Annotated in this window: 45 protein-coding genes (1 of these 45 running past the window's edge); 22 read left to right on the top strand and 23 right to left on the bottom strand. The window is 45.4% G+C overall.

Annotation, left to right across the window (positions count from 1 at the left end; all coding sequences use genetic code 11):
- A protein-coding gene (mfd, locus tag ACQEXR_RS03660) for a transcription-repair coupling factor (protein ID WP_427019765.1) crosses the window boundary here: on the bottom strand, nt 1–3045 show its 5' portion. 417 nt of this gene lie to the left of the window's left edge; only the first 3045 of its 3462 coding nucleotides appear in the window; the start codon lies at nt 3043–3045; the stop codon falls past the left edge of the window.
- Nucleotides 3046–3056: 11 nt separating this feature from the next.
- Nucleotides 3057–3623, bottom strand: coding sequence for a PilZ domain-containing protein (locus ACQEXR_RS03655; protein WP_426950351.1), 567 nt, complete (start codon nt 3621–3623; stop codon nt 3057–3059).
- A 181-nt stretch (nt 3624–3804) separates the two neighbouring features.
- On the opposite strand from ACQEXR_RS03655, the gene lolC reads away from it, so the two are divergent.
- From lolC to lolE, 3 genes are read left to right on the top strand one after another with little or no spacing between them, the layout of a single operon-like run.
- Complete coding sequence (lolC, locus tag ACQEXR_RS03650) at nt 3805–5013, top strand: lipoprotein-releasing ABC transporter permease subunit LolC (RefSeq protein WP_427019764.1); 1209 nt, start codon at nt 3805–3807, stop codon at nt 5011–5013.
- Entirely contained in the window at nt 5006–5692 is a 687-nt protein-coding gene (lolD, locus tag ACQEXR_RS03645; RefSeq protein WP_427019763.1) for a lipoprotein-releasing ABC transporter ATP-binding protein LolD, read from the top strand. The genes lolC and lolD overlap by 8 nt, the downstream gene beginning before the upstream one ends.
- Nucleotides 5693–6937 carry a lipoprotein-releasing ABC transporter permease subunit LolE gene (lolE, locus tag ACQEXR_RS03640; protein ID WP_138973320.1) on the top strand — a complete coding sequence of 415 codons (1245 nt, stop codon included), beginning with the start codon at nt 5693–5695 and terminating at the stop codon, nt 6935–6937.
- 109 nt (nt 6938–7046) lie between these two features.
- On the opposite strand, the gene ACQEXR_RS03635 is transcribed toward lolE, so the two are convergent.
- Nucleotides 7047–7577, bottom strand: a complete 531-nt coding sequence (locus ACQEXR_RS03635; RefSeq protein ID WP_138973319.1) for a DUF2062 domain-containing protein — start codon at nt 7575–7577, stop codon at nt 7047–7049.
- 8 nt (nt 7578–7585) lie between these two features.
- On the opposite strand from ACQEXR_RS03635, the gene ACQEXR_RS03630 reads away from it, so the two are divergent.
- Genes ACQEXR_RS03630 through kdsB form a run of 5 tightly spaced genes read left to right on the top strand, consistent with a single transcriptional unit; the run spans nt 7586 to nt 13533 of the window.
- Nucleotides 7586–9826 (top strand): DNA internalization-related competence protein ComEC/Rec2, encoded by a 2241-nt coding sequence (locus tag ACQEXR_RS03630; protein ID WP_427019762.1) that lies wholly within the window; start codon nt 7586–7588, stop codon nt 9824–9826.
- Nucleotides 9827–9859: 33 nt separating this feature from the next.
- Nucleotides 9860–11608, top strand: a complete 1749-nt coding sequence (gene msbA / locus ACQEXR_RS03625; protein WP_427019761.1) for a lipid A ABC transporter ATP-binding protein/permease MsbA — start codon at nt 9860–9862, stop codon at nt 11606–11608.
- A 2-nt stretch (nt 11609–11610) separates the two neighbouring features.
- Complete coding sequence (gene lpxK, locus ACQEXR_RS03620) at nt 11611–12621, top strand: tetraacyldisaccharide 4'-kinase (RefSeq protein ID WP_331417080.1); 1011 nt, start codon at nt 11611–11613, stop codon at nt 12619–12621.
- A complete protein-coding gene (locus ACQEXR_RS03615; RefSeq protein WP_138973315.1) occupies nt 12602–12781 on the top strand; it encodes a Trm112 family protein in 180 nt (59 codons plus the stop codon). The genes lpxK and ACQEXR_RS03615 overlap by 20 nt, the downstream gene beginning before the upstream one ends.
- Entirely contained in the window at nt 12781–13533 is a 753-nt protein-coding gene (gene kdsB / locus ACQEXR_RS03610) for a 3-deoxy-manno-octulosonate cytidylyltransferase (protein ID WP_426950344.1), read from the top strand. Before ACQEXR_RS03615 ends, kdsB begins: the two co-directional genes overlap by 1 nt.
- Nucleotides 13534–13564: 31 nt before the next feature.
- Here the strand turns inward: kdsB and ACQEXR_RS03605 are convergent, their stop codons facing one another.
- The 3 genes from ACQEXR_RS03605 to ACQEXR_RS03595 all read right to left on the bottom strand — a co-directional run bounded on the left by ACQEXR_RS03605 (nt 13565) and on the right by ACQEXR_RS03595 (nt 18432).
- Nucleotides 13565–15103 (bottom strand): SpoVR family protein, encoded by a 1539-nt coding sequence (locus ACQEXR_RS03605; RefSeq protein WP_138973313.1) that lies wholly within the window; start codon nt 15101–15103, stop codon nt 13565–13567.
- 9 nt (nt 15104–15112) lie between these two features.
- Nucleotides 15113–16384 carry a YeaH/YhbH family protein gene (locus ACQEXR_RS03600; protein WP_331417077.1) on the bottom strand — a complete coding sequence of 424 codons (1272 nt, stop codon included), beginning with the start codon at nt 16382–16384 and terminating at the stop codon, nt 15113–15115.
- A gap of 113 nt (nt 16385–16497) precedes the next feature.
- The gene (locus ACQEXR_RS03595) at nt 16498–18432 is read right to left on the bottom strand and encodes a PrkA family serine protein kinase (RefSeq protein ID WP_138973311.1); all 1935 of its coding nucleotides are present in this window, start codon (nt 18430–18432) and stop codon (nt 16498–16500) included.
- A gap of 361 nt (nt 18433–18793) precedes the next feature.
- On the opposite strand from ACQEXR_RS03595, the gene ACQEXR_RS03590 reads away from it, so the two are divergent.
- Entirely contained in the window at nt 18794–19549 is a 756-nt protein-coding gene (locus tag ACQEXR_RS03590; protein WP_427019760.1) for a MipA/OmpV family protein, read from the top strand.
- A 56-nt stretch (nt 19550–19605) separates the two neighbouring features.
- On the opposite strand, the gene ACQEXR_RS03585 is transcribed toward ACQEXR_RS03590, so the two are convergent.
- The 3 genes from ACQEXR_RS03585 to pflA all read right to left on the bottom strand — a co-directional run bounded on the left by ACQEXR_RS03585 (nt 19606) and on the right by pflA (nt 21707).
- Nucleotides 19606–20106 carry a YfbU family protein gene (locus tag ACQEXR_RS03585; protein WP_138973310.1) on the bottom strand — a complete coding sequence of 167 codons (501 nt, stop codon included), beginning with the start codon at nt 20104–20106 and terminating at the stop codon, nt 19606–19608.
- Between the two features lie 122 nt (nt 20107–20228).
- The gene (locus tag ACQEXR_RS03580) at nt 20229–20897 is read right to left on the bottom strand and encodes an energy-coupling factor ABC transporter permease (protein WP_427019759.1); all 669 of its coding nucleotides are present in this window, start codon (nt 20895–20897) and stop codon (nt 20229–20231) included.
- Nucleotides 20898–20966: 69 nt separating this feature from the next.
- Nucleotides 20967–21707 (bottom strand): pyruvate formate lyase 1-activating protein, encoded by a 741-nt coding sequence (pflA, locus tag ACQEXR_RS03575; protein WP_138973308.1) that lies wholly within the window; start codon nt 21705–21707, stop codon nt 20967–20969.
- A gap of 225 nt (nt 21708–21932) precedes the next feature.
- Between pflA and ACQEXR_RS03570 the strand changes: the two genes are divergently transcribed.
- Nucleotides 21933–23813: a methyl-accepting chemotaxis protein gene (locus ACQEXR_RS03570; RefSeq protein WP_426950340.1), complete on the top strand. Its 1881-nt coding sequence runs from the start codon at nt 21933–21935 to the stop codon at nt 23811–23813.
- 6 nt (nt 23814–23819) lie between these two features.
- Here ACQEXR_RS03570 and ACQEXR_RS03565 read toward each other — a convergent pair whose 3' ends face one another.
- The 3 genes from ACQEXR_RS03565 to ACQEXR_RS03555 all read right to left on the bottom strand — a co-directional run bounded on the left by ACQEXR_RS03565 (nt 23820) and on the right by ACQEXR_RS03555 (nt 29155).
- Nucleotides 23820–24827, bottom strand: a complete 1008-nt coding sequence (locus tag ACQEXR_RS03565; protein ID WP_426950339.1) for a lipid A deacylase LpxR family protein — start codon at nt 24825–24827, stop codon at nt 23820–23822.
- 179 nt (nt 24828–25006) lie between these two features.
- Nucleotides 25007–27283, bottom strand: a complete 2277-nt coding sequence (pflB, locus tag ACQEXR_RS03560; protein ID WP_269375944.1) for a formate C-acetyltransferase — start codon at nt 27281–27283, stop codon at nt 25007–25009.
- A gap of 324 nt (nt 27284–27607) precedes the next feature.
- Nucleotides 27608–29155 (bottom strand): DUF3360 family protein, encoded by a 1548-nt coding sequence (locus ACQEXR_RS03555; protein ID WP_138973304.1) that lies wholly within the window; start codon nt 29153–29155, stop codon nt 27608–27610.
- A gap of 671 nt (nt 29156–29826) precedes the next feature.
- On the opposite strand from ACQEXR_RS03555, the gene ACQEXR_RS03550 reads away from it, so the two are divergent.
- The 4 genes from ACQEXR_RS03550 to ACQEXR_RS03535 all read left to right on the top strand — a co-directional run bounded on the left by ACQEXR_RS03550 (nt 29827) and on the right by ACQEXR_RS03535 (nt 32944).
- On the top strand, nt 29827–30597 hold the full coding sequence (locus ACQEXR_RS03550) for an ABC transporter ATP-binding protein (RefSeq protein WP_138973303.1): 771 nt from the start codon (nt 29827–29829) through the stop codon (nt 30595–30597).
- A 67-nt stretch (nt 30598–30664) separates the two neighbouring features.
- Nucleotides 30665–31435: an ABC transporter substrate-binding protein gene (locus tag ACQEXR_RS03545; protein WP_426950338.1), complete on the top strand. Its 771-nt coding sequence runs from the start codon at nt 30665–30667 to the stop codon at nt 31433–31435.
- Between the two features lie 87 nt (nt 31436–31522).
- Nucleotides 31523–32263 carry an ABC transporter permease gene (locus ACQEXR_RS03540; protein ID WP_138973301.1) on the top strand — a complete coding sequence of 247 codons (741 nt, stop codon included), beginning with the start codon at nt 31523–31525 and terminating at the stop codon, nt 32261–32263.
- Nucleotides 32264–32266: 3 nt separating this feature from the next.
- Complete coding sequence (locus tag ACQEXR_RS03535) at nt 32267–32944, top strand: ABC transporter permease (RefSeq protein WP_427019758.1); 678 nt, start codon at nt 32267–32269, stop codon at nt 32942–32944.
- An 82-nt stretch (nt 32945–33026) separates the two neighbouring features.
- Here the strand turns inward: ACQEXR_RS03535 and ACQEXR_RS03530 are convergent, their stop codons facing one another.
- A complete protein-coding gene (locus ACQEXR_RS03530; protein ID WP_138973299.1) occupies nt 33027–34709 on the bottom strand; it encodes an aspartate:alanine antiporter in 1683 nt (560 codons plus the stop codon).
- Between the two features lie 189 nt (nt 34710–34898).
- Complete coding sequence (locus ACQEXR_RS03525; protein WP_138973298.1) at nt 34899–35165, bottom strand: GrxA family glutaredoxin; 267 nt, start codon at nt 35163–35165, stop codon at nt 34899–34901.
- Nucleotides 35166–35431: 266 nt separating this feature from the next.
- Here ACQEXR_RS03525 and ACQEXR_RS03520 point away from each other — a divergent pair, with 266 nt between their 5' ends.
- Nucleotides 35432–36685 (top strand): iron-containing alcohol dehydrogenase, encoded by a 1254-nt coding sequence (locus ACQEXR_RS03520; protein ID WP_427019757.1) that lies wholly within the window; start codon nt 35432–35434, stop codon nt 36683–36685.
- Between the two features lie 33 nt (nt 36686–36718).
- On the opposite strand, the gene ACQEXR_RS03515 is transcribed toward ACQEXR_RS03520, so the two are convergent.
- The 5 genes from ACQEXR_RS03515 to ACQEXR_RS03495 all read right to left on the bottom strand — a co-directional run bounded on the left by ACQEXR_RS03515 (nt 36719) and on the right by ACQEXR_RS03495 (nt 42126).
- Nucleotides 36719–37573: a MurR/RpiR family transcriptional regulator gene (locus ACQEXR_RS03515; RefSeq protein WP_010320194.1), complete on the bottom strand. Its 855-nt coding sequence runs from the start codon at nt 37571–37573 to the stop codon at nt 36719–36721.
- Nucleotides 37574–37858: 285 nt separating this feature from the next.
- The gene (panP, locus tag ACQEXR_RS03510) at nt 37859–39511 is read right to left on the bottom strand and encodes a pyridoxal-dependent aspartate 1-decarboxylase PanP (RefSeq protein WP_138973296.1); all 1653 of its coding nucleotides are present in this window, start codon (nt 39509–39511) and stop codon (nt 37859–37861) included.
- Between the two features lie 144 nt (nt 39512–39655).
- Nucleotides 39656–40168 (bottom strand): hypothetical protein, encoded by a 513-nt coding sequence (locus tag ACQEXR_RS03505; protein WP_138973295.1) that lies wholly within the window; start codon nt 40166–40168, stop codon nt 39656–39658.
- A gap of 113 nt (nt 40169–40281) precedes the next feature.
- Entirely contained in the window at nt 40282–41187 is a 906-nt protein-coding gene (locus ACQEXR_RS03500; RefSeq protein ID WP_138973294.1) for a lysine exporter LysO family protein, read from the bottom strand.
- 18 nt (nt 41188–41205) lie between these two features.
- A complete protein-coding gene (locus tag ACQEXR_RS03495; protein ID WP_427019756.1) occupies nt 41206–42126 on the bottom strand; it encodes an HDOD domain-containing protein in 921 nt (306 codons plus the stop codon).
- A gap of 349 nt (nt 42127–42475) precedes the next feature.
- Here ACQEXR_RS03495 and ACQEXR_RS03490 point away from each other — a divergent pair, with 349 nt between their 5' ends.
- Nucleotides 42476–43063 (top strand): TfoX/Sxy family DNA transformation protein, encoded by a 588-nt coding sequence (locus tag ACQEXR_RS03490; protein ID WP_138973292.1) that lies wholly within the window; start codon nt 42476–42478, stop codon nt 43061–43063.
- A 90-nt stretch (nt 43064–43153) separates the two neighbouring features.
- On the opposite strand, the gene ACQEXR_RS03485 is transcribed toward ACQEXR_RS03490, so the two are convergent.
- From ACQEXR_RS03485 to ACQEXR_RS03475, 3 genes are all read right to left on the bottom strand, one after another.
- The gene (locus ACQEXR_RS03485; protein WP_138973291.1) at nt 43154–43720 is read right to left on the bottom strand and encodes a hypothetical protein; all 567 of its coding nucleotides are present in this window, start codon (nt 43718–43720) and stop codon (nt 43154–43156) included.
- 166 nt (nt 43721–43886) lie between these two features.
- Nucleotides 43887–44384, bottom strand: coding sequence for a response regulator (locus ACQEXR_RS03480; protein WP_269375935.1), 498 nt, complete (start codon nt 44382–44384; stop codon nt 43887–43889).
- A complete protein-coding gene (locus ACQEXR_RS03475; protein ID WP_427019755.1) occupies nt 44381–46333 on the bottom strand; it encodes an ATP-binding protein in 1953 nt (650 codons plus the stop codon). The genes ACQEXR_RS03480 and ACQEXR_RS03475 overlap by 4 nt, the downstream gene beginning before the upstream one ends.
- Nucleotides 46334–46506: 173 nt before the next feature.
- On the opposite strand from ACQEXR_RS03475, the gene ACQEXR_RS03470 reads away from it, so the two are divergent.
- Both ACQEXR_RS03470 and serC read left to right on the top strand, forming a co-directional pair.
- Nucleotides 46507–47772 (top strand): DUF945 family protein, encoded by a 1266-nt coding sequence (locus ACQEXR_RS03470; protein ID WP_426950331.1) that lies wholly within the window; start codon nt 46507–46509, stop codon nt 47770–47772.
- Nucleotides 47773–47896: 124 nt separating this feature from the next.
- Nucleotides 47897–48979 (top strand): 3-phosphoserine/phosphohydroxythreonine transaminase, encoded by a 1083-nt coding sequence (serC, locus tag ACQEXR_RS03465; RefSeq protein WP_331417057.1) that lies wholly within the window; start codon nt 47897–47899, stop codon nt 48977–48979.
- 63 nt (nt 48980–49042) lie between these two features.
- On the opposite strand, the gene ACQEXR_RS03460 is transcribed toward serC, so the two are convergent.
- The gene (locus ACQEXR_RS03460) at nt 49043–51337 is read right to left on the bottom strand and encodes a YgiQ family radical SAM protein (protein ID WP_138973286.1); all 2295 of its coding nucleotides are present in this window, start codon (nt 51335–51337) and stop codon (nt 49043–49045) included.
- Between the two features lie 209 nt (nt 51338–51546).
- Here ACQEXR_RS03460 and ACQEXR_RS03455 point away from each other — a divergent pair, with 209 nt between their 5' ends.
- The 4 genes from ACQEXR_RS03455 (at nt 51547) to ACQEXR_RS03440 (ending at nt 57569) form a co-directional block, all read left to right on the top strand.
- Nucleotides 51547–54009: an EAL domain-containing protein gene (locus tag ACQEXR_RS03455; protein WP_427019754.1), complete on the top strand. Its 2463-nt coding sequence runs from the start codon at nt 51547–51549 to the stop codon at nt 54007–54009.
- 53 nt (nt 54010–54062) lie between these two features.
- Nucleotides 54063–56534: an EAL domain-containing protein gene (locus tag ACQEXR_RS03450; protein ID WP_427019753.1), complete on the top strand. Its 2472-nt coding sequence runs from the start codon at nt 54063–54065 to the stop codon at nt 56532–56534.
- 55 nt (nt 56535–56589) lie between these two features.
- Nucleotides 56590–57270, top strand: a complete 681-nt coding sequence (locus tag ACQEXR_RS03445; RefSeq protein WP_138973283.1) for a hypothetical protein — start codon at nt 56590–56592, stop codon at nt 57268–57270.
- Nucleotides 57271–57368: 98 nt separating this feature from the next.
- The gene (locus ACQEXR_RS03440) at nt 57369–57569 is read left to right on the top strand and encodes a DUF4250 domain-containing protein (protein WP_138973282.1); all 201 of its coding nucleotides are present in this window, start codon (nt 57369–57371) and stop codon (nt 57567–57569) included.
- Nucleotides 57570–57671: the final 102 nt, after the last annotated feature.

Genomic DNA, 57671 nt, shown 5'->3' with positions numbered 1-57671 from the left:
CAACAGTGCTGGTAGACGCATCTCGACTTCAGTTTGTTCACGCAGCAATTCATCAAGTGACGGTTCTTTGCCTTCCTTGAGTGCTTCTACTGCTTGTTCCAGCATCTCCATGTACAAGGTAAAACCGACAGACTGAATCTGACCACTCTGCTCATCTCCAAGTAGTTCACCCGCGCCGCGGATTTCTAAGTCATGGGTGGCGAGGGTAAAGCCAGCGCCCAAATCCTCGAGCGAAGCGATCGCCTCCAAACGTTTGACCGCATCTTTTGTCATCGCTTTGGGATGTGGCGTGAGGAGATAAGCATACGCCTGATGATGAGAGCGACCAACGCGTCCACGTAACTGATGAAGTTGAGCCAAACCAAGGTTATCGGCACGATCCATGATGATGGTATTGGCGGTTGGAACGTCAATACCCGTTTCAATAATTGTGGTACACACCAACAAGTTGAAACGCTGGTGGTAGAAATCGTTCATGATTCGCTCGAGTTCGCGTTCTCGCATTTGTCCATGTGCGACGGTGACACGGGCCTCTGGAACCAGTTTTTCTAAGTCAGCAGCCACCTTTTCAATGGTCTCGACCTGATTGTGAAGGAAGTACACTTGACCGCCGCGCATAATCTCACGCAGTACCGCCTCTCTCACCACCGCATCATCACTTTGGCGGACGAAGGTTTTGATTGCTAAGCGCCTTGCAGGTGGCGTCGCGATAATGGACAGATCACGCATACCACTCATCGCCATGTTGAGGGTACGTGGAATCGGTGTGGCGGTCAGAGTTAAGATATCGACGTCAGCGCGCATCGCCTTCATTTTCTCTTTCTGACGAACACCAAATCGGTGCTCTTCATCAACGATTAGCAGACCAAGATCCTTAAACTTAATATCGTTGGAGAGCAGTTTATGGGTACCGACCACTAGGTCGACTTTACCGTCCTCGATATCCTGCAATACGAGTTTCTGCTCTTTTGCGGTTTTAAAGCGAGACAGTACTTCAACACGTATTGGCAGATTTGCGAAGCGGTCACGGAAGTTTTCAAAGTGTTGCTGAGCGAGTAGAGTGGTTGGAACCAAGACTGCCACTTGCTTTCCGTTGTCCGTAGCGACAAAGGCGGCGCGCATGGCAACTTCAGTTTTGCCGAAACCTACGTCGCCACACACTAGGCGATCCATGGCTTTTGCCTGGCACATATCCGAAAGTACCGCATTAATTGCCATCGATTGATCATCCGTTTCTTCAAACGGAAAGCCAGCTTTGAAAGTGGCATATTGACCACGGTCTAAGGCAAATTTATAGCCCGGCTTGAGCTCACGTTTTGCATAGACGTCAAGCAACTCCGCAGCGACATCACGTACTTTCTCTGCGGCTTTACGACGCGCTTTAGCCCACGCTTCACCACCCAGCTTGTGTAATGGGGCACTCTCTTCTGCACCGCCTGAATAGCGGCTAATTAGGTTGAGTGATGCCACTGGCACATATAGCTTAGCTTCATTTTGATATTCAAGGGTAACGTACTCGGTCGTCATCCCTCCTGCCTCGAGGGTTTGCAAGCCTATATAGCGCCCAATACCGTGGTCGATATGCACGACAGGTTGACCGGTTTGCAGTTCCGCAAGGTTGCGAATGACCGCATCGCTATTGGTGACTTTGCGATCTTTACGGCGACGTTGAATGACACGGTCACCGAGCAAATCGCTTTCACAGATTAAGGCGAGTTGATCATCACCATAGACAAACCCGTGTTCTGAGGAACCGAGGATAAAACTGAATTTGGCTTGGCTACTCAGTGCCTGCTCAAAATTTTCAGCTGGTTCTGGGCGTAATTTTATTCGTTGTAATAGCTCAAGTAGGGCTTCACGGCGACCTTCGGATTCGACAGAGAAGACGACTTTTCCTTTGAAGGACTCGCTAAACTGGCGAAGGGCAGCCATGGGTTCTTTGTTCTGATGCTGAACCGCTAATTCAGGTAAGGGGGCGATGTTAGGATTGAATCGTCCTTGTTTTTCACTGATAGGGTCAACAAACAGTTTGGCTTGTGGTAACTGTTTGAATTGACTAAAGAGCTCATCCTTTTGCAGCCAAAGCTCTTGCGGTGGTAACAGTGGGCGCAGTGGATCGATTTTGCGCTGATCGTAACGATAGTCAACATCGGTCAAAAAGGTATCAATAGCCGATTCTAAGTCACCGACGGTGACTAGTAAGCTATCTTCGGGTATGTAATCAAACAGAGTTTCGCAGTGTTCGAAGAACAGTGGCTGCCAATATTCGATGCCCGCAGGCCATGTGCCTTTCGATACCTGCATGTAGACGGACTCGGGTTCGCGGCGCGCTTCGAAGCGTTGACGCCAGCGAATACGAAAGTCTTCAATTGCAGATTCAGAGGTCGGAAATTCGTGAGCAGGTAACAGGCGGATTTCCTTAGTATCTTCAATCGAACGTTGATTTTCAGGATCGAACGTGCGAATCGTATCGATTTCATCATCAAAGAAATCGATACGATATGGGTCACTTGAGCCCATAGGGAATAGATCGAGAATCGACCCTCGGCTTGCGTATTCACCAGGACCAAAGACTTGGTCGACATTACGGTAACCGGATTTTTCCAACTGAAGTCTCAGCTTCTCTAAGGAGAACAAATCGCCTACTTTAACCATTAAGGTATGCTGCAAGAGAAACTCTCGTGGAGACTGACGTTGCAGCAGCGTGCTGACAGGCACAATGGTGATACCGGATGTCTGTGTCGGTAATTGATACAAACGGGAAATTCGGTCAGAGATGATTTCCTGATGAGGCGAAAAACTGTCGTAAGGCAGCGTTTCCCAGTCAGGGAAGAGGGCAACTTCATGACGAGAGAATTGTTCAATCTCTTGTTGTAGTTTCAGAGCCGTTTGAGGATCCGGTACCGCAAGCAGTGTGTGGGCACCATGACGTTCAGCTAGCTCTGCAATGGCGAGTGCTAAACTGGCACCACGCAGATTTCCGAACTGTTTTTTGTCTCCTACGCCATCTGGGCATGCGAGATTAAGTAAAGATGAGTTAGACATAATGAAAGTTGTTATTTGTCGCGGTTTAGTGAACGCTGGCGAAGTAGTTTCTGCTGTTGGTATAGCGCGGCTTTAATCAGCAGGTCTTGGTCAATGTCTCTGAGTCGACCGTACTTAACAGTGATTAAGTGGGTATCGCTATTGGTCTCAATGTTGGCAACATGGCCATAGCAATAAATTGCCGCAGCAGGATGATCGAGAAACATTTTTACACGCAGCGTTGTGCCAAGCTTAATCACGGAGTCTGACATATAGGTAAACTGACTCGCACCAAATGAATGGGTGTGATGACGCAGCGTGGCATCATCTTGCTGTGACAACATGAAGGTAAGGAGTAAATTCAGCTTAGAGTTTTGAGTATCAAGCAGTTGAATGACATGTTTGAATTCGCTGTTCTTAAGTTCACCACGTGCATTGTCATTGAGTAAGTCGAGATTGCTGAACTCACTGGCGACGATGAAAGGCGCGGGGATTTCCGCTTCAAATTTTTCTGCGCTTGGCAACGATTCGTTGTCTGCCAATGGCTCAATATTAACGGTGATGGTGTGATTAACGGTAAAGAACTCTTGGTCAGACATGCTCGATTCCTTATGCTTTAGAGCATTGATTATCGTTATACCTGACAACTAATCAAGGTATCCCTTTGTTTATTACATATTTTAACGACTAATTGGCAATTAAACACTACAACCGACCTCAATTAATCGGTAGAGTAAACGACAATTACTAGGTCCCTAGACTCTAACTTTGGTTTCTACTATGTTTCATCCAGTCTCTACCTTTATCGGGTTACGCTATCTGCGCGGGCGATCCGGTGACAGGTTTAGCCGATTTGTCTCCTATATGTCGACCGCAGGCATCACTATTGGTGTGATGTCTTTGGTTACTGTTTTATCGGTAATGAATGGCTTCGAAGCCCAGCTCAAAGGGCGCATTTTAGGTGTGTTGCCACAAGCGATAGTCTCGCAAACGGCTGGCGCGACGGAGTACAGCTCGACGCCGCCAGAATTTGTCTCCAAGCTCTCCGATGCAGGGCACCCAGAACCAATAGTAAAAAGTGAAGCGGTGATACAAAGTGTCAGTCAATTGAGCGCTGGGTTACTGATAGGCATTAAACCCTCTGAACATGATCCGATCGAACAGCACCTTATTGCGGGGCGACTAGCCAATTTGCAAGCGGGGAAATATCAGCTGTTCATTGGACACACATTAGCGAGATCTTTGGACGTGACGATCGGCGATAAGGTGCGCCTAATGGTGACAAGTGCCAGTCAGTTTACGCCTCTTGGACGTATACCTAGTCAGAGATTGTTTACTGTCGCAGGCATCTATAACACAGGCTCGGACGTTGATGGCCAGTTGATGCTGACCCACATCCAAGACGCGGGTAAGTTAATGCGTCTAAATGACGATGCTATGACAGGTTGGCGTTTGTTTTTTAATGACCCTTTTGTGGTCGCAGATATAGCAGAACAGCCAATGCCTCAAGGTTGGAAGTGGCAGGATTGGCGAGACCAACGCGGTGAGCTATTCCAAGCAGTTCGCATGGAAAAAAACATGATGGGCTTGATGTTGGGACTGATCATAGGTGTCGCGGCATTCAATATTATTTCTGCCTTGATTATGGTGGTGATGGAAAAACAGGCGGAAGTGGCAATCCTTAAAACCCAGGGTATGACTGACCGTCAGGTGCTCGCCATTTTTATGGTTCAAGGTGCAAGTAGTGGTGTGATTGGTGCTTTGATCGGTGGGGCGTTTGGTATCGCTCTGGCCAGTAATCTCAACCAGATCCTTGATAGCGCAGGAGTGGCTCTTTTCTCTATTGGAGGGGAGTTGCCCATATTAATTAATCCGACTCAAATTGTCATTGTTGTGGTGTTGGCCATCGCGCTAAGCCTTGCTGCAACCTTGTTTCCTTCCTACCGCGCATCTTCTGTAAAACCAGCTGAGGCTTTAAGATATGAGTAACCTTCTCAAGTGCCACAATGTGTGTAAAACCTATCATGAGGGAGCGTTTGATACTCAAGTATTAAAGGGTGTCAGCTTTGAATTAGCGAGAGGAGAGCTAGCTTCAATTATCGGTACGTCCGGTTCGGGTAAGAGTACTCTGTTACACATTCTTGGTGCGCTCGACGATGCGACACAAGGGCACGTTACCTTTCTCGACCATGATCTCGCTACGCTTAGCTCCAACCACCAAGCCAAACTGCGCAATCAGCACTTAGGATTTGTGTATCAGTTTCATCATTTGTTGTCTGATTTTAGTGCGATTGAAAATGTTGCGATGCCTTTATTGATTGGTGGCGTAAAAGTCAGCCAAGCAAAACTGGCTGCTAAAGCATTGCTTGATAAAGTTGGCTTGAGTCACCGATTAGAGCATCGTCCCGCTGAACTGTCAGGAGGCGAGCGCCAACGCGTAGCGATTGCTCGTGCCCTGGTGAACAGCCCTGCGTTGGTGTTGGCTGATGAGCCGACTGGCAACTTGGATCATTCGACGGCGCTAGCAATTTACGATTTGATGCGCGAATTGAATCAAGAATCAGAGACGGCTTTCCTAGTCGTCACTCATGATGGTGAACTTGCGGCCAAAATGGATCGCCAGCTACACATGCAAGATGGCCTGCTACTCAATCTAGAGGGGGCCTAAGTGTTTTCATCATTATCGTTATTTATCGGTGGGAGATTCAGTCGAGCCAAACAGCGAAATAAAATGGTTTCTTTTATTTCACTGTCCTCGACCATTGGTATCGCTGTCGGAGTCGCCGTTATTATCATTGGCCTTTCGGCGATGAATGGTTTTGAACGAGAGCTCAATAACCGGGTCTTGTCGGTGATCTCACATGGTGAATTCGAAGGGGTAAAAGGCCCGCTAAGTAATTGGCACAATGTGGTCACACAAGCTGAAAAACATCCAAAAATTGAAGCTGCCGCTCCTTACGTTAAGCTGACTGCTCTTGCCGAGAAAGGAACGCAACTAAAGGCGATAGAGGTCCGAGGGATTGACCCTCAACAAGAGAGTAAAGTCTCCAATCTCAATGCGTTTATCGATGCCCAAGTTTGGCAAGCATTCAAGCCTAACCAGCAACAGGTAATTTTAGGTCAAGGTGTCGCGGACTTGTTGCAAGTCAAACAAGGCGATTATCTGACGCTAATGATCCCCACAAGCGGTGTGACAACGAAGGTTCAGGCTCCAAAGCGTGTGCGCGTTAAGGTCGCTGGACTGTTAAAGTTAAATGGTCAAATCGATCACAATTTGGCATTGATCCCACTCGAAGATGCACAGGCGTACGCCAAATTGGGTGACGGCGTTAGTGGTGTTTCAGTCCGTGTCACCGATGTATTGCAAGCAACGCAAATTGTAAGAGAAGCAGGCAATACCTTAGATGTGTATGTTTATCTGCGCAGTTGGCAACAGAAATATGGTTTCTTGTATCGAGACATTCAACTGGTCAGAACCATCATGTATTTGGTGATGGTGTTGGTCATTGGTGTTGCCAGCTTTAATATCGTCTCTACATTAATGATGGCGGTTAAAGATCGTGCTGCTGAGATCGCTATTTTGCGTACCATGGGGGCAAGCGATGGTCTGGTTAAACGTATATTTGTCTGGCAAGGCGTCTTTTCTGGTGTTCTCGGCAGTGTGGCTGGTAGTGCCATTGGTGTTCTAGTTGCGCTTAATTTGACGCCAATGATTACGGCATTGGAGGCGTTGATTGGCCATCAATTCTTGTCTGGTGATATCTACTTTGTCGACTTTCTTCCTTCACAGGTCAATGTCTCAGATGTGGCATTGGTGTCGTTGACGGCGGTCGTGCTGAGTTTGCTGGCGACTTGGTATCCAGCCTCTCGAGCGAGTAAGCTTAATCCTGCGGCGGTACTGAGCTCAAAGTAACGCTAAATCAAAGCAATAAAAAAGGACCTACTGGTCCTTTTTTTTATTCCATTCGACATCTCAATTACATGTCTGGCAAATCTGTCCTGCGCAATTGCACATCGCAAGTTTACTTCTTCAGCAAGCCACTTATTCTGATTTTTCGTTTTTGCCAGCTGCGTACAACCGAATAACGCCAAAGGGCTTTGATGCCAAAGTAGCCGGCCATCGCTGAGGCTATGCCACAGATCATGCAGCCTAGTAGGAATGGAGGGCCAATAGTGGTCATCTGGTGGAGAATAAACTCCCAAGAAAGCTCAAAATGAAAGTCTTGAGGTGGGACGTGCATTACCCACGCGCCAATCTTATACGCGAAGTAGAACAAAACGGGCATGGTTACAGGGTTACTGACCCAAACGAGTGCAACAGAGAGGGGTAAGTTCACGCCACACATGATCGCGAGACCTGCTGACATGATCATCTGACTTGGCAGAGGAACAAACGCCATAAATAACCCTACTGCAAAGGCACCGGCGGCTGAACGACGGTTAAGACACCATAGGTTAGGGTTGTAAAGCACGTTGCCAAAAATCTTTAGTGCCTTTTGACGCTTAATTACTTCGTGGTCAGGCATAAAGCGTTTAATAAATTTTCTTGGCATAGGGGAATATGACTCTCTACTTAAATTATTGGACGCTAATTTCGTTCTCTTTGTTAATCACGACTAGCCCTTACTGGTTCAGCATGCCCAGTTGGCATTATCTGCTGCTTCCTCTGGCTGTGTTGCTTGCTTCCTTCAAGTATAGAAAAGCCAGATATTGTTCAGGAATAGCCTTAGCGTGTGTCGTCATCCTATTGCACGGCAACTTACTGCGATATCAAACAGAGATGCTTTTTCAAGCAGGTCAGGATATTACCATAATTGCTGATGTTGACAGCCTTTTTAAACCAATAAACTACGGCTTTCAAGGCATAGTTATAGTTAGATCAATCAATGGCCAAGCTTTGACCAGTTTAGCGTGCCCGAAAGTGAGGTTAAAGGGGCCGATCAAGCTAAAACCGAGAGATGTGATTTCAGCCAGTGTAAAAGTGAGTGCAATTTATGGATTGATGAACTCAGTTGGGTTTGATGCTGAGAAATACGCGCTTGAGCAATCGATAGTGGCGTCACTGTCGATAAACAGTAAGCGCAGCTACTATGCCATCACCCGAGAATCACTAAGAACTCGGCTGCTAGATAAAGTCAGCCGCCATCTAGCTAGCCGCGAATTTAGAGGCATGATCTTAGCCGTGATCTTTGGTGTACGTGATGAGATTTCTGCTCAAACCTGGCAGCAACTTAAACAAAGTGGTTTAAGTCACTTGATTTCAATCTCTGGCCTTCATATCGCGATTGTATTTACTTTTGGTTGGTCACTTGGGCTGGTAGCGATGCGAGTGAGCGCTGCGTTACGCTGGACCCCGGTTTTTTTTGGGTTGCTGCTTGCATGGTGCTACGCGTGGTTAGCGGGTTTCTCTATTCCCACTCAACGTGCTTGGTTGATGTGCTGTTTAGTGAGTGTGACGCACTATCGAGCGGGTAGTTTGCCCAGCAGTTATCGTTGGCTTCTTGTATTCGCTTTTCTGGTCGCGATGGAACCATTCTCAGTGTTAAGTCGGAGCTTGTGGATGTCTATGTATGCTGTCGCCATTATCATGCTAAATCGTTCTCTGATAAGGGAGAAGCTAAGCTGGCTCGAGGGTTTATTGAGACTCCAGTTGCTGCTTGTCATTGCTATGGCACCATTAGTGGTTTACCTATATCAGGGACTCAGTATTGGCTCGGTGATTTATAACCTGTTGTTTGTGCCTTGGTTTAGTTTTGTCGTGATGCCTTTGGCCTTTCTCGCTTTGCTAGGCTCGTTGTTGGCTGATAGCACATCATGGCTATGGTGGGCAGTCGATGGCAGCCTTTTTCCGGTGAGTTGGATGATTGCTAACGCTCATTGGGGATGGCTGGACCTATCAAATACACAGCTAAAGTGGATAATGGTGACGGTAGTGGTGGCGCCTGTGATCACTCTAGTAAGGCGGCGAAACCGTCTGCTAGTGATCGGTGTTATTACCTTGGGTGTCACCGATTGGTCGCCAGCGCCAACATGGAAGTTGACCGCTTTGGATGTTGGCCACGGGCTAGCTATTGTGGTGCAACAAGGGCAGAGTGTGCTTGTTTACGATACGGGAGCGGCCTGGAACAACTCAAGTTTTGCCGAGCAAATTGTCTCTCCTCATATCAGGTATAGTGGTATTGAGAACGTCGATTTTTTGATTCTTAGCCATTTCGATAATGACCATGCCGGTGGTTGGATGGAAATACAAGGTTCTTGGCAACCGGAAAACCTCATCAGTAGTCAACGACTTGCTGCTGGACAAGAATGCATCGCTGGGAACAAGTGGCAATGGCAAGAGATCGAAATTGAAGCACTGTGGCCGCCAAAGAGTGTCGAGCGTGCCTTTAATGCTCACTCTTGTGTAGTGAGGCTGACGCATACAATACAAGGGCAAAGTGTGCTGCTTACGGGGGATATTGTTTCGGTAACCGAATGGTTGTTGCTACGTCAGGTCGACAATCTAAACGCGGATATTATTGTGGTCCCTCATCATGGCAGCATTACCTCGTCGACTTTGCCGTTTATCAATGCGGTGTCAGCGGACATTGCGATTGCCTCTGTCGGTAAAAAGGGACGGTGGAATTTGCCTAGTCAGCAAGTTGTCCACCGATATGAAAATGCAGGCGCAACATGGCTAGATACCGCCAATGATGGTCAAATTACGGTCGAATTTTATCCAAATCACACCCAGACAAGCGCACTTAGGTGGTTGAAAGGGGGGACTTGGTATAGGCAGATGCTGCGTAAGGGAGTAGAATAACCGCAATATTGTAAAAGAAAAATAAGCATTTCTATGTCTCTGAATCAAGACGAAACTACTTGGCAAACCTTTAAACGCTTGTGGACTTATATTCGCCAATACAAGGCAGGTCTAGCGGTTGCCGTTGTCGCATTGGTCATTAATGCGGTTGCTGATACTTACATGGTCTCTCTGCTTAAACCCCTTCTAGATGAAGGTTTTGGTAACGCAGAATCTAATTTCTTACGCATATTGCCACTGATCATTTTTGGCATGATGGTGATACGCGGTCTAAGTGGCTTTGTCTCGACCTACTGTCTGAGCTGGGTTTCTGGCAATGTGGTGATGGAGATGAGACGTGCGATCTTCAATCAGTTTATGCACATGCCCGTGACCTACTTTGATAAAGAGTCGGCTGGTGGTCTTCTTTCTCGAATTACCTACGACTCTGAACAAGTAGCCGGTGCAACTAGCCGTGCATTGGTCAGTATTGTTCGTGAAGGTGCGAGTATTATTGGTCTCTTGGTACTGATGTTCTGGAACAGTTGGCAGTTGTCACTGGTGCTATTTGTTGTTGCTCCGCTGGTGGCTTGGGGTATTGGTGTTGTTTCGAAGCGTTTCCGTAAGATCTCAAAGAATATGCAGGATGCAATGGGACATGTCACTTCGTCAGCTGAACAGATGCTAAAAGGTCACAAAGTCGTATTGAGCTATGGTGGTCAGAAAATCGAAAGCGAGCGCTTTGATGCTGTAAGTAATCAGATGCGCCAGCAGTCGATGAAGTTAGTCGCCGCTCAAGCCATCGCGAACCCAGTGATACAGCTTATCGCTTCAATTGCACTTGTTGTTGTCCTGTTTCTTGCAAGTGTCGATTCTATTCGCTCTGACCTGACTCCAGGCACATTTACCGTAGTCTTTTCTGCTATGTTTGGTCTGATGCGTCCTCTCAAAGCACTGACAAACGTAACGTCTGACTTTCAACGTGGTATGGCAGCCAGCCAGACCTTATTTGCATTAATGGATCTTGAAACCGAGCAAGATAATGGCAAATATCAGGTTGAGCGTGCCCGCGGTGATATTGAAGTGAAGGAAGTCACCTTTACTTACGAAGGCAAAGAAAAACCTGCGTTAGTCGATGTCAGCTTTAAAATTCCTCGAGGAAAAACGGTCGCCTTGGTCGGTCGTTCAGGTTCAGGCAAGAGTACTATCGCAAGCCTGTTTACCCGTTTCTACGATGTTGACTCTGGTAGCATCTGCCTCGATGAGCATGATATTCGTGATTATCAACTTAGTAATCTGCGTTCACACTTCGCGTTAGTTTCGCAAAACGTACACCTGTTTAACGACACTATTGCCAATAACATCGCCTATGCGGCAACCGAGAAATACAGCCGTGAACAGATAGAGCACGCAGCCAAATTGGCTTATGCGATGGACTTTATTGACAAAATGGATGATGGCTTAGATACGGTTATTGGTGAAAATGGTGCCAGCCTATCGGGTGGTCAACGTCAGCGTATCGCGATCGCCCGAGCATTGTTACGTGATGCGCCAGTACTGATTCTAGATGAGGCAACGTCAGCGTTGGATACCGAGTCTGAGAAGGCTATCCAGTCTGCGCTTGATGAACTGCAAAAAGATAAAACGGTATTGGTTATCGCCCACCGACTGTCTACGATCGAAAGCGCAGATGAAATTCTCGTTGTTGATGAAGGTGAGATTGTTGAACGTGGTAGTCATCAAGACTTAATCGAGAAAAACGGTGCTTACGCGCAACTGCATCGTATTCAGTTTGGTGCGTAATCTTGATTGAGAAAATCTGGTTCGAAAACCACCCCGTCAAATATCTCCTATGGCCACTTTTGTGGCCATTAAGCCAGTTGTTTGGGGTTATAAGCCGTTCCCGTCGCATCAAATATCAGTCTAATGTTAAACCAAGCTACCGAGCTCCTGTGCCTGTGGTCGTGGTTGGCAACATTACGGCAGGGGGAAATGGTAAAACTCCGGTCGTGATTTGGTTGGTGGAACAACTACAAGCGTTAGGTTATAAGCCAGGTGTGGTTTCTCGTGGCTATGGTGCAAAAGCGCCCTCATACCCATTGGTTGTTGGCGATGATACCCCAACTCAACATTGTGGTGATGAGCCGAAGTTGATTTCTAAGCGAACCGGAGCGCCGGTTGCCGTCTCCCCCAAACGCAGTGAAGCGGTAAACGCCTTGCTTCCTATGGGTGTCGATATCATCATTACTGATGATGGTTTGCAGCATTACGCTCTTGAGAGAGACATTGAAATCGTGGTAGTGGATGGCGTTAGGCGATTTGGCAATGAGTCACTACTGCCTTTGGGACCATTAAGAGAATCCGTCGCACGTTTGGCTGAAGTCGACCTCATCATCACGAATGGTGGTAAAGCGTTACAAGGCGAAGCGGCCATGACGCTTAAACCAGACCAAGTGATAAACTTAAAAACGGGTCAACGAGCGAATATTTCTTCTATTCGAGAGCAGTTAGTCGCAATGGCAGGAATCGGTCATCCCCCAAGGTTTTTTAAGACGTTAGAAAGTTTAGGAGCAAAGCCTACCTACCAACAGGGTTTTGCTGACCATAAAGATTTTGAACCGTCAGAATTAGAACAACTTGCCAATAAAGGCAAACATCTGATTATGACGGAGAAAGATGCAGTAAAATGCGCGAGCTACGCGAAAGATAATTGGTGGTATCTGCCCGTTAGCGCAGTGTTTAGTCCAAGTGATGAAGCGCGTATTTTAAATATGATTAAAGAGGTTAAGGAAAAATATGGATCACCGTCTGCTTGAGATTGTTGCCTGTCCGGTATGTAAAGGTAAGCTTGCGTTCGATAAGGAAAAGCAAGAGTTAGTGTGTAAACTGGATCGTTTAGCCTATCCGATCAAAGAGGGAATCCCTGTGCTTCTTGAACCAGAAGCACGCAATATCTCAATGGACGAGGGCAGATAATGTCATTTACGGTTGTTATCCCAGCACGTTATCAATCGACGCGCCTGCCAGGTAAACCTCTGGCAGACATTGGCGGTAAGCCGATGATTCAATGGGTGTATGAGCAAGCGATCCAAGCTGGTGCAGATAAGGTGATTGTCGCGACAGACGATAGCCGCGTTGAGCACGTTGTTAAAGCGTTTGGTGGTGAAGTATGCATGACTTCGCCAGACCATGAATCGGGTACAGAGCGTCTTGCTGAAGTCGTTGAAAAAATGGCAATTCCTGACGATCACATTATTGTCAATGTTCAGGGTGATGAGCCATTAATCCCACCAAGTATTATCGCTCAAGTTGCACGCAACTTAGCCAGTAGTGAAGCACCAATGGCGACGCTAGCGGTAGAAATCGACCATGAGTCGGAAGTGTTCAATCCAAACGCGGTAAAAGTGGTGACGGATAAAGACGGGTATGCGATGTACTTTAGCCGTGCAACGATTCCATGGGATCGTGACAATTTTGCTAATGACTCAAAGAGTATCGCGCAACCTTTAATGCGTCATATTGGTATCTATGCTTACCGTGCTGGATTTATCAATACTTACATCAATTGGCAACCTACCGTGCTTGAGAAAATTGAGTGTTTAGAGCAGCTACGAGTGCTTTGGTACGGTGAAAAAATCCATGTGGAAGTGGCTAAAGACGCGCCATCTGCGGGTGTAGATACACCAGAAGATCTTGAAGTGGTGAGAAAAATCATCGCTAACCGATAAAAGAAAAGGCCCGAGGGGCCTTTTTTAACATCTATATTTTCGCGTCATAATCATTTCGTTTTGGACAAGCGCCTAGTATCTCTCTGCGACCACTGTCTTTTAGTTCCTCCAGTCTGACGTCAAATCCCCACAAACGGTACAAGTGTTTTAACACTTCCTCATAACTGTCATCTAAAGGGATACGATCGTGTGGAACGTATTGTAGAGTGAGTGAACGATCACCACGAACATCTACGTTAAATACCTGAATATTGGGTTCCAGGTTAGACAGATTGTACTGAGCGGCGAGCTTTTCTCTTATCGCTTGATAACCACTGTCATTATGAATGGCGCTCACCTCGATATAATTTTTTCGGTCATCATCGACGATGGCAAAAAGCTTAAAGTCGCGCATCAACTTTGGTGAAAGATACTGACTAATAAAGCTTTCATCTTTAAAGTTTTTCATCGCAAAGTGAACCGCTTCTAGCCAATCTGTTCCGGCAAGATCTGGGAACCACTCGCGATCTTCATCGGTCGGCTCTTCGCAAATTCTACGGATGTCGCGGAACATAGCGAATCCGAGTGCGTAGGGGTTAATACCACTGAAATAGGGGCTATTGTATGGCGGTTGTGCGACGACACCGGTATGACTATGCAAGAACTCAAGAATAAAACGGTCGGTGACTAATCCTTCGTCATAGAGATGATTGAGGATCGTATAGTGCCAAAATGTTGCCCACCCTTCATTCATCACTTGGGTTTGTTTCTGTGGGTAGAAGTACTGACTGATCTTACGCACAATGCGCACGATTTCACGTTGCCACGACTCAAGGAGTGGCGCGTGTTTCTCTATGAAGTACAGGATGTTTTCCTGAGGCTCAGAGGGGAAACGCGCCTTTTCGTTGTCAGGTTCTACCTTTGATTTAGGAACGGTACGCCACAAGTCGTTGACTTGGGATTGTAGGTAGGCTTCGCGCTCTTCTTGGCGAGACTTCTCTTCCGCGATGGAAATTTTCTCAGGGCGCTTGTAGCGGTCAACACCGAAGTTCATCAGCGCATGACAGGAATCCAACAGCGCTTCGACTTCCTTAACTCCATATTTTTGCTCACACTCAGCGATGTAGTTCTTAGCGAACAACAGATAATCGATAATAGAACTTGCGTCCGTCCAAGTCTGGAATAAGTAATTGCCTTTGAAAAACGAGTTGTGACCATAGCAGGCGTGTGCCATGACCAAAGCCTGCATAGTGACGGTATTTTCTTCCATCAAATAGGCGATACAGGGGTTTGAATTAATGACGATTTCGTAAGCAAGGCCCATTTGGCCATGTTTATAGCCTTGCTCGGTTTGAATAAATTTCTTACCAAATGACCAGTGATTATAGTTGATGGGCATACCAATGCTTGAGTAGGCATCCATCATCTGTTCTGAAGTGATCACTTCGATCTGGTTAGGGTAGGCGTCAAGCTTGTAGTGGTCAGCCACTCGCTTAATTTCAACATGGTATTGCTCAAGCAAATCGAACGTCCAGTCTGGACCGTCCGGCAATGCTTTGCTTTTCGTTGGCTTTTTAGTTTTTGTTGTCATACGGCCTCCCTAAGCAGTCTCTTTTCTGAAAAGCTCTCTAAACACTGGGAAAATGTCCTCTACGCTGCGAATATTTTTCATCGCAAAGTTAGGGAAGCTCCCTTCGAGTTTTTCGTACTCATGCCACAAGGTTTGATGTGAACGACGAGTAATTTCGATATAAGAATAATACTGGCAGTGTGGCAGCAAATGTTTGGTTAGTAGTTCGCGACAACGCGGTGAGTCATCGGCCCAGTTATCACCGTCTGAAGCCTGCGCAGCATAGATATTCCATTCACCAACAGGGTAACGTTCAGCGACAATTTCATTCATCAGTTTTAATGCACTTGAAACAATGGTTCCCCCGGTTTCTTGGGAATAGAAAAACTCATGTTCGTCGACCTCTTTAGCCTGAGTATGATGGCGTATAAACACCACATCGACGTTTTCATATGTGCGCGTTAGAAAGAGATAGAGCAAGACATAAAAACGTTTCGCGATGTCTTTCGTCGCTTGGTCCATTGAGCCGGACACGTCCATCAGGCAGAACATCACAGCCTGACTTGAAGGAATAGGGCGGCGTTCGTAGTTTTTAAAGCGTAAGTCGAAGGTATCGATGAAGGGCACAGTTTCAATTCGACGACGCAGATCTTTGATTTCGTTCTGTATACGCTGTTCTTCGAGCATCTGAGCTGGCTCAGACATTTTTACGCGGTCGAGCTCTTCCTCTAACTCACGTAGCATCCTTTTTTTGCCTGCTGTCATGGCGGTGCGTCTCGCGAGAGATTGCTGTAGAGATTTGACCACCGCGATATTGGCGGGAACCCCAGCCGTTTGATAACCGGCACGGTGGGTTTTCCATTCTGTGATTTTATTAATCTGATTTTTTTCTAAGTTTGGCAGTTCAAGATCTTCAAATAGGATGTCTAAGTATTCATCTTTAGAAATCTGGAAAACAAAATCATCTTGGCCTTCGCCGTCCGCGCTGGCATCACCCTCTCCGGAACCGCCCCCTTGTCCACCCCCTTTAGGGCGTTCAATTTTGTCCCCGGTGATAAATTGGTCATTACCCGGATGCACGCGTTCTTTTAGGCCGCCTTTGCCTTGATGAAATACAGGCTCTTTGATGTCCTTGTGCGGAATAGCGACATCTTCACCAGTTTCGGTGTTGGTGATTGAACGGCGATTTACTGCATCCGCCACAGACTCTTTAATTTGATCTTTATGGCGGCGCAAAAAGCGCTGGCGGTTTACAGCACTTTTATTTTTGCCGTTCAGTCGTCGGTCAATAAATTGCGCCATGAGTCACCCCTTATCTCATACAAGCCCTGCAACGAGGGCTGGATCAATCTTGCACCTTACACCTGCCAGAATAAAATAGACTGGCAGGTGAAGTACGGGCTAAAACACTGCTGCTATGATGATTTACGTACGCGTAGATACCATTCAGATAGCAAGCGAACTTGCTTCTCTGTGTAGCCCTTTTCCATCATACGGGCGACAAAATCATCGTGTTTCTTCTGATCATCAGAAGAGGTTTTAGTGTTAAAGGAGATAACTGGTAACAGTTCCTCGGTATTAGAGAACATTTTTTTCTCAATCACAGTGCGAAGTTTTTCGTAACTCGTCCAAACTGGATTGGTACCGTTATTGTTTGCTCGTGCACGAAGCACGAAGTTAACGATTTCATTTCGGAAATCTTTTGGATTACTAATGCCGGCTGTTTTCTCGATTTTTTCTAGCTCATTGTTCAATGCTGATCGATCAAACAATTGCCCTGTCTCTGGATCGCGATACTCTTGGTCTTGAATCCAGAAATCGGCGTAAGTGACATATCGATCGAAGATGTTTTGTCCGTATTCGGAGTAAGACTCTAAGTAAGCGGTCTGAATCTCTTTACCGATAAACTCGACGTAACGTGGCACTAGATAACCTTTTAAGAACTCGAGGTATCGCTCTGCCGTCTCTTGAGGGAACTGTTCACGCTCGATCTGTTGCTCGATTACATAGAAGAGGTGAACGGGGTTTGCCGCCACTTCGGTCTGATCGAAGTTAAAGACGCGCGATAGAATTTTAAAGGCGAAACGGGTTGAAAGACCTGACATGCCTTCATCGACACCTGCGAAATCACGGTATTCTTGGTAACTTTTCGCTTTTGGATCGGTGTCTTTAAGAGTTTCACCATCATAAACGCGCATCTTAGAGAAGATGGACGAGTTTTCAGGCTCTTTTAGACGCGACAGAATACTGAACTGAGAAAGTAACTCTAAGGTACTTGGTGAACATGGTGCTTTTGACAGTTCCGAGTGGTCGAGTAGTTTTTGGTAAATTTTAACTTCTTCTGAAACACGCAGACAGTAAGGCACTTTAACGATGTAAACACGGTCAAGGAATGCTTCATTGTTTTTGTTATTACGGAATGTTTGCCACTCGGATTCGTTTGAGTGAGCGAGTATCATGCCGTCAAATGGTAATGCGGAAAGCCCCTCGGTACCGTTGTAGTTTCCTTCTTGAGTCGCGGTTAAAAGAGGGTGTAGCACCTTGATTGGTGCTTTGAACATCTCGACAAATTCCATCAGGCCCTGGTTAGCACGACACAGTGCACCTGAGTAGCTATAAGCATCAGGGTCATCTTGAGAGAAGTGCTCTAACTGGCGGATATCGACTTTACCCACCAAAGATGAAATATCTTGGTTGTTTTCGTCGCCAGGTTCGGTTTTCGCGATGGCGCGCTGATCTAAAATCGACGGTCTCACTTTAACCACTTTGAACTTAGAAATGTCGCCGCCAAATTCGTGTAAACGCTTCGCTGCCCAAGGTGACATAATCGAGCGGACATAACGCTTCTCAATGCCATACTCTTGTTTAAGTAATTCGCCATCCTCGGTGACATCGAATAAACAGAACGGATGGTCATTGACAGGGCTGCGCACACCGTTAGCGGAAAGTACGTAAATCGGCATTTGCTGCATTAATGATTTTAGTTTTTCGGCCAGTGATGATTTACCACCACCTACAGGACCGAGTAAGTACAAAATCTGTTTACGTTCTTCCAAGCCTTGAGCGGCGTGTTTTAGGTAGGAAACGATTTGCTCAATGGCATCTTCCATACCGTAGAAATCTTTAAAGGTCTCGTAACGTGAAATGACCCTATTCGAGAAAATACGACTGAGTTGAGGATTCTGCGCAGTATCAATGACTTGTGGCTCACCGATGGCCATCAATAATCGTTCTGCTGCATTGGCGTAAGCACTTTTATCGTCTTTGCAAAGGCTTAGAAAGTCTTGTAGCGATAGTTCCTCATCCTTGGAGGCTTCGTAGCGTGCTTGGAAATGGTCGAAAATACTCATGGTGAATTCCCCTCTGAACCTGTCAAACCTGACAATAAACCCGCATAGAAAAGCAAATCCTTTCTTTATTAATCCTAGTTGGTTTTTAGAATTTTGCTTAAAAAATATGTGTTTAATTGCAATTTGTGACCACAGGCTAGTTGTCAGACCACTAATCAGCTAATGTTGATAAATTAACTATTTAGCAAGGAAATAAATGATGCGCGTAATGTTTGGCGGGTAAATTTATCTCCGAATGACAATCAAGCTCTCTTTTATTTATACGTCGCCTGATGACTTTTTGCTCACAAAGGTTGTTATTGGGATGGTATTCTATATAATTTGATTCCAATTTGTTTTATCAATATAAAGTTTGACTACTATGCAAAAACCAACGTGGCTAAAAAGCTTTTGTATCATTGTTGCAATAACCACTTTACCTGCCGAGGCAAAGATTTCTCAGTGGTCATTGGGAGTCGCCGCTTCTTACTCTCCCGCTGTCTACAAAGATACACCGTCAAACCAGACGGTGATTCCACTTATTGGTTACGAAGGAGAGCACCTTTTTTTACGTGGATTTACCGCTGGCTATCGACTGTTCCCAGTAGGTTCGCCTCACAATATTGTGTTCCGCGCTGCGTATGACCCGAGAACGCTCAAGCCAGAAGATTCAAATGATCCCAACATCAGGCTAGTGGATGAACGAAAAGCGACAGTGTTAGGTGGTGTAAGTTATCAAGCGATAACGCTTATCGGTATGTTTGAAGCGACCGTGGGAAGTGATATCGCAAATAGACACAATGGAGTCTACGCCGAAACGGCTTGGCGATTACCGATCCGAAGAGGGGGCTGGGGAATCACCCCTTCGCTTGGTTATGCATACAACAGTAGTCGTCTCAATAATCACCTGTACGGCGTGAGTTCTGCTGAGGCTACGCGATCAGGATTGACGGAATTTGATGCAGATTGGGATGGACAGATATTTATCGGCGCGAGTGGTTACTTTCATCTTACACCGAGTATTCGAATCTCTGGCGGTGTACGTTACACCAATATAGAGGGGGACATAGAGGGTAGTCCATTGATAGAGAGCGGAGTCACTACCTCTGCGAATATTGGGGTTGCCTACGTGTTCTAAGGGGTATCTCAATCACATGTAGAAAGGGCCGTTGCTTAGCAACGGCCCTTTTTAAATCAAGCGTTAAAGATTTGCTTTAGTTCATTTGCACACAAGTGGTACTGACGAGGGCAGTTGCGCCAGGTGTTTAGCATTCGACGGTATTTGTCCAGCATAGGCATTTGCGCGTTAAAATGATGTTCTCCCTTGCTGAACTGAGGGTATAGCCCTTCAGAATCAACTAGGAAGCGAACGTAGTTAACCAACTGTGCTTCCGATGCTGCATCAAAACCTAAGAAAGTTAGACGACGCTGGTCAACAAGCTTTTGCTCATCTTCAGAGAGCATTTTGTTTGATTCTTGCATCGCATGGTACATTTCCATGATGTCGATAATTTCACGACACTCTGCGTCAACCAAACAGCCAAAGTCCTTATTGAGTTCGCGCATTTGTAGCTCGTATCCACGTTCCACTATCGTTTGCAAACGTTGATATTTAGCTGCGTTTTCAGGATCCATTTGTGACATCAAATAGTACTGATTCGATAGGATCAAACGTTGAGCGTTGGTCATTTCCATGGTGGCCTCACTAAAATAATCTAATACATTTTTAATGTGCTTAGGTTATCTGTTCCAGATTAACTGAAACATGATCTCAACACATATTTAATATCAAAAGTACAAAGATTGAGTAAGATTTTTTACTTGTCTTGGTGATAGTGATTATAGATATAGTCTCTATCCGAGAAGACGCGCAATAGTTCTGGTTTGAAAACCGTCAACATCGTCACAGTCATCCCATTAAGTAGACCTTCAGGAAAAGCGAGCAGAGGGGTAAACACGAGGTAGTTATCGTAAATCGTGACCCAATCATAGTCAGCTACTGCAAGCAGATAATAGGCATTGATGAGTAGATGGGCTGTGCCAGTCACGCATCCATTGAGAAAGCCAGCGATAAAGATAAACACAAAAATGTTACGCGGCAAGAAACGGTAACTAGCCAGAAATAATAGATAGCTAATAAGAATTGGAAGTAAACAAGACAACAGTATGAACTGTGGTAGCTGGTAAAAGGATAGTTCGCCAAACAGCGCCATTAATGCACAAACGACCATAGAGATTGCGTAGGCACTGCGCCAGCCATACATTAGAGTCAGAACGGTCAGTCCGAGAAAATGAATAGAGAGACCTTCTTTTATTCCTGCGTCGGCAGACCAAAGAAGGTAAAAAGCAAACACAACGCCGAAAGTGACGTGCTGAAAGGTTCGTTCGCTAGTTAGCTTCGGCACTAATACTTGCACGACATCTCTCCAGACAAAAAAGCAGGAAAACAGTACTAGCGAAAGAGCAAACAGTTGATTCAGCGCCACGGAAACCTCAAAAAAAATACCAACCATATGTAAGGTTGGTATTTTTTACGAATTTCTTAACGAGTGGTATCAGTATTTAACGTTTGAGTGATACTGCTCAAGGATTGATACTATCTTGTCCATCGTCTCTTTTGAAGGAGGGTTAGTTCCTTCCAACGGGTATTCAATACCAAGGGCTTCCCATTTATGAGCGCCAAGCTTGTGATACGGCAGTAACTCAACCTTTTCGATGTTGTCCATATCTTTAATGAAATCGCCCAGCATATGTGCGGCTTCTTCGTCATCGGTATAACCAGGAACCACTACATAGCGAATCCACGTTTTCTGTCCAATTTTATGCAGGTAGCGGGCAAAATCTAATGTACGTTTGTTAGATACGCCGATGAAGTCATGATGGATTTCATCTTTCATATGCTTAAGGTCAAGCATAACCAAGTCAGTCGCATCCAACACTTCATCAATAACTTCAGTATGTTTGCGGATATAACCATTGGTATCGAGACAAGTGTGGATACCCTCTGCTTTGGCAGCGCGGAAGAAATCTCGCACGAATTCAGGTTGTAGCATGGCTTCGCCACCTGAACAGGTCACACCACCGCCGGAAGCATTCATAAAGTGTCGGTATGACTTCGCCTCGTTGATGATCTCCTCAACGGTCACTTCTTTACCGTCGTGAGTATCCCAAGTGTCGCGGTTGTGACAGTACATACAACGCATTAAGCAACCTTGCAGAAAAACGATAAAACGAATTCCTGGTCCATCTACTGTTCCGCAAGATTCAAAAGAATGAATACGACCGATTGTTGACATGAGCTCATCTCGTATTAGTAATTTGGCCGTTATTTTATTACAAATGGTAGGGATAAAATAGGTTTTCCGAACCTAGCTAACAAGAAAAGCTGAAATAAGAAAAAAACCGTTTCTTTGCTAAGATTTATGTTATAAAAATGTTGTTGGTAACAATTAAATCAATAACAACTAATAACAACAGTCAGGCAAAGTATTTTACATCTGTTTGATGTTAAGGGATTTTATATGGATATGCTTGCACTCTCTCAAAAACAGAAAGTCACACTGTTTTTGATTGTTTTAACGATCGGATTCGCTTTTCTAGCCTTTTTTACTTCAGAAAGATTGTCGAAAATGAAGAGTCAATATCAAAGCAGTGCAGATATTGGTTCGGGGTCTCTGGCCATTTATCAGACCCAAAGTCGTATTCTTACGCTTGGTGGAACACTGGATAGCATGACGGGTGACAAGGTTGCAACGACCAAGACCCGTATTGAAGATATCGTTATGGCAATCAGCGATAACGCCAAGTTCCTCAAACAAGTTGGGCTGGTATCACAAGGTGATGAATTAACCCAAAGTGTCATGGACTTTAAAAGTGCCGTTACGCCTTGGTTAACATTGAAGCAAGAGTTGGGATTCAATATTGACGAAGGCAAGCTGGGGCAGATGAAGCAGACTGCGACCATCATCGAACAAAAAATCGCAGAAACCGGCATGGTGACGCTTAACTCTGATTTTCAGGCGATGGTAAAAGCGCAACAAAACTACTTATTGCAACCCTCTGAAGATAATTTGAAATTGTTCAATCGTGCAATGGCGAGCTTCGAAAGCATGTCCAATGTTTACGCGATGCTTGATCTTTATGAAAAAGAAATTGAACAGTACAAACAGGCTTTTGTGCGAGTGAGTGAGTTATCTCAACAGCTTGGCTCGGTTGAGAAGCAGCTTGATGCTGCAAAAGCCAAAATGACACGTTTGATTGGTGAGATTACCAATGAGCTGGGCGGCATTGGTGCTCGTTATCAAAACGTAGCAGAAACGACGTCGACACAAACCTTGTGGTCTATTTTGGTTGCGTGTGTTGTGTTAGCGATCTTTACCATTGCAATTTTTGCCATGCAGAGTGCGTCTATGTCACGCTCATTGAATCGTACCAAAGAGATACTCAATAGCGTTTCTAAGGGCGACTTTTCCCAGCGAATGATTCTTTCCAAGAACCCCAACGATGAATTTAATCAGTTAGCATCAAGCATCAACCAGAGCTGTACGAATTTGGGTGAACTGGTTTCAGGCGTTCAAAGCAGCAGTTTGGCGCTATCGGGCAACGCTGCTGAACTTAATCAAGGATTAGACCTGCTTGCGCATCACCAGTCTGAGGTGCTCGGTCAGACTCAATTGCTGGCTTCGGCGACTGAAGAGGTGAGCGTGACCACCCAAGAAGTCTCCAACTCACTTGAGTTTGTTGCGGATATTAGCCGATCTTCAACCGATGCAGCGGAAGAAGGCGCTAAGGTTATCAGCGCTGCGATAGGTTCGATTGAAGAAGTAGGTGCCATAATGACGGCGGCTGCCGGACACATTCAGCAGTTGGAAGAGGCGTCAGCAAAAGTTGACTCAGTGATGGATATCATCAATGGCATTGCCGAACAAACCAATCTACTGGCGCTTAATGCGGCGATTGAGGCTGCGAGGGCAGGGGAACAAGGGCGAGGGTTTGCCGTTGTTGCGGATGAGGTGCGTAGTCTGGCTGTGCGAACGGTTGATGCGGTCTCTGAAATTTCAGGCACCATTGACACGATGAAGAAAGAGAGTGCGGAAGTGATTCAATACATAGGTCAGTCTGAATCCTCAATGATCGCAGGTCGTGAGCGAGGTCAGGAAGCCATGAACGCACTGAAAATGATCACTGACAAAACCAACGAGGCGTCGCATCAAACGGAAGTTATTTTTGCTTCAATTAGAGAGTTGGCCACAACCAGTCAGTCGATGGCGGATAACATGACGCAAATCTCAGCGGCGATGAAAGAGCTTGAACAAAATAACGATCAGCTAAGAAAAGTCAGTGGGGTTGTTGAAGAGCGATCAGGCAGCCTCAATCAAGACTGCCTCAAGTTTACGATCTAATCGCGTTTAGAAGAACGCGTAGAGTGATAGGGCGCCGGTTCCGTATATCGATTCCGGCGCCTCTTTGTAATCGGGAGTTTTCGCGGTTGCAGTTAAGCTCGCGCCGAAACTTTGGTTATACCAAGCGAAGCCTGCGACTGCTGTTGCTTGATTGTTTTCCAGTGTAACGTCGTAGATACTCGGATTCTGACCGTTTTTAACCGCGTATTCAGTCACACCTGAACGCTCGCCTTCAATCGTAATGTCATTGAATCGGTAGCGTGCTTCGATACCAGTGAAGACAAACCAGCCACCCTGTGAACCACCAATCATACCGGCACGGAATGGGTTCTCGTTGTCAATGTTTGCCGCCCCCATGTTTCCGCCTAAATCTGAGCCCCAACGGAACATAAATCCTGTGGAAACATCACTGCGGAAGTTACCTGCATTGACTTCAGAGACATTGGAAATTTCGAAGTCTGTATTGGCAATTGCGCGCTGACGCCATAAGTTGAAGTGCGACAGATACCCAACGCTACCAACGAATTTATCGTCAACCTGATATGTCCAACCTCTTGGTTGATCTGAGCCGGTGATGCCGTGAACGATATCTTGTGCTTGATCGGCCAGAGAGCTCTCGCCAGTGGTACCGAGTGTGAGGTTAAAACGCTGAGCTTGTTGAGGGTGCAAACTAATATAGTTGAACTCAGTGTGCAGAAATCCTGCGTACGGTCGGTCATTGACCATAGGCGCTGTCGCTTCAATATCCGAAGGCGTGTACATCTTATGACCAAGGGTGAATTCAAACTTGTCGAGTGAAGCACCGCCCCAGAAAGAGAGACTCAAAGGGCTGAAGATAGGATAAGGCGTAATGCCCCCTGTCGTGTAGCTCAGAAACAGACCGTTGGTGTAGTCTTGGTCGACACCGAAGATACCATCGTTGTCGATAGAGAATGAAAGGGTCGATCTGTCTGAGGCGATACTACTTGCAGAAGCCAGTAGCAGAGGCAGTAAAATTATGCGGTTTAACTTCATGTGTCTGTGCTTAACTCAATTAGATGTCTGATAATACAAGATTAATCGATACAAATGTTAGCAATTAACATACCAGAGAGATGAACTGTGCACCGTATCGCTGATTTATCGGTGATAAATTGACAGAAAAAATAAAGCCCCGCTATTTAGCGGGGCTTCGTCAATCATTTAGCTGAGAATTATAGAGACTCAGTAAATGTACGTGCGATTACGTCTTGTTGCTGCTCTGTAGTTAGAGAGTTGAAACGTACAGCGTAACCAGATACACGGATTGTCAACTGAGGGTATTTCTCAGGGTGCTTAACTGCGTCTTCTAGAGTTTCACGGTTAAGTACGTTCACGTTTAGGTGCTGACCGCCTTCGATGCCTGCTTCATGGTGGAAGTAACCATCCATTAGACCGGCTAGGTTAGCACGTTGTGATGCTTCTTCTTTACCTAGTGCGTTTGGCACGATAGAGAAGGTGTAAGAGATACCGTCTTTTGCGTGAGCAAATGGTAGTTTACCTACAGATGTTAGAGACGCTACCGCACCTTTCTCATCACGACCGTGCATTGGGTTTGCACCTGGAGCAAATGGAGCACCTGCGCGACGACCATCTGGAGTGTTACCCGTCTTCTTACCGTATACCACGTTTGAAGTGATAGTCAGGATAGACTGAGTTGGGATTGCATCACGGTAAGTCTTAAGCTTACGGATCTTGTTCATGAACACTTCTACTAGTTCACAAGCAATGTCATCTACGCGAGCATCGTTGTTACCAAATTTAGGGTAGTCGCCTTCGATTTCGAAGTCGATTGCTACGCCATCTTCATCACGGATAGGTTTAACTTTCGCGTGTTTAATTGCAGATAGTGAGTCAGCTGCAACAGATAGACCAGCGATACCACAAGCCATAGTACGACGAACGTCACGGTCATGTAGAGCCATTAGTGCAGCTTCGTAGCTGTACTTGTCGTGCATGAAGTGGATAGAGTTCAGTGCAGTCACGTACTGCTTAGCTAGCCAATCCATGAAGTGGTCAAGTTTGCCCCATACGTCGTCGAAGTCTAGAACTTCGTCAGTGATCTTAGGCATTGCTGGACCAACTTGGATCTTCAGCTTCTCATCCACACCACCGTTGATTACGTATAGTAGTGTCTTAGCAAGGTTTGCACGAGCACCGAAGAACTGCATGTGTTTACCAATGATCATTGGTGATACACAACATGCGATAGCGTAGTCATCAGATTCGAAATCTGGACGCATTAGATCGTCGTTTTCGTACTGGATAGAAGAAGTGTCGATAGAAACTTTCGCACAGAACTTCTTGAAGCCATCAGGTAGTTTCTCAGACCAAAGTACAGTGATGTTTGGCTCTGGAGAAGGACCCATAGTGTATAGAGAGTTTAGGAAACGGAAGTTAGTACGTGTAACTAGTGTACGACCGTCAAGACCCATACCACCCATAGACTCAGTAGCCCAGATTGGGTCGCCAGAGAATAGGTCATCGTACTCAGGAGTACGTAGGAAACGAACCATACGTAGCTTCATTACGAAGTGGTCGATCATTTCCTGAGCTTCAACTTCAGTGATCTTACCTTCAGCGATGTCACGCTCGATGTAGATGTCTAGGAACGTAGAAGTACGACCCAGAGACATAGCAGCACCGTTTTGTGATTTAACTGCAGCTAGGTAACCGAAGTAAGTCCACTGGATAGCTTCTTGAGCTGTTTCAGCAGGACGAGAAATGTCGAAACCGTATTTCTCAGCCATCACTTTCATTTGGCCAAGTGCACGGTGCTGCTCAGCGATCTCTTCGCGAAGCTGCATTGTCATTTGAAGATCTTCGCCGTTCTCAAAACGCTCTTGTAGAGACTTGAATTGAGCCAGTTTGTCCTTCATTAAGTAGTCGATACCGTATAGAGCAACACGACGGTAGTCACCGATGATACGACCACGACCGTAAGCATCAGGCAGACCAGTTAGAACACCTGACTTACGACAAGCTAGGATGTCTGGAGTGTAGATATCAAATACACCAGCGTTGTGTGTTTTACGGTACTCAGTGTAGATTTTAGAGATTGCTGGATCTAGCTCGCGGTCGTACGCTTTGCAAGAACCTTCAACCATACGGATACCACCGTTAGGGATGATAGCACGCTTAAGAGGGGCATCAGTTTGAAGACCAACGATAGTTTCTAGGTCTTTCTCGATGTAGCCTGCATCGTGAGCAGTGATGGTAGAGATAAGGTCAGTATCGAAATCAACAGGTGCGTGAGTTGAGTTCTCAATCTTGATACCTTCCATTACCTTAGCCCAAAGCTTGTTTGTTGCTTCAGTACCTTCAGAAACTAGGAAAGATTCGTCGCCTTCATACGGTGCGTAGTTCTTTTGAATAAAATCGCGAACGTTTACTTCGTTTTGCCAATCACCTGCAGCAAAACCTTCCCAAGCTTTAGCAAATTGCTCTGCCATGACATACCTACCTTTTTAGTAGAAAAAACACGTACCTATCAAACCGTTGAGCCAGTTTGAGTCCCAAAAATGGGATGGTACACTCTTATGAATAACAATATGTATAGTCTTTAAAGTTAATTACCGAAAGGGCATAAAACTATAAATATTGTCACTACTTTTTACATGGTGTCTTATTAACTTGGTTTCAAGGATAAACTAAAAAAAATTTGCAAACCTTAAACTAAATCAATAAATGCTCGTTTGTTTAAATTATTTTTTAAAAAATAACTTGTCACTAAAAAAAAGTTGAGAGCCGAGGCCGGCTCTCAACATCTGTTTGCGTTATAGGAACGCTGCGATGCCGTATTGGCCTTCAAGCATACCTACTGCAAGCATAGCGATCAGACAGATAACCAGTACGCCTACTGGGATCACGATCTTATCGACGAACGATAGACGAGCTGCGCGTTCTTTATCACCAATCAGACCGTTGTTATCAAGTAGCATGGTTAGTGCCCAAGCTAATACAGGGTTCACAACAGCCGAGCCGAAGATACAGATACCTGCAGCTTGAGAGTCCTTAGAATCTTTAACCATTTGCATACCCGCTTCAAGTAGCGGAAGTGAGACACCGACAAGAAGAGCAACACGCATTACTGGAGGCCATACAGCGATATCCATAGGGAAACCAAGAATCGCAATGATCATAACCAACAAACCTAGCAGAATCGCACCAGCAGGAATAGGGCGCTTAGCGATGGCAGCTGGGATCATGTAAGTACCCCAAGATGATGTGATGTTACCACCACCCACTGCTGTACCTACCATCTGACGAATTGAACACATTGTCATAGTGTCATCTACGTCCATCAGTACTTTTTCAGTCTTTTTAGGGTAGTTCAGTTCTTGGAAGATACGGTGACCTAGGAAGTCAGGTGACCACATAGCAACCGCTAGAATGGCGAACGGAAGTGATGCAATAAAGTGTTCCATGTTTGGTAGACCAAGCATCCAACCTTGCTCTGTGCTGCCCCACCAGTAAACTGGGTTTAGGTTTGGAAGACCAGTTTCAGTCACGAACTTAATATCGAAGCCAGCACCAAGTACAAGCGCAATCACTAGACCAGTAAATGCACAAACAGGGATAGCCAACCAACGCTTGTTCACTTTAGCTAGGAAAGCATACAGCGCAATAGTGACGGCAAGTACGATAAGGCCAACGTAGCCCATGCTACCAGCGGCAACCGTGTCAGACTGAAGACCCACAGCCCATGTCTGAATAGAGTTGATTTGGCTCATAGTACCGGTCAGACCGAGGAAGATCAGTAGGCCACCGGCCGTACCTTCTGAAGTCAGGTTGACCAACTTGGAGCCACCTTTTAGGAAACTCAGAAGTAAGCCAAAGATACCAATTAGGATAGCCAATGCAAGAGGGTGCGCACCTGCTAATGCGATGGTGCCGATAAGAGGGATCATTGGGCCGTGGTTACCGGCAAGGTTTGCTTTCGGGTTGATGAAACCAGAAGCGAGAACACAGAACAGTAATGCTGGGATCAGCATTTCTACTCGAGCCACTTCGATAGCAAACTCTTTACCAAGGTTAACGTGGTCCCAAGCAGCGGTTAGACCTTCAGCCCAAGACATCATTACCGCAGAGTACATCGCGATAATACCAATAGTACCGGCTAGAGCGGGCACCAAGTCTTCAAGCTCAAAGCGGAAATCACGACCAGGCAGGTTTAATCCGAAGCGGCGTGGCTTCATGATTTGCAGTTCGTGGTCTAGGTAGTCTGAACGGCTTTCAAACTCAGAAGCTGGGCGGTGCAGCTCTTGATAGCTCTTGTTTTCGATATCCGAATCAGAGTGCGGTTTATTGACTGCGTCTGACATAGATTCCTCATATTCTAAATAGTTAGTAAATCTGCGAAGAGGGACCAGATTATTGTTCTGAGACGGTCCGCTCTGTAAAAACCTGGTTTAGCTTCCTGCAATTGAATCCCGGCCTACCTCGCTGTAGCTCATGCTTGATGTGCTAAAGCATAGAGGATTTATTGCGAAAAGTACCTATATTGAGACTTTTAGCATTGAGGCGAGTTTAACTTGCTAACCCTAAAGAGTGATTGATTTAGATCACTTTATGAAAGGTTGTGAAAGAAAACTACACAAGCTGCAATTAGTTGCGAGCTTGTAATCAGTTTCACTGAAATAAAATTTCATAACGTAAGGTTTACTAGCGACCTCAACCCTTTACGAGTTGAAGGCGAATGGGGTAAAGATCGTTTATTGAGTTAGATCTTGTTTTTATAAAAATGTTAATACTGACGATTTGGATATTATCTGTGTTGTCGGGCGTTTTATGCGAAATATGGAGCGCTTTTAACTATTAAATGCATTATTAATCATATAAAGTGGCTATATATTGCTGATTTATAGGTTAATAATTTGTTGCAACTTGCTCGGGGGAGTGCTAGTTTGTATCGCAATGTGGGTGGAACCCAGCAGTCAACCAATCGTGATTACTATTAATGATTGGTCATAATAAAGACAGGGAGTATGAGCGCATGAAAGATGTACCAGCGCTGGATATAAAAGAACTGCACAAAACATTTGGACAAAATGAAGTTTTAAAGGGCATCTCATTGGAAGCCCACAAAGGGGACGTAATTTCCATTATCGGCTCATCCGGTTCAGGAAAAAGTACTTTTCTAAGATGTATCAATCTTCTTGAAACACCTACTGCTGGTGAAATTTGGGTTAACGGGGAATTAATCCAGATGAAAAACAATCGCCAAGGGGAGGCAGTTCCTGCCAATGAAAGACAGGTGCAACGAATTCGTTCCAGACTTGCTATGGTTTTCCAAGGGTTCAACCTTTGGTCACATATGACAGTCATGGAAAACGTCATTGAAGCTCCGGTTCACGTGTTAGGCGTGCCTAAAGCACAAGCGATCGAAAATGCAGAGCTGCTGCTTAAAAAAGTAGGGCTATATGAACGCAAAGATTATTATCCAGGTCATCTATCGGGCGGTCAGCAGCAGCGAGCAGCCATTGCACGCGCGCTTGCCGTAGACCCAGAAGTGATGCTGTTCGATGAGCCGACATCGGCACTCGACCCTGAGTTAGTCGGTGAAGTTCTAGGCGTAATGCGCGACCTAGCAGAAGAGGGACGCACCATGCTAGTGGTCACTCATGAAATGGCGTTCGCGCGCGATGTTTCTAACCATGTGATGTTTTTGCATCAGGGATTGGTTGAGGAACAAGGCGACCCTGCGAAGCTATTTACAAACCCTGATTCTGAGCGTTTAAAGCAATTTATCTCATCAATTTACTAATAGCCGTTTAGCGGCAGACAAACACACATAAGTTACATATAAAAATCACAATCACAGGAGTATGGAAATGAAAAAGTGGTTATTAGCAGCAACACTGGCAGCTACCGCTGTGACTGGCGCAGTACAAGCGAAAGAATGGAATGAAGTTCGCTTCGGTATTGAAGGTGCTTACCCTCCATTTAGCTGGACAGAAGCCGATGGTTCACTGAAAGGTTTTGACGTAGATATGGCAAACGCTCTATGTCAGGAAATGGCAGTGAAATGTAAGATCGTTGCTCAAGACTGGGATGGCATCATTCCTTCACTACTAGCACGTAAATACGACGCCATCATCGCAGCAATGTCTATTACTGAAGAGCGTAAGAAGAAAGTTGACTTCACTGGTAAATACGCACTTATCCCAAACAAGTTTATTGCTAAGAAAGGTGCAGGCCTTGATTTCGATAATCTGGATGGTCAGAAAATTGCTGTGCAGCGTGCAACAACTCACGACAAGTACCTAACTGACAACTACGGTGACAAAGTAGAAATCGTTCGTTACGGTTCTTTTGACGAAGCTTACCTTGACCTTGCTAACGGCCGTGTAGCGGCAGTTTTGGGTGACGCTTCTGCTCTTGAAGAAGGTGTACTGAACAAAGCGGGTGGTGAAGGGTACGAATTCGTAGGCCCATCGCTAACTGACCCTAAATGGTTCGGTGAAGGTTTTGGTATCGCACTTCGCAAGCAAGATAAAGATCTGACCAAGAAGCTAGACCAAGCCATCCTATCTTTACGCGAGAAGGGTGTTTATCAAGAAATCGCGGCTAAATACTTCAACTACGACGTTTACGGTCAGTAATCGTTGCTAAGCGACCGTTGGTTCTTGTTCCTAGGAGTAGTAGCCAACGGTCGATTTCTATAAAGTTTAGGGACCAGGAACTTACCTATGCTGGATTTACAAGGATATGAAGCCTCTATTATGAAAGGGGCCGTAGTGACCATAGAAGTCGCTCTGTTGTCATTATTGCTGGCTATGATTCTAGGTATGCTAGGTGCATTAGCCAAAATGGCCCCTTATCGCTGGGCACGAGCAATAGCCACTCTATACACCACGGTGATTCGTGGTATTCCCGACTTAGTTCTCATGATGTTGATTTTCTTTGGTGGACAAATTCTTCTCAACAACAGTTTGTACTCCATCAACGAAACACTAAACGAATGGTTTGCGGCAAGTGACCCAAGTCATGAGTGGACGTCATATTTACCAGATTACATTGATGTCAGCCCGTTTGTGGCAGGCGTCCTCACTATCGGATTCATTTTCGGCGCCTATATGGCAGAAACGTTCCGTGGTGCCATCATGGCAGTTGACTCCGGTGAACTTGAAGCTGCCAAAGCGTACGGTATGAGCTCTGTATTGGCTTTCCGTCGCATTCTTTTACCGCAGATGATTCGTCACGCCTTGCCAGGATTTGGTAACAACTGGCTCGTTTTGCTCAAGACAACGGCACTTGTGTCAATTATCGGTCTTGAGGATATGGTTCGGATGAGCTCACTGGCTGCTGGCTCGACGAAAATGCCATTTACCTTCTACATGGCGGTAGCGATTATTTTCTTATTCTTTACCAGTGTTTCAACAGGCTTCTTAAAGCTGGTAGAGCGCAAATTCAGTATTCATGCGAGGTAAAGAATGGATTTTTCACTGATTTTAGATAGTTTCCCCATCTATCTTGATGGATTAATGACCACCGCATGGCTGGTTGGTGTGGCTTTGATTATTGGATTGATTGTGGCGATTCCACTTGGGGTGGCACGCAACAGTCCTAATGTGCTAATAAACGGACCGAGCTGGGCTTTCATCTATTTTTTCCGTGGCACACCGTTACTGGTTCAACTTTACCTAATTTACTATGGTATGGACCAGTTTTTCCCAGTCAAAGACACCTTATGGGAGAACGCTTGGTTCTGTGCATTGGTCGCTTTTGTGCTTAATACTTCAGCATATACTGCTGAGATTATCCGCGGCGCAATCAATGGTCTGCCTAAGGGTGAAGTGGAAGCGGCCAAAGCTTATGGTATGAGTGCGTTTATGACTTATCGCCGCATCATTTTGCCAAGTGCTTTACGTCGTGCCCTTCCTGCCTATAGTAATGAAGTGATCTTTATGCTTCATGGTAGTGCCGTTGCTGGTATCGTGACGATCGTCGATTTAACTGGCGCAGCGCGTTTGGTTAACTCTCGCTACTATGCCCCGTTTGAATCTTTCCTCACAGCTGGAATGTTCTACATGGCGTTAACCTTTATTATCTTAGGCTGCTTTAAGTACGCTGAGAAACGCTTCTTAGCCTACTTGAGACCATTAAGCTAATGACAGAAAAACGGCACCGAAAGGTGCCGTTTTTATTTGAGTTCGGGTTTCGCCGTGATGTGCCGGCGTGTAACACAGAACGTTAACTGAGAATGATCAGTATCGTACCAGCCAGAGTCATCAAAATATTGGCTATCGCATAAGTGCCGGCATAGCCTAAGGCAGGGATGGTTGACTTGGCATAATCATTTACGATATCCATCGCCGGTGCGCAGGTTCTGGCACCAATAATGGCACCAAACAGAAGTGCGCGGTTCATTTTCAGAATGTAGGCACCAACCAAATAAGCCAGTACAACGGGTACGACACTGACTAGGAAGGCGAGGCCAATTACTTGAACCCCAACCTGAGAAAGATGCTCGAACATCTTACCACCCGCACTCAGACCAATTCCGACCATAAAGAACATCAAGCCTAGGTCTTTGACCATATTTAGCGCACCTTGTGGTACGTAGCCAAATGTTGGATGGTTAGCGCGCAAGAAACCGAGTGTGATACCCGAAAGAAGCAATCCCACGGCATTACCGAGACCAAACGAGACTTGACCGAATGTCATGGTGATCAAACCAAACATAATGCCCAGAATGAAGAAGCTACAAAACGCCAGTAGATCCGCCATCTGGCTGTGGATTGAGATAAAACCGATTTTTTCCGCTAAGCCGTGGACACGACTTTTCTCACCACTGACCTGCAGCACATCACCTTTCGCCAAAACGATATCTAAATCCATCGGCATTTCAATCTGAGCACGAACCACGCGGTTGAGGAAACAGCCGTATTCGGAAAGATTCAAATCAGAAAGACGTTTACCGGCAATCGCATCACTTTTTACGACGATCTCTTCTTCGACGATACGCAAGTCTAGCAAGTTGCGATCGAAGACTTCTTTTCCGTTGCGGAAGCTAGGATCGAGACGGGCGTGACTATCTGGGAAGCCCACGAGAGCAATCTCATCCCCTTCTTGTAAAATAGCGTCACCATCAGGATGGGCGAGGATACCATTACGGCGAATACGCTCAATGTAGCAACCGGTTTGACGATAAATACCGAGTTCTCGTAAGTTCTTACCGTCAATCCAGTTAATCAACTCTTGACCAACGCGGTAAGCACGAATAATTGGCAAGTAAACTTTGCGCTGACCAGACCCCCCTAAACCGCGTTCTTGCGCAATTTGTTGTGCTGAGTCGGAAAGGTTCTGCTTTTGCAGTTTTGGCAGAAGCTTGGCAAACATGATCATACTAATTAAGCCGATCAGATAAGCCATCGCATAGCCGACAGACAGGTTCTCGATCACCTGAGCAAAGTCCATATTTCTTGGTGTGGTCGCTAAACCAGAATTGAGTGCGTCTTGGGCACCAACCAACACAGGCGTTGAAGTCAGGGCTCCCGCCATCATGCCTGCTGATAGACCGAAATCTAATCCCAGATGATGGCTGGCAAAATAGGTGATCGAAAGGGCAGTGGACAGCACCACCATACTCAAAATGAAGTAATGCTTACCGTCTCTGAAAAAAATACCGAAGAAGTTAGGGCCTGCTTCAATACCAACACAGTAGATAAACAACATAAATCCGATAGTTAATGCGTCAGCATTAAAGGTAAAACCGAGGTGTCCCATGATGAGCGATGTAATCAACACACCAATGGAGTTGCCCAATTGAAGGCTTCCAAAGCGGATTTTACCAATACCTAAGCCTATCGCTAGGACAACGAAAATAAGAAGAATGGGGTTCTGTTCGAGCAAGGTTACGACGTCAATGTTCACGGGCAATTCTTGTGTTGGTGCCGGGCAGTAAGTTATGTCAGCGAATTGTATCTGAATATTGCCAAAAGATAAGTGAAAATTTTGACAATTTATTGTTGAGTAGAGTTAAGAACAATATGACTGGGGTTGCAAACAGAATAGAAACAAAAAAAAACCGCGTTAGACGCGGCTTTTTTAAAAACGGATTTATTACTCGGCGAATAGGCCTAGGTGTTCTTTAGCGTATGCTTCGAAGTCATCGCAACCACCGATGTGCTCTTGGTCGATGAAGATTTGTGGCACAGTCTCAACAGGTTTACCTACGGTTTTTTCTAGGTCTGCTTTAGAGATACCCTCTGCGTGGATATCAACGTAGCGGTAGTTGAAGTCATCGCGCTGTGCTTTTAGTGTTTCTGCGTGCTCTTTTGCGCGAACACAGTATGGGCAAGCTGGGCGACCAAAGATAACTACGAACATATTCTCTTTCTCCTGTAATTTGTTAACTGCAACTATGCCCGATCCAATGGCGGAAATAAAGTGGCATTTACCTGTTGTTTCAATAGGTGAAATCTATCGAACAAAAATTGAACCCAGTCAGTTATATTTAGCTATGAAACCTGTGCTTTGTGTCGATAAAGCCATATATTTTTTAAGGTTAATTGCTACAAATTGCACTTGGTCAAATTAATTAGTGGCAAATCGGTGCAATCTAATTGGGCCGGTGTGACAGGGAGAGGCAGAACATGTTTCAATTTATGACCTCCACGCGAATCATCTTTGGTGAAGGTGCACTGCAGTCATCATTGTCTGTACTGAATCAATTTGGTTACAGCGTACTCTTAGTAACAAGTAAAAATCTCAGCAGAGCCTCTCCCGTTATTCAATATCTCAGTTCTCAAAACATGCGCTATCAGCATGTTGCTATCCGTGGTGAGCCCAACATTACAATGGTAGAAGAGACCGCATTAGTCGGTCGTAAATTTAGGCCAGACATGGTGGTCGCGATGGGCGGAGGGAGTGTTCTCGATATGGGCAAGGCACTTGCTGCTATCATTCCTAACCAAGGTGATGTGTATGACTATGTTGAGGTCGTGGGACGCAACGTTCCACTCAAGTCGAAGCCTATTCCTTTCATCGCGATACCAACTACCGCCAGTACCGGCTCTGAAGTGACGCGGAATGCAGTACTTCGATCAGGGCAAGACAAGGTTAAGGTAAGCTTAAGAAGCCCCGACATGTTAGCTGATGTGGCAATTGTCGACCCTACATTGACTTATGGTACCGATGTTGAGACGTCAGCTCGGGGAGCAATGGACGCCTTCACTCATTTGATGGAAGCCTATGTATGTGGGCAGCCAAATCCGCTGACCGATATGATCTGTGAAGAGGGGTTACGCAGATTAAGTAAATCTATCCTTGCTGCCTGCTTAAACGATCAATATTCCGCTCGTTCGGATCTTTCGTTTGCTGCAATGCTGGGCGGCATGGCGGTCACCAATGCCAAACTGGGTGCGGCACATGGATTGGCATCCGCTTTGGGCGGCAAACTCAATGCCCCTCATAGTATTATCACCGCCCGTCTCGCGCCCTACGTGATGTTGGAGAATATTCATGCCGCAGAACGTGCCGGACGAGATGATGTGTTGGATCGCTACGCTAAGATAGCGAGTATTGTCTCTGGGCGTGTCAATGCTTGCCGCGAAGATTCGGTATTATGGGTCAACATGATGCTTGATCGGTTAGGTTTACCAAAACTCGACCAGTTTGGAGTTTGTACAACATCATTCGAAAGTGTTGCTGAAGATGCGTTAAAGTCAGTGGCAATAAGAGGTAATCCTCTTCCGCTGACCAAAGAACGTTTGACGCATATCCTGCAACAGGTATGTCAGTGCGATGGTTCCTGCCAAGAGGAGAGACCATTTGAACACCAGTGTGAAGCTAGTGTGGTCAGGCTAGGTGGAGATAAACTGGATGAGGGGCGTTTGCAAAACAGCTAACAAAAAACGGAGCGTTAAACGCTCCGTTTCTAGTTAAAATTGTGACAGCTTGTCGTATCGAGAATCTTTCAATACGTCTTTAACGCGTTTGAGGTTTTCACGGAAACCAGAACCACGACGCAGTGTAAAACCGGTTGCCAAAACATCAATCACGGTCATTTGAACCACGCGGCTTGCCATTGGCATGTAGACATCGGTGTCTTCTGGGACATCTAGTGAAATAGACAAAGAGCTGGCTTTATCTAACGGCGAGTCTTTAGCCGTAATGGCGATTACCGTCGCCCCATTTTCACGTGCAAGGTTCGCGATCTCGACTTGGCTCTTAGTTCGACCAGTGTGAGAAATCAGAACGATCACATCATTGTCAGTGCAGTTAATACAGCTCATACGCTGCATAACGATATCTTCAAAACAGGTGATTGGGATATTGAAACGGATAAATTTGTTTTGAGCATCTTTTGCTACGGCTGATGATGCACCCAATCCGAAAAATGAAATGCGCTTCGCCTGAGTCAGAAGATCAACTGCACGGTTAATTTGCATTGGGTCAAGGCTGTTTTTGGCTACGTCTAAACACGCCATAGTAGATTCAAAAATCTTATGCGTGTAGGCGTCTGGACCATCATCTTCCTCAACATTGCGGTTTACATAAGGGGTTCCGTTAGCAAGGCTTTGCGCTAAATGAAGCTTAAAATCAGGGAAACCTTTAGTGTCCAAGCGACGACAAAAACGGTTAACCGTTGGCTCACTTACGTCAGCCATCTTAGCCAGTGTAGCAATACTAGAATGAATCGCAGTCTGAGGGGAAGCCATGATAACTTCGGCGACCTTACGCTCTGACTTACTAAAGTTTTCTAGATTTTTTTGAATTTTTTCTAATGTATTCATAGTGTTCACGAGGGTATAGAGAACAACTCACCAGATATACCCGTAATTAATGATAGGAAACAACCAGTTTCCCAAAAGGTAAGTGCAATCCGGCGCCATGCGACCAGTATAAACCTAAGCCAAAGGTTTACGGCAATATTTCTATCTGTCAATTGGCTATTATATGACAAGCCTCAAACTAAATTTTGTCTAAACTACAGAAATCATATCCTGAGCCAGAAAAAAACAAAATCTGAAGCCTGTGTTGATAGGGAAATTACACTTTTCCAGAAAGAAAGTTTCAGTTTAAGGCTGATGATTAACGATTTCTGTACATAGCTCATCAATCCTAGCCATCAAGTTAGGTACTTGAGTCGCGATAACTCTTTGCTCCTCAAGAACGGAACTAAGAATATCCCTTCCGGTGAGTGGGTTAGCGAGCACCACACGAAAAACGATCGTGTTAAGGTGATTCCACTGTTCAGGGTTAAGGCGTGTTCGTGAGACAAATGATTTACCTGTTTCACGTTGACGCTTCTGAATGAACATGGTCAATTCGTTGAGCAATTCATTGAGCTGCTCAGTTTGTTTACCCGTTGAGAGCTTGAGTGCAGCTTTGACATGCGCAGGTAAATATCGATAAGTAAGCAGACACAGTTCAGGCTCAGAAACAAGTTCGAAGTCCGGTTGCTGATGGATAAGGTCGGCAAAGTAGCGAGCTTTTTCGATACTTTGGTCAATGAGCAGCTCATAACCTGGGCGGCTGATAATATGCATTGCGGCATACACCAGCATCGCCATTCCGGAGCGAGAACCTTCCAACGTATGGCTGCCAAGATCTTTTGAACCTTTACGCAAAATGTACTGTGCGTGGTGTTCAATAGACTTCATCGCATCAGGTTGTTTGAACAGAACCATGCCGGCGCCCATTGGGATGTATAGCTGTTTGTGTGCGTCGATGGTGACAGAGTCTGCTAATTCAACGCCATCCAATAAGTGTCTATGATTGTTAGACATCAATGTCGCTCCCCCCCACGCTGCATCAACGTGGAAGTGACACTCTTCTTTTTTACAGATCTCAGCGATGGCGCGTAATGGGTCGATGTTGCCAGTCTCAGTGGTTCCTGCGACCCCAATTACCGCAAACGGTTTGATGTTGTGCGCTTTAAGTTCGATGATCTTCTGTTGTAAGGCCGCTGGGCAAATTCGGTTGTTGCTGTCGGTTTTAACCGCAACCAATCCCTCTTGACCGATGCCCAATACATCCGCCGCTTTTTTCAGTGAGTAATGACCGCGTTCAGACACCAAGACAGCAAGCCCTTCGTAGCCATAATGCTTCATGGCTTTGAATAGACCTTCTTTCTCTACGCCTTTGAAAGAGCCTTGCGCTCTTAGAGCGTTGTTACGTGCGACCCAAAGAGCGGTAATATTCGCTATTGTACCACCGGAGCAAAACGCGCCCAGAGAGTGGTTTGCGCTATGCATCCATTGTGCGTAGAAGTGGTCATCTTGCCCGTAAATCAGACGATGCAACATGCCAAGGACTTGACGTTCCAGTGGCGTGAAGGCTTTTGAAGTCTCAATCTTTACCAAGTTTTGGTTGAGAGCAATCATGATTTTCGACAGTGGCATGAGAAAGTAGGGCAGTGCCGACGTCATATGACCAATAAAGCTAGGCGCCGAAGTATGGACAGAGTGGGAAACTAACGTATCCAGCAGGTGCTGGGTGTGGTCGGAGACAAATTCAGGTTGCTCAGGTATAGATGCTCGAGAGAAGTCTTTTTCGATGTCTCGCAGCGGTTTTTCTTCTGCTACGATATGTTCACGCAGAAACTTATTCAAGTTGCGTGAAAGCTCTTCGTCGATTTTGGTTAGCGTTGAGTCAGGCCCTTCAGGTACTGTGAAAATTCGGAGTAAGCTCTCGAAACTCACATCAGCCGTTTTTTGTTCCGGTATCATACAGCTTCATTGCTCTAATCGTTCTTGTTGCAAGCGGGACAATCTAAACGAAAACGGGAACAATGTCCCGTCTTAATTAAAGATTGTTGGTGTTTGGTGGGGCTAAACACTGAGATGATGCCAAAGCCCCTGCAATAGCTGTGACTATTGGCAATTGATGGCTTCTAGATTCTTGATTGATTCATTGTAGCGTTTAAGGGCTGAATCAATTTTGGTTGGATGGCTGAGTAGATCAGCGAAAGCAGAACGAAGCTGGTAGTTTTTCTCATGTGGCGTCGCTTGGCGATCTGCGAACGTGATCTGAGCAAGTTGCCCAAGTTCGTCGCTACGAGAGGCGAGCACCTTAATATCTTTTTGTTCAAGCTGTAACCATGCTTCGACAGGTTGAGCGGTTGCAACTTTTGTAGGATCTTGTTTAAGGTAGTAATGAACTGCTGCTCGATTGAGTTCGAAGTGGTTTTTACGCCCTTTAAGGAACCATTCGCTGACTTCTTTCAACTCTGGGTACTGCTCAGCGGTAAGCTGGGATAAATCTTCATACCAGTGCAGAGAAGCGTCAATGTACGCATCATATTTTTGTGACATGCAGGTGTTGTCTGCGGCTGCGGCCATTGTTGAGGTGGCGGCGAGTAGCAGTGCAGCAATCGTACGTTTCATAATGATTCCTTTTGAAGATAATTATTATACTAATATTTTCTAATTTAGTGCTTTCTAAAATTAATGGCTTGTAAGCGGCCAATATAAATAATTTTCTTGTCGATTCCTGCGATCTAGCCTGCAAGTGAGACAAAGAAAAGCATCAAAACGGGCACGAGAAGGCTAAGAATAAATCCACTTACGATAGCAATGGGTACACAGCGAACCCCACCAGTTGTCTGAATCACTGGTAGCGTAAAGTCCATCGCGGTTGCCCCTGCATAACCAATCGAAGTACACGGACGGGTTCTAATAAACAAAGGGATTAGAACTAACGCAATCAGCTCACGTAAGAGCTCAATCATGAATGACGCCCCACCATACACTGGACCAAAAGCATCACCCATCAAAATACCAGCTAAAGAGTACCAGCCAAAACCAGACGCCATAGCGAGGCCACGATAGAGGTCGATATCGAGAATCAGAGCCGAAATAACACCGCCGATCATAGAGCTTGCGACTATGGTCAGTGCGATGACCATACCCTGCTTATTAAGAAGAATTTGGCGCAGAGTGAGGCCGCTATTTCGAAGTTGGATGCCAATAAAAAATAGCAGTAAAAAGAGAATCCATTCGCTTGCAGTGTCAACCCAGCTAAGATCGATTGGCAGCATAAGGCCGATGACCAGTCCACCGCCGACAACCAAAATCAGTTTGGCAGATTCCATCGCCATCGCAGAAAGCGGCAACTTGGTATTACTGGCATCGGTATGAATGGGTAGCCATTTGTCGATCAATGGCAGTACCGCCAAGTTCGCTAAACTTAAACAGGTAAAAAACACCGCTGTCGTCTTTAGAATCAATTGGAGGTTCTGACCGAGATTATCCAGTGCCGCTAAACTCAAGCCCATTAGCGCCAGAATGACGTAAATAAGGTTTGATGTTGTGGCGTTGATTTTATCTAGGAGTGACTTTTTAGATATAGAAATGAAGTACCCCACCACAAGTGGGGCAAAGATAAATAACATCCCTGAAAACATGATACTTCCTGTTCGTGGTTACAAACCACTTGCGCTAATAAGTTCATCTATTTGAGTATTGAACTCAATATCACTTAAATTACTGAGTTTGTACAGTATATCCGCGCCTGTTACATCAAATTCTACAGTGTGTTCATCTATGTGCTCGTCTTGACGACGGAACATTAGTATATGATTAGCAATTCTGGCGATATCAAGGTAAGTCACTGCTAAGTCAGATTTTGTTTTGGTTTGGTTTGAGGCAACTTCTAGGAAGTCATTGTCAAAGCCCCAGCTTTCAAGAACTAGCGAACTTGCGTGAGAACACTGACGGTCGAACACCTGAAAAGCAATCTCTTCGTCAAGGTAATTTCCTTGCTCTAGGTAGCTATGATATTCGCTAATAATGCAGAATAAGCCGATATCGGCGAGCAAACCTGCCAGAAGTGCCTTGTCAGTTTCGATATGTTGATATCTTGGTGATTGTGATTCTTTAAATCCACGAGCAACGAGAACCATAGTGGCGGCAAGCTCTCGTGAGTTTGCAGCACTCTGCACCAGCATTCTGTTGCATGAAGGGCTTAGGTTGATCGAATGTTTTAGCTGCTCAATTGCCTGAGCAGTCACTATGTCACGTACGCGTAAAATACCCAAACGAGATACCGCGGTAACTAAGTCGGTGCAAGTGATATTGCGGCGATTAAAAATGACTGAGTTAGCGACGCGAATAACGATGGCTGCGAGGCCAGGATCTTCCAACAAACTATCAGCGACGTCAGCAATACCTGTGGAGTCTTGCGAACATAATTGCTGGATCTTTAATACCACATCAGGGATAGGAGGCAGTGATATCTTCCGCGATTTGATTGAGTGTTCAATAAGAACTGAAAACTCAGATTCGATGCCTTTAATTAAAAGCTCATTATTCTGCGGTAGCCAATAAAATGATAGGTGATTCATAAGTGCTAGAAGGTTAATTTGTCCTATGCAGTGTAGCGTTTTCCTACATACTTTAGCAAACAATAGATTACTTATATTGATAGGTTTTGTGATACGGGATGTTGTGAAAGCTATGGCATTCAAAGGACGTAAAGTACTAAATTGTGACACTTAATCCAGAATTGCCCCTTTCTCATGCAATTGATGTGACGCATGCCCAGACTTATTTCGTTTCGTTAACTATCATTCTTATTGTTGTTATCACTCTGGCTCAAACAAAAAAATTAACTGCTCGAGTGTGTTTTATCTTTCGCTTATAACTGCTGCTATCTGGTGATCACGACTAATCGGGGTTTTTGATTGAGGATCAATGGATATGACAGAGCAACAATTTATTCAATATGTTAAGAAATTTGGTGACTTCCAGAAACGATCAATGTTTGGTGGTACTGGGTTATTCAAAGACGACGCAATGTTCGCTCTTCTTAGCGCGAATAAAATTTTCATCCGTGGTGCTGAAGCACTCGACGAAGAGTTAAGAGCTCTTAATTGCGAGAAGTATCGCCACGTTAAAAAACAGACGACAGCAACCGTTAACTACTACGACATTACCTCACTTTTTGTTGATAACTTTGAACGTGTCGAAGAGTTAGTTGAGCAATCTATTAAGTGTTCTGTATCACAACGTAAATACAAACGTTCTTCTGCTAATCGTCGCCTTAGAGATTTGCCTAATATGCAGTTGACGCTAGAGCGCATGGTTAAAAAAGCCGGCGTGGAAGATGTTGATACCTTCCTAGAACTCGGTGCAGCGGCAGTATTTAGCCGTGTCAAAGAAGCTTATGGCAGTGATGTAGATGTCAAGCTACTGTGGAAGTTTGCCGGTGCAGTCGAAGGGATTCATTGGAAACTGATTCAGGAACCACGCAAGCGTCAACTATTGGCTAACTGCCACTAGATTAATCGTCACTTTAAGTGTTCGCTCAAAGCAAATGGATTTGCATAAAAAACCGAGGCAGTGCCTCGGTTTTTTAACAATTACGCTCTATTAGAATTTAAAACGTGTAGTGAACATTAGTTGATCACCGTAGAAGTCATTGATACGCGCTTCAGCACCTAGAGAGAATAGCTCTGTAGAGTGGAATCGCGCGTAGGCTGAACCAATCCACTTGTCGTCATCATCAATTGAGACATAGCCACCTTTACCACCTACTTCTAGTTGTGGACCTAACCACTGGCGGATACCTAAATTCAGTTCCATGCCTGTGTTGGTTCCGCGACTGTAACCGTTACGGCCCTGATCACCTGTGTCAACAAGGCGAAGAAGCATTTCACCAGTAAAGTCAGCCCAGTTATTGATTGGAGCATGGAAACCGAAGCCTGCTGCTGCATCGTAGTCACCTTCGAACTCAGAGTCCACTCGACCTAAAATGTGAGCGTTAGGGTGGATTGACTTACTCATTGCTGCACCGAAAGTTACAGGACTAGCACCGATACGAGCTTCTAAGTAGTCATAACTGAAGTTACTCATGACCGCAGGGCTATTTGGATCGGTTTGAGCAAATGATTGACCGGATGCAAGCACTAAAGCTGCAGCTAAGATTGTTTTACGCATATGGACGATAAACCTATATCTTGTTAATTTCCTTGGTCTTTAGCGACACAAGCGCTATGACATTAATTACGACATGATAATGCATCATAGCAATGGTCACTATAAAAATGTCATTGTTTTGTCGTTATTTATACCTATAAGCAATCTGTGTGCCATAAATGATTATTTATTCACCAAATTCGAGGCGATTTTTAGCCATAGCTTCAAATACTCTTTCAGTATCTAAAGCCGACGCCCAAGGCATTAAGTTAGATTCGTTGTCGATGATATAGGTAGTCAACTGGTCTTTAATCACTTTGCGTAGCTCATCACCACGCCAAGGTTTAGCAATGTAAAAATCTAGGCTGGAGTGATTGATTGCTTCAACGGTGTCTTCCAAACCTGCTTGTCCGGTTAGGAGCAACTTGCGCGTGGCCTTGGTTTGAGGGTCATCATTCAACTCGATAAGAAATTGGATGCCCGTTTGCTCAGGCATGATGTGGTCACACAAGATCAGCGCCAGTTTTACGTCTTCTTGCTGTGCTTCATGGATGATATCCTTAGCCTCTTTTACCGACTCAGCCGGTTCGAGTATAAAGTGCTCTTCGAAGCAGTCTAAGTCTTGAATGACGCTGTCCAATACTTCTCGTTCATCATCGACACATAAGATTAGGTATTTGTTCATTCGGGACTCCTTGGCGAAATAGCCAGTTGACGACAGGGTAGCCAAACTGACATTGACGTAAATTGGTTTTCAACAGACTCGACCTCAATTCTACCGCCGTGCTGATGGACAATTTGTTGGCAGACAGATAATCCAATACCCAAGCCAAAATTGCCTTCTTTCTTGGTGGTAAAGTTGAGATCGAACATTTGTGTCTTAACAGAGTGGGGGATACCACAGCCGTTATCGGTAAATGTCACCACAACCCAGTCTTGATCTGCGTTGTGGGTATTTTGGGTCTCAATCCTCAATACTCCTTGTTGGGGAAAAGCATCAATGGCATTGGAAATGAGGTTGGTCCAGACTTGCTGTAATGCAATCGGTAGGCATTGAATGGTCGGAATGTCAGCATAATGACGCTCAACTGAATGAAATTTGAGTTTGTTCTCAAAAATGGTCAGTGTGTCTTCGATGCCTTCGTGAATATCTGCGAGATGAAAGCGCTCGTCGTCTGGTCGCGCGTACCCTTTGAGGCTTTTAACCATGTCTGCGATTCTTCCAGCACAAACATTAATGGAGCGCAGCGTCGAACCCGCCAGATAGTAATCTTCTAACTTTTCAAGTTGCTCTAAGGCTCGCTCAGGATCCTTTTGTGCCAGATCATGCCAATTGGTTTGTGTCTCTAAACCGAGTTTGACCAGTTTTTTAGCGATTCTTCGGTGGCTGACTAAAGCTTCAACATCGCGAACAATGGTTCGTTCGGTTGCGGTTGAACGCGGGCGTTGAGTCAGCCCTTGTTTGAGGACTGAGATACCTTCGAGCCCGATGTCATCAATCGAATGAACGTCGACCAGATGTTGCATCTTTTCGGTTAAGAGGTCGGTGCCGCGCAGTATTGCTGCAACTGGATTGTTGAGTTCGTGGGCGACGCCTGCGACGAGTTGCCCCAACATTGCCATCTTCTCACGTTCAATGAGTTGCTGGTGGGCAAGCTCTAAGGATTCAAGCGTTTTTTGTAACTCTAATTTAGTGTTAATGCTGCGCTGTAGTCGGCGGTTAAAGTGGCGAAGCAGCAAGTTAGTAAAGAGAGGTAACAGCGTCATATTGGAGTGCATGACCTTACCAAACACTTCTCGATCTAACTTAATAACTTCAGTCTGTGAGAGTGTGACTGCGGTTGAGAATGAAGGTTCTCCGGTCACAAAAGACATACCACCGACAATATTTCCTTGTGAGTGTCTAACCACTTCTCTTTGTCGGCCAATCTCATCTTTTTTATATAGGGCAACTTGACCTTTGGTTATGAACCATAGGAACTGGTTCTCTTCACCTTCTTTGGTCAGTAAGTGGTCCGGTGAATAGGTTCTTATCGCCCGACTTTCATCTTGATCGGCAAAGAATTCCAGCAGTGCGGTGGTGACCTGTTGGGCTAATTGTTGATCGGAAAGGCTATGATGATCGGTAATAAAACCTTCTCGATAGCTGCGCATCTTCTGTTCGATGTGGGCACGTAGCAGTCGATGCTGATCGAGCACCATACTATACGCGAGTAAGTTATCTTTATCGTTTTGTAGAATAAAGGTCGTCAGTTCTTTCTGCGCGATTTGGTGAACGAGATTGTCTTGCAACGGTTTGGTTAAGCAGTGGTCTAACCGACCATCATTCACCGCTGACAAGATAGCCTGTATATCCTGTCCGCAACTGATTAAGATTTTACGTGCTCGTTGGGTGTGACTGTTTTTGTCGAGCTGGATAAGAAAGTCAGCACCGTTGAAATTTTCATGGTGGCTAGCAATGACAAGTGCGACGGTTTGGTTCTGCTCTAGGCAATACTCAAGCGCTGCGTGAGCCTCGTCGAGTGAGTCGGCGGTATGCAGGTCGAATTTGGCAGAAAGAGGGCTGAGTTCACGCCTCAGCTGCTCGATACTAATTGGGTTGTTATCTAAACACAGTACGGCAAAATGATTCACGAGTAAGCTACAATTTGAAAATCCACAGGGATAACTGTATCAAGGTTGAAAAAAATGTATTGAGAGCTAGGTATGAGAATTTCTGATGTTTTTAATAGAAAGCCAATACTCTGATTTATCTCAATGTTTTTTCGTGTAGACTGGATGAAATCGAAGTTTAAGAAATTTATACCATGGAACTTAAAAAAATTGCTGCCATAGGCGGTGCTGTTGTACTTGGATTATGTTGGCCACTTGCTGTCGGTCAGATTGGACAAGCCGTTATTAGTGATGGTGTCGCTCACCTTAATAGTGATTCCATAAAAGCAGAAATCGTAGAGTATGACAGAGGCTACTTGTCATCTACGGTAAAAACCCGCTATACGGTTTTTGATCCAACGTTGGCTGAGCAGCTTGCCGTCGATGGTTTGCCAACCGAGGTTGTGCTCACGAGTCATGTAAGCCATGGTTTATTTAATCTTAAAGCGGAATCGGTCATAGATAACCAGCCGGAACTGCCATTGACTTTAAACACAGTCACTCAACTCAACGGCAATACCGATTACGTCTTATCAATGGCCAACTGGAATCAGGTTTCTGAAGGTCCGGATGGGGCTATTGTTTCTGTGACCGCGTCAACGCTGAAAGGGCATATCAGCGTATTGGGTGATTTAACCTATCAGCTAAGTGTTCCGTCGGTAGAGGTTGACTTCAATTCCGGTGAAAAAGTGCTGCTTTCTGGATTATCGGGTCAAGGTGAAGGAAAGAAAATTAACAGCTTTTGGATTGGCGAACAGACGCTAAAAGTGGCAGCAGCGTCCATCCTAGATGTGGATCAGTCGCCGCTATTTAGCCTTAGCGACAGTCAGTATACTTTCACAAGCTCATTTGACGACGTGGAAAAAACGGTCAGCAGCCAACATGTTGTCGATTTAAGAGATCTAGTGACTGTCGATGGTGATGTGGATAGCGTGTCAATTGACCTAGCGTTTGGCGGCTTAGATAGCGTTGCTTTTGAGCATTTGGTCAATCTCTATCAGAACAACCCAATGCCAACCAATGAGGACATTGATGCCGCGGTACCATATGTGGAAAGTTTATTCTCAAAAGGTTTTTACCTTGCAATGAACAAAATGGCAGTTAAGTTAGGCGATGAGAGTGAATTTGAGTCTAAATGGCAGATAACTGTTCCTCAAGGGACTGACAACGTTACACAGAATCCAGCCATGATTTTGCCTGCGCTAACTGGCGATCTAGACACCTTCTTTTCTAATGGTTTAGTTACTCAATACCCATTTATACAGCAAGGCATTGATGAAGCGATGGTGATGGAACTGATTAAAGAAACCGACCAGGGCTACCAGATTAAAGCGGAGCTGAAAGAAGGTAATTTAGTGTTCGCTAACGGGCAGCAAATTCCTCTAATGGCGTTGCTTCTACCCGCATTGATGACGCCGTAATTGCAAAATTTAATTGCTTAGAGAGAAAAGAGGTCTTAAGACCTCTTTTCTTGCTTTTTATCAAGCAAAAAACATGGTATTAATCGATCAATCTCTTATAGAAGCATATGCAAGGAAAGTATAGATGAGCAAGGTTTTCAACTTTAGCGCAGGCCCCGCAGCACTGCCTAAAGAGGTGATGGAAAAAGCACAACAAGAATTTGTCGATTGGAATGACCTAGGTACGTCGGTGATGGAAATCAGTCACCGTAGTAAAGAGTTCATCAAGGTTGCGGAAGAGGCCGAACAGGATCTCCGCGATTTGCTAAACATTCCTAACAACTACAAAGTTCTTTTCTGCCAAGGTGGAGCACGAGCGCAGTTTGCTGCCGTACCACTGAACTTGCTAGGTGAAGCCAACAAAGCGACCTACATTGATGCTGGTTACTGGGCTGAGAGCGCTATCGATGAAGCGCAAAAGTACTGCCAAGTTGATACTTTTGTGGCGAAAACAGACATTGACGGTAAAACGGCGGTGTTGCCTGCTTCTGAATGGCAAATCGCTCCTGATGCAGCATATGTTCATTTCTGTCCAAATGAAACTATCGATGGTATAGAAATCAGTGACTTACCAACAACAGACAAGCCAATTGTTGCCGATATGTCATCGAATATTCTTTCGCGCCAAATCGATGTCTCTAAGTATGGGGTTATCTATGCAGGCGCACAGAAAAACATCGGCCCTGCTGGTATCTGTATTGCCATTGTTCGTGATGACTTGTTAGAGCTAGCGAGCAACGTCGTTCCGAGCTTTATGAATTACAAAGTATTGGCGGAAAAAGATTCGATGTTTAATACGCCTCCAACCTATGCTTGGTACTTGTCTGGCTTGGTTTTCAAATGGCTGAAAGAGCAGGGCGGTGTGGCTGAAGTCGAAAAAGTAAACCAAGAGAAGGCGGCGCTGCTTTACAATCAAATCGATGGTTCAGATTTCTACATTAACAATGTGCATCCGAACAACCGCTCGCGTATGAATGTTCCTTTCCAGCTAGCTAAGCCAGAGCTTGACGGGCTGTTTTTGCAGCAGGCAGCCGAGCGCGGAATGGTGGCACTCAAAGGTCACCGAGTTGCGGGTGGAATGCGTGCTTCTATCTACAATGCTATGCCATTAGAAGGTGTTCAGGCATTGGTAGACTTTATGCAAGAGTTTGAAGCTGAAAACGCTTAATCGAAAATAAATAAAGGGCCTAACGAATCGACGTTAGGCCCTTTTTGTATCTGGAAACTGCTGTTAGCGGCGTTTTGGCTTACGTCCTGCTGGTGGCTTACCCGCGTGACTTGCCGCAGGCTTACCGCCGCGGTTGCTATTCGGTTTGCTATCCGGTTTACCATTGCGTTTTGGCGCGGAACCACCTTTATTATTCGCTGATTGGCCTTTGCCTTGTCCACGTTGCTCGCCTTGCAGTTTTTCAAAGCCAGGTTGGCTCTTGGTATGCTTAGTGGCAAAACGTTGTGAACCGTGTCGACCTGACTTACGGCGCTGAGCTGGGGTTTTAGCCTCGATATCTTCCTCTGGTACCAGACAACCTGGTTTGTCACCAATCAGGTGCTTTTTACCCATGTTGACGAGTGCTTCACGAATCAATGGCCAGTTTGCTGGATCATGATAGCGTAGCAATGCTTTGTGGAGACGACGTTGACGTTCACCTTTAGCGACAGGAACCTCTTCACGCTTTTTGTATTTAACGCGTTTCAGTGGGTTGGTCTCTGAGTAGTACATAGACGTCGCATTACACATCGGCGATGGATAGAAGTTTTGTACTTGATCACATTCAAAGTTGTTCTTTTTCAGCCATAGCGCGAGATTCAGCATGTCTTCGTCTTCCGTGCCAGGGTGTGCAGAAATAAAGTACGGGATAAGGTATTGTTTTTTACCTGCTTCTGCACTGTATTTCTCAAACATCTCTTTGAAACGGTCATAGGCTCCCATGCCTGGCTTCATCATCAAATCCAGCGGACCTTTTTCGGTGTGTTCTGGAGCGATTTTCAGATAACCACCGACGTGATGGGTCACCAGCTCACGCACATATTCAGGCGATTCAATCGCAAGATCATAACGAACGCCCGACGCGATCATGACCTTGTTGATGCCTTGAACTTTGCGGGCAGCACGGTAGAGATCAATCGTGTGTTTATGGTCGGTATTCAGTTTGTTACAGATACCAGGGAAAACACATGACGGGCGACGACAATTCGCTTCCGCTTTCGGATCACTACAACCTAGGCGATACATGTTGGCCGTTGGCCCGCCAAGGTCGGAGATTGTGCCAGTAAATCCAGGAACTTTGTCGCGAATTTCCTCTAACTCGTTAAGAATCGATTCTTGTGAACGGTTCTGAATAATTCGACCTTCGTGTTCGGTGATAGAACAGAATGAACAGCCGCCAAAACAGCCTCGCATGATGTTTACCGAGGTTTTAATCATATCGTAGGCTGGAATCTTCGCTTTGCCGTACATTGGGTGCGGAACGCGTGCGTAAGGCAGCCCAAACACGTAATCCATTTCTTCCGTTGTAAGTGGAATTGGCGCCTGGTTGACCCAAAGTTCGCGATCACCATGGCGTTGAATCAATGCACGACCCGAATACGGGTTGGTTTCAAGGTGCATGATTCGACTGGCATGAGCGTAAAGAATACGGTCATTGTTGAGTTTCTCGAACGGTGGGATACGTACCGCTGTCGTAGCTGCATCGTGACGAGATGGTCGGATCGTAATCGGCTTGGCTTCAGACTCTTGCGCCTTTGCCTTAGTATCACATTGTTCCTCAACCGCATAAGGGTTAGGCGGAATAAAGGCTTCTTTGCGCGGCTTCTCGATACGCGAAGAGTCGATCACTGTGTAACCTTCTGGCTCTGCAGGAAGGCTGACGGCAGTACCACGAATGTTGGTCATGCTGGTGATCTCTTCACCATCCGCTAGTCGATGTGCGACTTCGACCAAAGCACGTTCTGCGTTACCAAACAACAGGATGTCTGCTTTAGCGTCAAATAGGACAGAACGGCGTACTTTGTCAGACCAGTAATCATAATGCGCGAGGCGACGCAGACTGGCTTCGATTCCGCCCAGTACGATAGGTACCCCTTTGTAGGCCTCACGACAGCGCTGCGAGTAGACGAGTGTCGCGCGGTCTGGGCGTTTGCCACCTTCGTTGTTTGGTGTGTAGGCGTCATCATGGCGCAGCTTACGATCAGCAGTATAACGGTTGATCATCGAATCCATGTTGCCAGCAGTGATACCAAAAAATAGATTTGGTTTACCAAGAGCAGTGAAGGCATCTTTATTGTGCCACTCTGGTTGAGCGATAATACCGACTCGAAACCCTTGGGCTTCAAGAAGACGGCCAATAATCGCCATACCAAAGCTTGGGTGGTCGACGTACGCATCACCCGTTACGATGATAATGTCACAGCTGTCCCATCCTAGGGCATCCATTTCCTTACGATTGGTCGGCAGAAATGGCGCAGTGCCAAAGCATTCTGCCCAATATTTTTTGTGCTCGTGAATAGGAGTGATATTGCTGTACATATTTTGCTCTCAGTGCCAAGGAGCGCGAATTATAGCGACTTGAAGGGCGACTATCTACCTCATTATAACTAAGTCTATTTAGCTACCGCGGACGAGGATTTTCTTGATCGGGAACTGATTGACTAAAGTGTTATCTCATTAACGTATTGTTTATACAACTCCAGCTATATTAGACGTTAACGCTATTATGAAAGTAGGTGGTTATACTAGTGAATGACTCCGATACAAATGGTCTCTTAATCAATGATCTAGCTGCGTCTTCAAAATACGCGATTTACGATTGGTATCTAAACTTGAAAACACAAGTTTTTGAGTGTGACAGTCAGGTAAAAGCGCTACTAGTGGGAGATAGCAGGAGTAATTTGACCGCCCGAACGCTATTTCGGCTTTTACCTAAGCCACAGCAGGTTATTGTCAAACAGGCGTTTCAAACGGCCATCAACAGTCAAGAGCGCACCTACGCCCATTGCTGTTTATTCACTGAACCTCATCTGTTTGCCTATGTCGAAATCGCTATTGACAGAGTTAGCGATCATGAGTTGAGGGGAACCTTGTCGCCTTGCCTCATTTTTCCAACCGAACATGAAGTCGCTGATCTGTTTTATGCTTTATTTGAAAATTCTCATCATGGAATCCTCGTCACCGATAGCGACACCAGAATCCTTGCCTGCAATCACTACTTTGAAACCTTGACGGGGTACCTGCGCAATGAGTTGGTCGGGCTACGCACGCGGATCTTCAATGCGGGAGAACACAGCGAAGCATATTATCAAGAGATGTGGACACGAGTTCATGAGCAAGGATTCTGGAAAGGCATCATTTTGTCGCGTCATGCTAACGGTGAAGTTTTTCCCCACGAACTGACGCTTCAAAAGATTCATTTTGCTGATGGTCAGGTCTATTACGTTGGTTTCTCCTCTGATGTTTCCAGTGAACTAGAGCGGCTTGAAGATTTAGAGTCGGGTGGGGTTGATCTGCTCACCCAACTTCCCAGCAAGGAGGTCTTTCTCAACCGTTTAAAAGAGTATTGCTCTGATACTGACCCACGAAGAGGCGTAGTGGTGTTAGCGATTCAGCCGAAGTTTAAACAAAACTCTGCGCAGGAAACGAAGCGCCAGTTCGCTAGCTACCTCAAAGACAATAGCCATGTTCTCGAGAGTGGTTATTTAGGCAGTGATTGCTTCGTCGTGTGCTTAGCCGTTGATGTGCAGTTGTCCCAGCAGGTTGCAAGTGACATCGGACGGTCAATTACCCAACTGTTTCAAAGTTTTAAGCACGCCCAAGCGTCGGTCGCATTGGCGCTGAAAGCAGGGGTAACTGGGGTGTCAGTGTGGAATGTAGATGCAACTCAGCCGAACCAGTTGGTATCTCATGCCTACCAAGCTTTATTAGAACTTCATTCTGGTCAAACGCGACGAATAAACTTCTATGATCGAGAAATCCATCGTCAGGTGGAGCGTAAGAAACTGCTTGAGCACCATGTTTTACATAGTCTTGAGCAAGGGAAAGTGGATGTCTATTTCCAACCGATTGTTGATATTCAGCGTCGTCGAATCGACAAGTTTGAAGCCTTGTGTCGTTTTCCACACAGCGACGAGTTTGCAGCGTCAACGCAAGAGTTGGTCGAAGTGGTTGAAGAGTTAGACAAGGTTGTTGAACTTGATGATCTGGTCTTGCTGTCAGCCCTTGAGCAATTCCCACAATTACAGAAAAAATTTGGGGAGCATGTGGCGATCTCAGTCAATCGTTCACTGAGAAGTACCACAGACCTGAGTGATATCTTGCAACGAGCGGCGCATATTCTAGATAAACAGAAGATGGCTCCTGAATTGCTGACGCTCGAATTTACGGAAAGCGCTTTTTTTCAAAGTAACAGCCACAATAAACATTTACTGGGTTTGCTGCGTGACGCGGGTGTACAAATCGCTGTGGATGATTTTGGTACCGGCTGTGCGTCATTCAAATATTTAAAAGAGAGTTACTTTGATATTCTCAAAATTGATCGTGAATTTATCCAACACCTGTCGTTACAAACACGGCAATACGAAATTGTTGTCGCTTTAATTCAGCTCGCGAAACGCCTTAACTTAAAAGTGATAGCAGAGGGTGTAGAAACCCAACAAGAGTTAGATGTGCTGTATGATCTTGGTGTCGAATTTGTTCAGGGTTATTACTTCTCAAAACCGTTACCCTTAGCTGAGCTGACTTCTATCAATCACTTATTTCAACAAGATGAGAGTGAGGTTCAAGCCTCTCCTAGCTCAATAAGCCATCTTGCTTATTCTTCACAGCATATAGATCCTGGCGAGCCACTGTCGCTGATTTACCAATACTTTTCTGATACAGAAGTGGACTACTTGCCTATCATAGAAGACAAGATTTGTGTCGGGTATATCGACCGGCCAAGCATGAATCTGCATTTGACATCAAACATGGGTACCGACCATGAGTCTACTAAGGAGCATGCATACTGGAACAAACCTGCTAACCGAATTATGTTGCCCGTTATCAGCGAAATTGATTGGCATACCCCACAATCTAAGGTAGCGAGTCTCGTCAAACAAAACAGGCCGTTCCCTTGGTGTTTAGTTGATGAGTATGGTCATTTTAAAGGTTTAGTTGGCCCGCTAGCCGCGCTTAGTTGCCTTGCTAATAATAAATCTGTCACTTAGTTGAGTTTGTTCTAACTTTAATATTAGGGATTGCTCAACGATAGGATGAGTCTATGTACAGGGAGTTAGGCTCCGTACGTGATTTTAAGGCAAACGAGCAGACAACGAGTACGCAACTAGAATGGCAGTGGGATACTGAGCATCATCAACTGCAAATTGATGAAGATTTGTGTCGCCAACTGCTGAATTCAGACCTTCCTACTTTAACGGGCAACGTACTACTGCCGTGCATGAGCTATCACGATCAAACGGAGCTGTTAGCGCTATTGGCTCAGGCATGTAAATACCAGAGCAAACATCGTTTTTGTTGTTGTTTACAACTTAGTGATGACCAGTGTTGCTATGCGGAGTTAAGTTTTCGTGGTGAAAGCCACAGGCTTGTAACTGGAACCCTGACTCCGTTACTGTTTGTTCATGCGACGACATCAACGTTAAGTGCTCTATTTGAACAACTGTTTAATAACCCTCATCACGGTGTCGTTTTGGCAGACGAACAGCGCAACATCGTGGTGTGCAATGATTACTTCCTAGAACATGCCAGTTACAGTAACCAACAATTGGTTGGTCGACCAATGGATCTGCTAAATTCGGACAAGCACAGCGGTAGCTTTTATCAGAAGATATGGCAGCAAGTTGACAAGGAGGGCAGTTGGTCTGGTGTCGTTCTTATTCAATCATCTCATGGTAAAACCTACCCTCAAGACTTAACTTTACAGAAAATTATCCTTGTCGAGGGAATATTCTATCTTGGCGTATACCTTGACCTTTCCAACAATCTTTACCGGATTGCCGACGTTGAACTAGGTGGCGTTGAGTTGCTCACTCAATTGCCAACTGAAAAGCAGTTTGTTCGCGCCATTACCCAGCAATGGATGGAAAGTGCTGAACCCAATATCCATATGGTGATCGCCTTTCGCCCAAGTTTTGGACCGGTTGATGATTTTGAACTCAAGTCGATGTTGTCTGAACATCTCACCAACAATAAGGTTGCTAAGTTTGTTGGCTATTTAGGTAGTAACCATTTCGTCGCTTGCTTAGAGTGTGACAAGGTCACGGGGCCAGCTCAGATACGGTTGATTCATCAGGCCATACGCCGCTTCTTTGCCTCTCTCAATCAGTCGGCAGGGAAAACCATACACAGTGCTATCATTAACGGTAGTGTCGGGGTTTCCGTATTGGGCCACGATACCCATAACCCCAAGTTGCTGGTCTCTCATGCAGTACAGGCGATGTTGGACCAAACCTCAGAGCAGCGCGGACAGATTACCTTCTATCATGGAGCTTTACACAAAGAGGTTTTACGCCGCAAAGAACTGGAAGAGTGGGCCGAGAAACTGATTCGTACGCAAAATATAGAAGTCTATTATCAGCCAATCATAGATGTAAAAAATTGGGATATTGTGAAGTTTGAGGCGCTTAGTCGTTTTAAAGCGAACAACGGTAAGATTCTCAATACGCAAGAAATGGTGATGATAGCGGAAGACCTTGATTTGGTTTCGGATCTAGATTGGTGCGTAGGTAAGAAAGCACTGCATGATTTGAATATTATTCAGGAACGTTTTGGTCACCAGCTAGGTGTAACCATTAATCGTTCGTTAAACACTAAGCTAGCAGTGGATGAAGTACTACGCAGTGCTGATTCTCTCATTCATCAATATGCGAATCGACCAGAGACGGTCACCATAGAATTAACGGAAAGTGCTTATTTCGATAGTGAATCTCGACAGTCATCGTTAATTAGAAATATACGTCAGAGAGGGGTGAGTGTTGCGATCGATGACTTCGGTACCGGTTACAGTTCTTTTGCTTACCTCAGTGATTGCAACTTCGATATTCTCAAGATTGACCGTGAGTTTGTTAAGGACCTTAAACATGGGACACACAAATTCTTTATTGTAAAAATGATCACCCAACTGGCACATACGCTGAATGTAAAAGTGGTAGCGGAGGGCGTTGAGACGCTTGATGAGCTGAAAGTGGTGTGCGGTTTAGGCGTGGACTATATCCAGGGGTACTTTTTCTCTAAACCATTGCCTTTAGAGCAATTAGAAAATGCATGGGGTTATTACGATAAACTGGAATCGTTCCTATCAGGCTCAGAGCACGCAAGGCAGTCTGGGATATTGAGTATCACTCAGATTCACATTCCGAGTCTTGCTCCCAATGACAATATCGAAAGGGCGAGAGCACTGTTGAACTCTGATCAATACCGAATCGATTTCATTCCTATTCTAAATCGGAAAATGTGCGTTGGGGTCGTTGGACGAGAAGAGCTCAATTACCATTTGTCACCGACATTAGGGACAAAACTTGAAACCAGTAAAGATTTGTCGATTTGCAAAAAAACACTCAACCGAGTGATGCGAACCAACCTCCATACTATTCGACATCATACACCACTTAGCGAGATTTCTAACATCATCAAATCGGGCATAAAACCCCCTTGGCTGGTGGTGAATGATTCGGGAGAGTATTTGGGCATTGTCACCAATCAAGACATTTTAAAACACTTCGCCAATGGCTAAAATTGTTCAGTCTGCTATTATCCGCATCCAAATACTCACTTAATTTAATTTCACTATGGTTCAGCAACTTCTTGCCGTTTTCGCGCCTATGTTGTTAGGGGCGCAGCTTATTCTCACTCTGATCTTAGTTAAAGGCGATATCTGTCCAGGTCAAAGAGGTCGTATTCATAAAATGCTTCCAACCTTGGCGATTCTTTGGCTTGCGGTCTCTTCATTGCGTATTGAAGCCATGATGGTTGTGTTCGCAATTGCTTACTTTTATACCCAAGTTCAAACCAAGAAAACCCGCGATCAAGGTCCGCTTTGGGTGATGTACCTTGCCAATGGCTTGGCGTTAGCCTATGTCGGTATAGAAGTGACGACGCAAAGTTCTCTCGCTGCCAGCCTGAGTGTTCTGATCCAAGTTTTCCTTTTAGGGGCAATCTTGGCTCATCTGCTGCTGACCATTGCTCGTACTCGCTTACAGGCGTTTCATAGAATATTGCCTGTGACAGGTGTTGTTGCGGCAATGCTGATGAGTTTAGCCATACTGCTCAAAGCTTCTGGTTTGTCTGCTGAGGCATTAACCAACATTACTCAGCCGTTACTGGTTGGTTTGGCACTACTTATTACCGCGGTGGTCATTTGGTGTTGGCACATGTTGACCTCAAAAGAGATAAATAAACTGCAACTGGCGATGGCACTGGCATTTTTACTCCTTTCAGCGACCTCAAACCAAGCACTGTTAATGCTGTAAGTTTGTTAGCCTGCTTCTACAAAGATTAGAGCTGAATCACTTCAATTTCCTCCGTTTAGGTCTAGGCTTAGAAGGCGAGTGTGCAAAAGGAGAGGGTGATGGATCTTAGTAATGCCGGCAGCTTTGACAGCATAATTCTACTAGGTATTGTCAACGAAAAGCTGCGCTTGGAATGTGACTCTTTTGAAGAGTTAGTCAGCATGTATGAAATGGATGTCGAAGCGGTGATAGGTAAACTGGATATGCTAGGTTACAACTATGACCCATTGACGAACCAGTTTAAAGCGTACCAAAGATAACGATAAAGGAGGTGTATGCCTCCTTTTTTGTTTTCAGCCCTAAACCACCTACTTCAGTAGGTGGTTATCATTCAGTGAGGCTTTGCCTGTAGTTCTACCCAT

Origin of the sequence: Vibrio sp. TRT 2004, assembly GCF_050113735.1 — a bacterium.
GTDB lineage: Bacteria > Pseudomonadota > Gammaproteobacteria > Enterobacterales > Vibrionaceae > Vibrio.
Note: the sequence above shows the minus strand (reverse complement) of the source record. Positions and strands in the feature narration are given on the sequence as shown.

Bases quoted from the DNA above. Each gene is read 5' to 3' on its own strand.
- ACQEXR_RS03590 (WP_427019760.1), top strand. From the start codon at position 18,794: ATGCAAAAACCAACGTGGCTAAAAAGCTTTTGTATCATTGTTGCAATA.
- ACQEXR_RS03555 (WP_138973304.1), bottom strand. From the start codon at position 29,155: ATGTCAGACGCAGTCAATAAACCGCACTCTGATTCGGATATCGAAAAC.
- lolC (WP_427019764.1), top strand. From the start codon at position 3,805: ATGTTTCATCCAGTCTCTACCTTTATCGGGTTACGCTATCTGCGCGGG.
- ACQEXR_RS03655 (WP_426950351.1), bottom strand. From the start codon at position 3,623: ATGTCTGACCAAGAGTTCTTTACCGTTAATCACACCATCACCGTTAAT.
- ACQEXR_RS03470 (WP_426950331.1), top strand. From the start codon at position 46,507: ATGGAACTTAAAAAAATTGCTGCCATAGGCGGTGCTGTTGTACTTGGA.
- ACQEXR_RS03500 (WP_138973294.1), bottom strand. From the start codon at position 41,187: ATGTTTTCAGGGATGTTATTTATCTTTGCCCCACTTGTGGTGGGGTAC.
- ACQEXR_RS03635 (WP_138973319.1), bottom strand. From the start codon at position 7,577: ATGCCAAGAAAATTTATTAAACGCTTTATGCCTGACCACGAAGTAATT.
- pflB (WP_269375944.1), bottom strand. From the start codon at position 27,283: ATGGCAGAGCAATTTGCTAAAGCTTGGGAAGGTTTTGCTGCAGGTGAT.
- ACQEXR_RS03600 (WP_331417077.1), bottom strand. From the start codon at position 16,384: ATGGCGCAATTTATTGACCGACGACTGAACGGCAAAAATAAAAGTGCT.
- kdsB (WP_426950344.1), top strand. From the start codon at position 12,781: ATGTCATTTACGGTTGTTATCCCAGCACGTTATCAATCGACGCGCCTG.
- panP (WP_138973296.1), bottom strand. From the start codon at position 39,511: ATGATACCGGAACAAAAAACGGCTGATGTGAGTTTCGAGAGCTTACTC.
- ACQEXR_RS03585 (WP_138973310.1), bottom strand. From the start codon at position 20,106: ATGGAAATGACCAACGCTCAACGTTTGATCCTATCGAATCAGTACTAT.
- ACQEXR_RS03550 (WP_138973303.1), top strand. From the start codon at position 29,827: ATGAAAGATGTACCAGCGCTGGATATAAAAGAACTGCACAAAACATTT.
- ACQEXR_RS03480 (WP_269375935.1), bottom strand. From the start codon at position 44,384: ATGAACAAATACCTAATCTTATGTGTCGATGATGAACGAGAAGTATTG.
- ACQEXR_RS03605 (WP_138973313.1), bottom strand. From the start codon at position 15,103: ATGACAACAAAAACTAAAAAGCCAACGAAAAGCAAAGCATTGCCGGAC.
- lolD (WP_427019763.1), top strand. From the start codon at position 5,006: ATGAGTAACCTTCTCAAGTGCCACAATGTGTGTAAAACCTATCATGAG.
- ACQEXR_RS03515 (WP_010320194.1), bottom strand. From the start codon at position 37,573: ATGAATACATTAGAAAAAATTCAAAAAAATCTAGAAAACTTTAGTAAG.
- ACQEXR_RS03440 (WP_138973282.1), top strand. From the start codon at position 57,369: ATGGATCTTAGTAATGCCGGCAGCTTTGACAGCATAATTCTACTAGGT.
- ACQEXR_RS03450 (WP_427019753.1), top strand. From the start codon at position 54,063: ATGTACAGGGAGTTAGGCTCCGTACGTGATTTTAAGGCAAACGAGCAG.
- ACQEXR_RS03460 (WP_138973286.1), bottom strand. From the start codon at position 51,337: ATGTACAGCAATATCACTCCTATTCACGAGCACAAAAAATATTGGGCA.
- ACQEXR_RS03490 (WP_138973292.1), top strand. From the start codon at position 42,476: ATGGATATGACAGAGCAACAATTTATTCAATATGTTAAGAAATTTGGT.
- ACQEXR_RS03445 (WP_138973283.1), top strand. From the start codon at position 56,590: ATGGTTCAGCAACTTCTTGCCGTTTTCGCGCCTATGTTGTTAGGGGCG.
- ACQEXR_RS03545 (WP_426950338.1), top strand. From the start codon at position 30,665: ATGAAAAAGTGGTTATTAGCAGCAACACTGGCAGCTACCGCTGTGACT.
- ACQEXR_RS03535 (WP_427019758.1), top strand. From the start codon at position 32,267: ATGGATTTTTCACTGATTTTAGATAGTTTCCCCATCTATCTTGATGGA.
- serC (WP_331417057.1), top strand. From the start codon at position 47,897: ATGAGCAAGGTTTTCAACTTTAGCGCAGGCCCCGCAGCACTGCCTAAA.
- ACQEXR_RS03540 (WP_138973301.1), top strand. From the start codon at position 31,523: ATGCTGGATTTACAAGGATATGAAGCCTCTATTATGAAAGGGGCCGTA.
- ACQEXR_RS03570 (WP_426950340.1), top strand. From the start codon at position 21,933: ATGGATATGCTTGCACTCTCTCAAAAACAGAAAGTCACACTGTTTTTG.
- ACQEXR_RS03485 (WP_138973291.1), bottom strand. From the start codon at position 43,720: ATGCGTAAAACAATCTTAGCTGCAGCTTTAGTGCTTGCATCCGGTCAA.
- ACQEXR_RS03615 (WP_138973315.1), top strand. From the start codon at position 12,602: ATGGATCACCGTCTGCTTGAGATTGTTGCCTGTCCGGTATGTAAAGGT.
- ACQEXR_RS03595 (WP_138973311.1), bottom strand. From the start codon at position 18,432: ATGAGTATTTTCGACCATTTCCAAGCACGCTACGAAGCCTCCAAGGAT.
- ACQEXR_RS03495 (WP_427019756.1), bottom strand. From the start codon at position 42,126: ATGAATCACCTATCATTTTATTGGCTACCGCAGAATAATGAGCTTTTA.
- msbA (WP_427019761.1), top strand. From the start codon at position 9,860: ATGTCTCTGAATCAAGACGAAACTACTTGGCAAACCTTTAAACGCTTG.
- ACQEXR_RS03520 (WP_427019757.1), top strand. From the start codon at position 35,432: ATGTTTCAATTTATGACCTCCACGCGAATCATCTTTGGTGAAGGTGCA.
- ACQEXR_RS03505 (WP_138973295.1), bottom strand. From the start codon at position 40,168: ATGAAACGTACGATTGCTGCACTGCTACTCGCCGCCACCTCAACAATG.
- ACQEXR_RS03525 (WP_138973298.1), bottom strand. From the start codon at position 35,165: ATGTTCGTAGTTATCTTTGGTCGCCCAGCTTGCCCATACTGTGTTCGC.
- ACQEXR_RS03630 (WP_427019762.1), top strand. From the start codon at position 7,586: ATGACTCTCTACTTAAATTATTGGACGCTAATTTCGTTCTCTTTGTTA.
- pflA (WP_138973308.1), bottom strand. From the start codon at position 21,707: ATGTCAACAATCGGTCGTATTCATTCTTTTGAATCTTGCGGAACAGTA.
- ACQEXR_RS03565 (WP_426950339.1), bottom strand. From the start codon at position 24,827: ATGAAGTTAAACCGCATAATTTTACTGCCTCTGCTACTGGCTTCTGCA.